The organism is Geobacillus sp. YHL (assembly GCF_022341265.1).
GTDB lineage: Bacteria > Bacillota > Bacilli > Bacillales > Anoxybacillaceae > Geobacillus > Geobacillus thermoleovorans.
In genome coordinates this window covers 1-55059 of sequence record NZ_JAEIGB010000007.1, presented here as the reverse complement: position 1 = coordinate 55059, position 55059 = coordinate 1, and the positions used below count along the sequence as shown (strand labels likewise).

Annotated in this window: 62 protein-coding genes, 1 rRNA gene and 1 pseudogene (1 of these 64 only partly in view); 53 read left to right on the top strand and 11 right to left on the bottom strand. The window is 55.1% G+C overall.

Annotated elements, in window-relative coordinates; genetic code table 11:
- The 19 genes and pseudogenes from aroB to ypjB all read left to right on the top strand — a co-directional run.
- Positions 1-1002, top strand: the 3' portion of a protein-coding gene (aroB, locus tag JCR24_RS08550) for a 3-dehydroquinate synthase (RefSeq protein ID WP_015375270.1). 99 nt of this gene lie to the left of the window's left edge; the window shows 1002 of its 1101 coding nt (coding positions 100-1101); its start codon lies off the left edge, out of view; it ends in the stop codon at positions 1000-1002.
- Entirely contained in the window at positions 999-1379 is a 381-nt protein-coding gene (gene aroH, locus JCR24_RS08545; RefSeq protein WP_015375269.1) for a chorismate mutase, read from the top strand. Before aroB ends, aroH begins: the two co-directional genes overlap by 4 nt.
- Positions 1380-1614: 235 nt before the next feature.
- The gene (gene trpE, locus JCR24_RS08540) at positions 1615-3141 is read left to right on the top strand and encodes an anthranilate synthase component I (protein WP_011231689.1); all 1527 of its coding nucleotides are present in this window, start codon (positions 1615-1617) and stop codon (positions 3139-3141) included.
- On the top strand, positions 3135-4154 hold the full coding sequence (gene trpD / locus JCR24_RS08535) for an anthranilate phosphoribosyltransferase (RefSeq protein ID WP_011231688.1): 1020 nt from the start codon (positions 3135-3137) through the stop codon (positions 4152-4154). The genes trpE and trpD overlap by 7 nt, the downstream gene beginning before the upstream one ends.
- Complete coding sequence (trpC, locus tag JCR24_RS08530) at positions 4147-4923, top strand: indole-3-glycerol phosphate synthase TrpC (RefSeq protein WP_033005824.1); 777 nt, start codon at positions 4147-4149, stop codon at positions 4921-4923. Before trpD ends, trpC begins: the two co-directional genes overlap by 8 nt.
- Positions 4910-5550, top strand: a pseudogene (locus JCR24_RS08525) (phosphoribosylanthranilate isomerase). The gene trpC and the pseudogene JCR24_RS08525 overlap by 14 nt, the downstream one beginning before the upstream one ends.
- 365 nt (positions 5551-5915) lie before the next feature.
- The gene (gene trpB, locus JCR24_RS08520; protein ID WP_013524128.1) at positions 5916-7130 is read left to right on the top strand and encodes a tryptophan synthase subunit beta; all 1215 of its coding nucleotides are present in this window, start codon (positions 5916-5918) and stop codon (positions 7128-7130) included.
- The gene (trpA, locus tag JCR24_RS08515) at positions 7114-7920 is read left to right on the top strand and encodes a tryptophan synthase subunit alpha (protein ID WP_015375265.1); all 807 of its coding nucleotides are present in this window, start codon (positions 7114-7116) and stop codon (positions 7918-7920) included. The genes trpB and trpA overlap by 17 nt, the downstream gene beginning before the upstream one ends.
- 31 nt (positions 7921-7951) lie before the next feature.
- A complete protein-coding gene (gene hisC, locus JCR24_RS08510; protein WP_023634342.1) occupies positions 7952-9049 on the top strand; it encodes a histidinol-phosphate transaminase in 1098 nt (365 codons plus the stop codon).
- An 87-nt stretch (positions 9050-9136) separates the two neighbouring features.
- Positions 9137-10240, top strand: a complete 1104-nt coding sequence (locus JCR24_RS08505; protein WP_013144904.1) for a prephenate dehydrogenase — start codon at positions 9137-9139, stop codon at positions 10238-10240.
- Positions 10241-10267: 27 nt separating this feature from the next.
- A complete protein-coding gene (gene aroA / locus JCR24_RS08500; protein WP_013144905.1) occupies positions 10268-11551 on the top strand; it encodes a 3-phosphoshikimate 1-carboxyvinyltransferase in 1284 nt (427 codons plus the stop codon).
- A 270-nt stretch (positions 11552-11821) separates the two neighbouring features.
- Complete coding sequence (locus JCR24_RS08495; protein WP_011231680.1) at positions 11822-13078, top strand: tetratricopeptide repeat protein; 1257 nt, start codon at positions 11822-11824, stop codon at positions 13076-13078.
- Positions 13079-13134: 56 nt separating this feature from the next.
- A complete protein-coding gene (locus JCR24_RS08490; protein ID WP_013144907.1) occupies positions 13135-13668 on the top strand; it encodes a ReoY family proteolytic degradation factor in 534 nt (177 codons plus the stop codon).
- Between the two features lie 88 nt (positions 13669-13756).
- Entirely contained in the window at positions 13757-14212 is a 456-nt protein-coding gene (locus JCR24_RS08485; RefSeq protein WP_011231678.1) for a YpiF family protein, read from the top strand.
- A 144-nt stretch (positions 14213-14356) separates the two neighbouring features.
- Entirely contained in the window at positions 14357-14866 is a 510-nt protein-coding gene (locus tag JCR24_RS08480) for a Rieske (2Fe-2S) protein (RefSeq protein ID WP_013144909.1), read from the top strand.
- Positions 14867-14869: 3 nt separating this feature from the next.
- Positions 14870-15544 (top strand): menaquinol-cytochrome c reductase cytochrome b subunit, encoded by a 675-nt coding sequence (gene qcrB, locus JCR24_RS08475; RefSeq protein WP_011231676.1) that lies wholly within the window; start codon positions 14870-14872, stop codon positions 15542-15544.
- A 49-nt stretch (positions 15545-15593) separates the two neighbouring features.
- A complete protein-coding gene (locus JCR24_RS08470) occupies positions 15594-16358 on the top strand; it encodes a menaquinol-cytochrome c reductase cytochrome b/c subunit (protein WP_011231675.1) in 765 nt (254 codons plus the stop codon).
- 78 nt (positions 16359-16436) lie between these two features.
- Entirely contained in the window at positions 16437-17057 is a 621-nt protein-coding gene (gene lhaT, locus JCR24_RS08465; RefSeq protein WP_013144910.1) for a lipoprotein heptaprenylglyceryl N-acetyltransferase LhaT, read from the top strand.
- A gap of 349 nt (positions 17058-17406) precedes the next feature.
- Positions 17407-18195 carry a sporulation protein YpjB gene (gene ypjB / locus JCR24_RS08460; RefSeq protein ID WP_015375261.1) on the top strand — a complete coding sequence of 263 codons (789 nt, stop codon included), beginning with the start codon at positions 17407-17409 and terminating at the stop codon, positions 18193-18195.
- 137 nt (positions 18196-18332) lie between these two features.
- Here ypjB and JCR24_RS08455 read toward each other — a convergent pair whose 3' ends face one another.
- Positions 18333-19205, bottom strand: a complete 873-nt coding sequence (locus JCR24_RS08455) for a YitT family protein (RefSeq protein ID WP_011231672.1) — start codon at positions 19203-19205, stop codon at positions 18333-18335.
- A gap of 160 nt (positions 19206-19365) precedes the next feature.
- Here JCR24_RS08455 and JCR24_RS08450 point away from each other — a divergent pair, with 160 nt between their 5' ends.
- From JCR24_RS08450 to nth, 18 genes are all read left to right on the top strand, one after another.
- Positions 19366-19701 (top strand): nucleotide pyrophosphohydrolase, encoded by a 336-nt coding sequence (locus JCR24_RS08450; protein ID WP_011231671.1) that lies wholly within the window; start codon positions 19366-19368, stop codon positions 19699-19701.
- Entirely contained in the window at positions 19698-20495 is a 798-nt protein-coding gene (gene dapB / locus JCR24_RS08445; protein WP_014196195.1) for a 4-hydroxy-tetrahydrodipicolinate reductase, read from the top strand. Before JCR24_RS08450 ends, dapB begins: the two co-directional genes overlap by 4 nt.
- A gap of 31 nt (positions 20496-20526) precedes the next feature.
- Positions 20527-20961, top strand: coding sequence for a methylglyoxal synthase (locus JCR24_RS08440; RefSeq protein ID WP_238980461.1), 435 nt, complete (start codon positions 20527-20529; stop codon positions 20959-20961).
- A gap of 5 nt (positions 20962-20966) precedes the next feature.
- Positions 20967-21677 (top strand): bacillithiol biosynthesis deacetylase BshB1, encoded by a 711-nt coding sequence (gene bshB1, locus JCR24_RS08435; RefSeq protein ID WP_014196194.1) that lies wholly within the window; start codon positions 20967-20969, stop codon positions 21675-21677.
- On the top strand, positions 21674-22810 hold the full coding sequence (gene bshA / locus JCR24_RS08430) for an N-acetyl-alpha-D-glucosaminyl L-malate synthase BshA (RefSeq protein WP_011231667.1): 1137 nt from the start codon (positions 21674-21676) through the stop codon (positions 22808-22810). The genes bshB1 and bshA overlap by 4 nt, the downstream gene beginning before the upstream one ends.
- On the top strand, positions 22807-24021 hold the full coding sequence (locus JCR24_RS08425; protein ID WP_014196193.1) for a CCA tRNA nucleotidyltransferase: 1215 nt from the start codon (positions 22807-22809) through the stop codon (positions 24019-24021). The genes bshA and JCR24_RS08425 overlap by 4 nt, the downstream gene beginning before the upstream one ends.
- Positions 23979-24968: a bifunctional biotin--[acetyl-CoA-carboxylase] synthetase/biotin operon repressor gene (locus JCR24_RS08420; RefSeq protein ID WP_014196192.1), complete on the top strand. Its 990-nt coding sequence runs from the start codon at positions 23979-23981 to the stop codon at positions 24966-24968. The genes JCR24_RS08425 and JCR24_RS08420 overlap by 43 nt, the downstream gene beginning before the upstream one ends.
- 266 nt (positions 24969-25234) lie before the next feature.
- Complete coding sequence (panB, locus tag JCR24_RS08415; protein ID WP_011231664.1) at positions 25235-26074, top strand: 3-methyl-2-oxobutanoate hydroxymethyltransferase; 840 nt, start codon at positions 25235-25237, stop codon at positions 26072-26074.
- The gene (panC, locus tag JCR24_RS08410) at positions 26071-26973 is read left to right on the top strand and encodes a pantoate--beta-alanine ligase (protein ID WP_014196191.1); all 903 of its coding nucleotides are present in this window, start codon (positions 26071-26073) and stop codon (positions 26971-26973) included. Before panB ends, panC begins: the two co-directional genes overlap by 4 nt.
- Complete coding sequence (gene panD, locus JCR24_RS08405) at positions 26955-27338, top strand: aspartate 1-decarboxylase (RefSeq protein WP_013144919.1); 384 nt, start codon at positions 26955-26957, stop codon at positions 27336-27338. Before panC ends, panD begins: the two co-directional genes overlap by 19 nt.
- Positions 27339-27385: 47 nt before the next feature.
- Entirely contained in the window at positions 27386-30115 is a 2730-nt protein-coding gene (gene dinG, locus JCR24_RS08400; protein ID WP_238980460.1) for an ATP-dependent DNA helicase DinG, read from the top strand.
- Between the two features lie 336 nt (positions 30116-30451).
- On the top strand, positions 30452-30622 hold the full coding sequence (locus tag JCR24_RS08395; RefSeq protein ID WP_011231659.1) for a YpmA family protein: 171 nt from the start codon (positions 30452-30454) through the stop codon (positions 30620-30622).
- 5 nt (positions 30623-30627) lie between these two features.
- Positions 30628-31104, top strand: coding sequence for a cell wall elongation regulator TseB-like domain-containing protein (locus JCR24_RS08390; protein WP_069304381.1), 477 nt, complete (start codon positions 30628-30630; stop codon positions 31102-31104).
- A 21-nt stretch (positions 31105-31125) separates the two neighbouring features.
- Positions 31126-32307 (top strand): pyridoxal phosphate-dependent aminotransferase, encoded by a 1182-nt coding sequence (locus JCR24_RS08385; RefSeq protein ID WP_042380298.1) that lies wholly within the window; start codon positions 31126-31128, stop codon positions 32305-32307.
- A gap of 24 nt (positions 32308-32331) precedes the next feature.
- On the top strand, positions 32332-32472 hold the full coding sequence (locus JCR24_RS08380) for a hypothetical protein (protein ID WP_020278327.1): 141 nt from the start codon (positions 32332-32334) through the stop codon (positions 32470-32472).
- Positions 32473-32533: 61 nt separating this feature from the next.
- On the top strand, positions 32534-33829 hold the full coding sequence (asnS, locus tag JCR24_RS08375) for an asparagine--tRNA ligase (RefSeq protein ID WP_238980459.1): 1296 nt from the start codon (positions 32534-32536) through the stop codon (positions 33827-33829).
- A gap of 67 nt (positions 33830-33896) precedes the next feature.
- The gene (locus JCR24_RS08370) at positions 33897-34598 is read left to right on the top strand and encodes a DnaD domain-containing protein (protein ID WP_014196183.1); all 702 of its coding nucleotides are present in this window, start codon (positions 33897-33899) and stop codon (positions 34596-34598) included.
- 103 nt (positions 34599-34701) lie between these two features.
- Positions 34702-35373, top strand: a complete 672-nt coding sequence (gene nth, locus JCR24_RS08365) for an endonuclease III (RefSeq protein WP_014196182.1) — start codon at positions 34702-34704, stop codon at positions 35371-35373.
- 103 nt (positions 35374-35476) lie between these two features.
- Here the strand turns inward: nth and JCR24_RS08360 are convergent, their stop codons facing one another.
- Both JCR24_RS08360 and recU read right to left on the bottom strand, forming a co-directional pair.
- Positions 35477-38167: a penicillin-binding protein 1A gene (locus JCR24_RS08360; protein ID WP_238980458.1), complete on the bottom strand. Its 2691-nt coding sequence runs from the start codon at positions 38165-38167 to the stop codon at positions 35477-35479.
- A gap of 33 nt (positions 38168-38200) precedes the next feature.
- Positions 38201-38803: a Holliday junction resolvase RecU gene (gene recU / locus JCR24_RS08355; RefSeq protein ID WP_011231652.1), complete on the bottom strand. Its 603-nt coding sequence runs from the start codon at positions 38801-38803 to the stop codon at positions 38201-38203.
- Positions 38804-39027: 224 nt separating this feature from the next.
- Here recU and JCR24_RS08350 point away from each other — a divergent pair, with 224 nt between their 5' ends.
- Both JCR24_RS08350 and JCR24_RS08345 read left to right on the top strand, forming a co-directional pair.
- Complete coding sequence (locus tag JCR24_RS08350; protein ID WP_014196179.1) at positions 39028-39270, top strand: hypothetical protein; 243 nt, start codon at positions 39028-39030, stop codon at positions 39268-39270.
- Positions 39271-39386: 116 nt separating this feature from the next.
- Complete coding sequence (locus JCR24_RS08345; RefSeq protein ID WP_069304378.1) at positions 39387-39770, top strand: YppE family protein; 384 nt, start codon at positions 39387-39389, stop codon at positions 39768-39770.
- An 81-nt stretch (positions 39771-39851) separates the two neighbouring features.
- Here JCR24_RS08345 and JCR24_RS08340 read toward each other — a convergent pair whose 3' ends face one another.
- Positions 39852-40022 carry a hypothetical protein gene (locus JCR24_RS08340; protein ID WP_013144930.1) on the bottom strand — a complete coding sequence of 57 codons (171 nt, stop codon included), beginning with the start codon at positions 40020-40022 and terminating at the stop codon, positions 39852-39854.
- Between the two features lie 120 nt (positions 40023-40142).
- Complete coding sequence (locus tag JCR24_RS08335; RefSeq protein ID WP_011231648.1) at positions 40143-40343, bottom strand: YppF family protein; 201 nt, start codon at positions 40341-40343, stop codon at positions 40143-40145.
- 192 nt (positions 40344-40535) lie between these two features.
- Between JCR24_RS08335 and JCR24_RS08330 the strand changes: the two genes are divergently transcribed.
- The gene (locus JCR24_RS08330; protein ID WP_013144931.1) at positions 40536-40880 is read left to right on the top strand and encodes a YppG family protein; all 345 of its coding nucleotides are present in this window, start codon (positions 40536-40538) and stop codon (positions 40878-40880) included.
- Between the two features lie 83 nt (positions 40881-40963).
- On the opposite strand, the gene JCR24_RS08325 is transcribed toward JCR24_RS08330, so the two are convergent.
- Positions 40964-41218: a sigma-G-dependent sporulation-specific acid-soluble spore protein CsgA gene (locus JCR24_RS08325; protein WP_011231646.1), complete on the bottom strand. Its 255-nt coding sequence runs from the start codon at positions 41216-41218 to the stop codon at positions 40964-40966.
- A complete protein-coding gene (locus JCR24_RS08320; RefSeq protein ID WP_011231645.1) occupies positions 41218-41403 on the bottom strand; it encodes a hypothetical protein in 186 nt (61 codons plus the stop codon). Before JCR24_RS08320 ends, JCR24_RS08325 begins: the two co-directional genes overlap by 1 nt.
- A gap of 110 nt (positions 41404-41513) precedes the next feature.
- Here JCR24_RS08320 and JCR24_RS08315 point away from each other — a divergent pair, with 110 nt between their 5' ends.
- On the top strand, positions 41514-41651 hold the full coding sequence (locus tag JCR24_RS08315; protein ID WP_162471510.1) for a hypothetical protein: 138 nt from the start codon (positions 41514-41516) through the stop codon (positions 41649-41651).
- Positions 41652-41766: 115 nt separating this feature from the next.
- Here the strand turns inward: JCR24_RS08315 and JCR24_RS08310 are convergent, their stop codons facing one another.
- The gene (locus JCR24_RS08310; protein ID WP_011231644.1) at positions 41767-42231 is read right to left on the bottom strand and encodes an Hsp20/alpha crystallin family protein; all 465 of its coding nucleotides are present in this window, start codon (positions 42229-42231) and stop codon (positions 41767-41769) included.
- Positions 42232-42462: 231 nt separating this feature from the next.
- Between JCR24_RS08310 and JCR24_RS17470 the strand changes: the two genes are divergently transcribed.
- From JCR24_RS17470 to JCR24_RS08280, 7 genes are all read left to right on the top strand, one after another.
- A complete protein-coding gene (locus JCR24_RS17470; RefSeq protein WP_255781669.1) occupies positions 42463-42585 on the top strand; it encodes a hypothetical protein in 123 nt (40 codons plus the stop codon).
- Between the two features lie 167 nt (positions 42586-42752).
- Positions 42753-43427, top strand: a complete 675-nt coding sequence (locus JCR24_RS08305) for a response regulator transcription factor (RefSeq protein WP_033012343.1) — start codon at positions 42753-42755, stop codon at positions 43425-43427.
- Entirely contained in the window at positions 43424-44821 is a 1398-nt protein-coding gene (locus JCR24_RS08300; RefSeq protein ID WP_238980457.1) for a HAMP domain-containing sensor histidine kinase, read from the top strand. The genes JCR24_RS08305 and JCR24_RS08300 overlap by 4 nt, the downstream gene beginning before the upstream one ends.
- Positions 44822-44838: 17 nt before the next feature.
- Positions 44839-44994, top strand: coding sequence for a hypothetical protein (locus JCR24_RS08295; protein WP_011231640.1), 156 nt, complete (start codon positions 44839-44841; stop codon positions 44992-44994).
- Between the two features lie 15 nt (positions 44995-45009).
- A complete protein-coding gene (locus tag JCR24_RS08290) occupies positions 45010-45564 on the top strand; it encodes a glycerol-3-phosphate responsive antiterminator (RefSeq protein ID WP_238980456.1) in 555 nt (184 codons plus the stop codon).
- A gap of 157 nt (positions 45565-45721) precedes the next feature.
- On the top strand, positions 45722-47380 hold the full coding sequence (locus JCR24_RS08285; protein ID WP_238980455.1) for a glycerol-3-phosphate dehydrogenase/oxidase: 1659 nt from the start codon (positions 45722-45724) through the stop codon (positions 47378-47380).
- A 108-nt stretch (positions 47381-47488) separates the two neighbouring features.
- On the top strand, positions 47489-47740 hold the full coding sequence (locus tag JCR24_RS08280) for a glycoside hydrolase family 36 N-terminal domain-containing protein (RefSeq protein ID WP_238980454.1): 252 nt from the start codon (positions 47489-47491) through the stop codon (positions 47738-47740).
- A 141-nt stretch (positions 47741-47881) separates the two neighbouring features.
- Here the strand turns inward: JCR24_RS08280 and JCR24_RS08275 are convergent, their stop codons facing one another.
- Complete coding sequence (locus tag JCR24_RS08275) at positions 47882-48664, bottom strand: EcsC family protein (RefSeq protein WP_238980453.1); 783 nt, start codon at positions 48662-48664, stop codon at positions 47882-47884.
- 145 nt (positions 48665-48809) lie between these two features.
- Here JCR24_RS08275 and JCR24_RS08270 point away from each other — a divergent pair, with 145 nt between their 5' ends.
- Genes JCR24_RS08270 through JCR24_RS08255 form a run of 4 tightly spaced genes read left to right on the top strand, consistent with a single transcriptional unit; the run spans position 48810 to position 53585 of the window.
- Entirely contained in the window at positions 48810-49994 is a 1185-nt protein-coding gene (locus JCR24_RS08270) for a galactokinase (RefSeq protein ID WP_238980452.1), read from the top strand.
- Positions 49991-50977 (top strand): UDP-glucose 4-epimerase GalE, encoded by a 987-nt coding sequence (gene galE / locus JCR24_RS08265; RefSeq protein WP_238980451.1) that lies wholly within the window; start codon positions 49991-49993, stop codon positions 50975-50977. Before JCR24_RS08270 ends, galE begins: the two co-directional genes overlap by 4 nt.
- A gap of 2 nt (positions 50978-50979) precedes the next feature.
- Positions 50980-52506, top strand: coding sequence for a UDP-glucose--hexose-1-phosphate uridylyltransferase (gene galT, locus JCR24_RS08260; RefSeq protein ID WP_238980450.1), 1527 nt, complete (start codon positions 50980-50982; stop codon positions 52504-52506).
- 56 nt (positions 52507-52562) lie between these two features.
- The gene (locus JCR24_RS08255; protein ID WP_238980449.1) at positions 52563-53585 is read left to right on the top strand and encodes a LacI family DNA-binding transcriptional regulator; all 1023 of its coding nucleotides are present in this window, start codon (positions 52563-52565) and stop codon (positions 53583-53585) included.
- A gap of 16 nt (positions 53586-53601) precedes the next feature.
- Here JCR24_RS08255 and JCR24_RS08250 read toward each other — a convergent pair whose 3' ends face one another.
- Positions 53602-54045 (bottom strand): Hsp20/alpha crystallin family protein, encoded by a 444-nt coding sequence (locus JCR24_RS08250; protein ID WP_011231631.1) that lies wholly within the window; start codon positions 54043-54045, stop codon positions 53602-53604.
- Between the two features lie 64 nt (positions 54046-54109).
- A complete protein-coding gene (locus JCR24_RS08245) occupies positions 54110-54400 on the bottom strand; it encodes a hypothetical protein (RefSeq protein WP_238980448.1) in 291 nt (96 codons plus the stop codon).
- Positions 54401-54987: 587 nt separating this feature from the next.
- Between JCR24_RS08245 and JCR24_RS08240 the strand changes: the two genes are divergently transcribed.
- Positions 54988-55059: ribosomal RNA gene (locus tag JCR24_RS08240) — 16S ribosomal RNA — on the top strand; the annotation flags it as partial.

Here is a 55059-nt window from a genome sequence, read left to right as displayed (position 1 = left end):
TGTCCGCCAGGGACAAAACTTTTCATCGTTACCGACGATACTGTGGCGCCTCTTTATTTGGATGAGGTGCGGGCGTTGCTTGCCGCCGCTGAGTATGACGTGTACGCCTACGTCATTCCAAGCGGGGAGGCGGCCAAGTCATTTGATCATTATTACGCTTGCCAGACAGCGGCATTGCAGTGCGGCCTCGACCGCCGCTCGGTTATCATTGCGCTTGGCGGCGGCGTTGTCGGCGATTTGGCTGGGTTTGTCGCCGCCACCTATATGCGCGGCATCCGTTACATTCAAATGCCGACGACACTCTTGGCCCATGACAGCGCCGTCGGCGGCAAAGTCGCCATCAACCATCCGCTCGGCAAAAATATGATCGGCGCCTTCCACCAGCCGGAAGCAGTTGTGTATGACACCTCCTTTTTGCGCACGCTGCCCGAGCGCGAGCTTCGGTCCGGGTTTGCCGAAGTGATCAAACATGCGCTGATCCGCGACCGCCGCTTTTACGACTGGCTGCGCGCGGAAATCAAGACGCTCGCCGACTTGCGCGGCGAGAAACTCGCCTATTGCATTGAAAAGGGCATTGACATTAAGGCGTCCGTCGTGCGTGAGGATGAAAAAGAAACCGGGGTGCGCGCCCATTTGAATTTCGGCCATACGCTCGGCCATGCGCTGGAAAGCGAGTTAGGCTACGGCGCGCTCACTCACGGGGAGGCGGTTGCGGTTGGCATGCTGTTTGCCGTCTTTGTCAGCGAACGGTTTTACGGCCGGTCGTTCGCTGAGCATCGATTGGCCGACTGGTTCGCCGGATACGGCTTCCCGGTGTCGCTGCCGACAACGGTTCAGACGCGCCGCCTGCTTGAGAAGATGAAAGGCGACAAAAAAGCGTACGCCGGAACAGTGCGGATGGTGCTTCTCTGTGAGATCGGCGACGTGGAAGTGGTGGAACTCGAAGACGACAACCTGCTCACGTGGCTGGACGAGTTTGCCAGACAGGGGGGGAAAGGATGATTCGCGGCATTCGCGGAGCGATTACAGTGGATCGAAATGACGCCGAGGAAATCGTGGCGGCAACTGAAACGTTGCTTCGTGAAATGATCCGCGCAAACGATGTCGCCGCTGCCGATGTGTCGTTTGTGCTCATTTCCGTCACCGACGACATCACCGCCGCGTTTCCGGCGCAGGCGCTGCGCCGTTTGGACGGCTGGACATATGTGCCGGTCATGTGCACGAGGGAAATTCCGGTGCCCGGTTCATTGCCGCGCTGCATTCGCGTCATGATGACGGTGGCGACTGAGAAACAGCAAGAAGAGATCTGCCACGTGTATTTAAAAGGGGCGGTCGTGTTGCGCCCGGATTTGTCGTTGACAAAAAAAACAGAAATGTAATATAGTTAAAATAACCTCTTTGCCCCCTGAGACATCGGGGGGCGTTAGAAGTGGAGCGAGAGTGGAGAGCGAGCGTAGGGTAGATGAGAATGAGCGAGTTTAGCTGAGGTGAGCGTTTTTTCATTCGCCGACATCTGCCCAAAGACGGTCGTCTTTGGGCGTTTTATTTTCCCTCTCTTTTTTCGCCTCATAAACCCTCATTCTCCGCCCGCTGATCATGAAGGGAGGAGAAGTGATGTCTGCTGATGGGCTGGCCGCTTTTTTGACGGAAGCGAACGAATTTCGAACCATCCCGATTGTGCGCAAATTTGTAGCCGATGTCATTGAGCCGCTCGGCGTGTTTGCCAATTTGCGCGAGGAAGCCGTGTTTTTGCTTGAAAGCAAGGATGACGAATCGCCGTGGGCGCGCTATTCGTTCATCGGTGTGGCGCCGTTTTTGACGCTGGAGAGCGAAACCGGCGAAACGTTTTCGGTGAAGGACGAAAACGGGAACGAACAAATCACCGCACCGACGCTGAAAGAAGCGTTTCAATGGGTCGAGCGGACGCTTGCCGTCAAGCCGCTTGCCGAGACGGTGCCGTTTACAGGCGGTGCAGTTGGGTTTTTAGGCTACGATTTCATTTCCGCCATCGAAAAAGTGCCGCGCCACAAAAACCGCGATGTGCCTATGAAGACGGCCTATTTCGTGTTTTGTGAATCGCTGTTTGCGTTTGACCAAAAAAAGCGTGAGTTGCTCGTCATTCACTATATTCGGTTGAGCGGCAACGAAACGGAGGAAGAGAAAATCGAAGCGTACCGCGCGGCCGAACGGCGCATGGCCGATCTCGCGGCGAAAGCGGCCCGCCCTCAAGCCGAGCAGCCGCTCTTGCCGGCGGAAAGCGAATCGGGGCGGACCGCCTCGTTTGCCAAAGCGGTGTCCAACTATGACAAAAAACAGTTTTTGCGCGATGTGGAGGCCGTGAAACGGTACATCGCGGCCGGCGATGTGTTTCAAGCGGTTCTGTCGCAGCGCTTCTGCGTGCCGGTTCAAGCCGGAGGCTTTGCCATTTATCGTCTGCTCCGATACATCAACCCGTCGCCGTACATGTTTTATTTCCAGCTTGACGGTGTGGAAATTGTCGGCAGTTCGCCGGAAAAACTGATTCAAGTGCACCGTCGGCGCGTTGAAATCGATCCGATTGCCGGCACACGGCGGCGCGGCCGATCGCCGGAGGAAGACGAGAGGCTGGCTGATGAGCTGTACCACGACCCGAAAGAACGGGCTGAGCATTATATGCTTGTCGATTTGGCGCGCAACGACATCGGCCGGGTCGCCAAGTACGGAACGGTCGAGGTGCCGGTGTTGCTTCAGATCGGCAAGTTTTCACACGTGATGCACTTAATTTCCAAAGTCGTCGGTGAACTGGACGACAACGTCCACCCGATCGATGCACTCCTTGCCGCCTTTCCGGCTGGAACGGTGAGCGGGGCGCCGAAAGTGCGGGCGATGCAAATTTTGCAGGAACTCGAGCCGACAGCAAGGGGGCTGTATGCCGGAGCGATTGCCTATATCGGGTTTGATGGCAACATCGATTCGTGCATCGCCATCCGGACAGCGGTCGTGAAAGACGGCTATGCCTATGTGCAAGCCGGCGCCGGCATTGTCGCCGACTCCGTTCCGGAACTGGAGTGGAAAGAGACGCGCAATAAGGCGAGCGCCTTGATGAATGCGATTGAACAAGCGGAACGACTATTTGCTAAAGGGGAGAGGGCCGTATGTTGAAGCAGCTGCTTTCGAAATGTGCGGAAGGGAAAGCGTTGACGGAAGACGAAGCGTATGCGGCGATGAATATCATCATGTCCGGCGAGGCGACGGACAGTCAAATCGCAAGTCTGTTGTCCATGCTCCGCCTGCGCGGAGAGACAGTCGATGAGCTCGTCGGATTTGTGCGGGCGATGCGCGACCGGATGACTGCCATTGAGGCTAGTGATGATGTCATCGATACGTGCGGCACGGGCGGCGATGGGGCGGCGACATTCAACGTTTCCACCGCCGCGGCGATCGTCATTTCATCGCTTGGCGTCAAAGTCGCCAAGCACGGCAACCGCGCTGTTTCGTCAAAAAGCGGCAGCGCTGATGTGCTCGAGCGGCTCGGCATCGACATTCAAACGTCGCCGTCGGCCGCCAAACAGGCGTTGGAAACGAAAGGGCTGGCGTTTTTGTTCGCCCCGCTCTATCACGCGGCGATGAAACACGCCGCCGGGCCGCGGAAGGAAATCGGTTTCCGCACCGTTTTCAACTTGATCGGCCCGCTCGCCAATCCGGCGCGCTGCAAGCGGCAAGTCGTCGGCGTCTATTCGACCTGCTACGCTGAGAAATTGGCGGAGGCGATGCGCCGCCTCGGCTCGGAACATGTGTTGTTTGTCACCGGGCGCGATGGGCTTGATGAATGCAGCATCGCTGCAGAAACGGATGTCGTGGAGTTGAAAGACGGTGCGATCCGCCGCTTTGTCATCGCACCAGAAGACGCCGGCTTGCCGCGCGGCGAGCTTGCCGATGTGCAAGTGCGCGATCCGGAAGAGAGCGCCGCGCTTCTTGAGGCGGTGATGGCGGGAACAGCGCCGGAGAGCGCCATCAATATCGTTGCGCTGAACGCCGGCGCCGCCCTGTATGCCGCCGGCAAAGCTGAAACGATTGCCGAAGGAGTGGCGATGGCGAAAGAGGCCATTTTGTCCAAAACCGCATACGAACAACTGCAACGCCTGCGGGCGAAGGAAGTGATTCATGATGCTTGAGCAAATTTTAGCAGCCAAACGGGAAGAAGTGGAAACGTTGACGCTGCCGGCGCCATTGCCAGAGCGAAAGCGCCGGCCATTTGCGGCGGCGCTCCGTCGGCCGCGGCGGATGCTTGGCTTGATCGCTGAAGTGAAAAAAGCATCGCCGTCAAAAGGCATCATTCGCCCGGATTTTGACCCGGTGGCCATCGCGAAAGCATATGAGCGCGCCGGTGCCGACGCGATCAGCGTGCTGACGGATGAACGGTATTTCCAAGGGCATCGCCGCTATTTGCGAGCGGTGAAAGAAGCGGTTAACGTTCCCGTGCTGCGCAAAGATTTCATCATCGATCGGCGGCAAGTCGAGGAAAGCGTCCGACTCGGGGCGGATGCGATTTTATTGATCGGCGAGGCGCTCCCGCCGGAAACGCTCGAGGAGCTCTATCATGAAGCGTACAGCTTGGGGCTCGAATGTCTGGTCGAGGTGCATGCGAAAGAGACGCTCGAGCGGATTTTCGATCGGTTTACGCCGGAGATCGTCGGCATCAACAACCGCGACTTGCATACCTTTGTGACAACACTTGAGGCGACCAAAACGCTCGCTCCGCTCATCCCGCCATCGTGCGTCATCGTCAGCGAAAGCGGGATCGGTTCCTTCAATGATGTGAAGACGGTCAAATCGTACGGAGCGCAGGCCATGCTCGTCGGCGAGTCGCTCATGCGCCAAGATGATGTGGAGCGAGCGGTCTACCGGCTGTTTGGGGAGGAAGATGGGGATGATTCGAATTAAATATTGCGGCAACCGTTCGGCTGAAGACGTGCAGGCCGCTATCGCGAGCGGGGCTGATTACCTCGGCTTTATTTTCGCCGAAAGCAGGCGGAACGTCTCTCCGAGTGAAGTGCAGCAATGGCTTGAGCCCCATAAGCTTGGCGCAAAGCAACTTGTCGGCGTCTTTGTCAACGCCCCCGTTAGGCGGATCGCCGCTGTCGCCGCCGAGCTGCCGCTTCATGTCATCCAATGCCACGGCCGTGAAACGCCGGCGGAGCTGGCGGCGGTGAAAGAGGCGGTGCCGCTTTCCGTCTGGAAGGCGATCCACCATGGCGACGGTGCGCTTGCGGCGATGAGGCAGTACGCTGGCATTGCCGATGGCTACGTCGTTGACAGCCGCGCCGCCGGCGCCTGGGGGGGACGGGCGTCGCTTTTGATTGGGAGGCGGTGCCGCACTATTTGGAAGAGGCGGCCCGCCAAGGCGTGCCGTGCTTCATCGCCGGCGGCATCACTCCGGACAATATCGAGCGGCTGCTTGTCTACCGCCCGGATGGCATCGATATCAGCAGCGGCATTGAAACGGACGGACGCAAAGATCCAACGAAGATGAAACAAATCGAAGAAAAAATAAAACATCACGGGTGTTGATGATCCGTTATGTACGAAAAAACACAGAATGATATGGCTGAACACAAGCTTTTCTGCCTCTTCCCTCGAACAAGAACGCCGGCGGGCGAATGACATTTGCCCGCAAAGCGTTCATTGTTCGAGGAGGGCATGCGGCAGCATGCCCGGTCGGCAAGCGAGCCGCTTGCCGACTACGGCAGAAAAGCTCGGACTAGAGCCTTCTCAACAGACTTTTTATTGGTTCATCAACACGCCTGATAAAAAAATAACAAAGCGAAGGGCCAAAAGACGGCGCTGACGCTCGGACGGTTAACAAACACAGGCACTTTGAAGAAATGCGGCTCTTCGTCTTTCAACTTTTATGAAGGAGAAGGTGGGGTTAGATGATGGAACGCGTTCCGAATGAATACGGCCGGTTTGGCGATTTCGGCGGCAAGTTTGTCCCTGAGACGCTCATGCTTCCGCTTGAGGAAATCGAAGCGGAGCTTGACAAAGCGCTTGCCGATGAATCGTTCAAACAAGAATACATCCGCATTTTGCAGCATTACTCCGGTCGCCCGACCCCGCTCACGTTCGCGCCGAATTTGACACGGCAAGTCGGCGGCGCGAAAATTTATTTAAAGCGCGAAGATTTAAACCATACGGGCGCCCATAAAATCAACAACGCGATCGGCCAGGCGCTTTTGGCAAAACGGATGGGCAAGAAAAAGCTGATCGCTGAAACCGGAGCCGGCCAGCACGGCGTCGCCGCGGCGACGGTGGCCGCCCATTTCGGCATGGATTGCATCGTTTTTATGGGCGAAGAAGACATCAAGCGGCAGGAGCTGAACGTGTTTCGCATGAAGCTGTTAGGCGCCGAAGTCGTGCCGGTGTCAAGCGGCAACCGAACGTTGAAAGATGCGACGAACGAAGCAATTCGCTATTGGGTCGCCCACTGCGACGACCATTTTTACATGATCGGCTCGGTCGTCGGTCCGCATCCGTACCCGAAAATGGTGCGCGAGTTTCAGCGCGTGATTGGCGATGAAGCGAAAGAACAGTTTCTCGCCCGTGAAGGGAAGCTGCCGGATGTCATCGTTGCCTGCGTCGGCGGCGGCAGCAACGCCATCGGCATGTTTTACCCGTTTTTGCAAGATGACGTCCGCCTCGTCGGCGTCGAGGCGGCCGGCAAAGGGATCGACACTCCGCACCATGCGGCGACCATCACAAAAGGGACGAAAGGGGTCATACACGGGGCGATGACCTACCTGTTGCAAGACGAGTACGGACAAATTCTCGAACCGTATTCGATCTCAGCCGGCCTTGATTACCCCGGCGTCGGCCCGGAACATGCGTATTTGGCGAGCATTGGCCGCGTCCGCTACGAAAGCGCGACCGATGACGAGGCCGTCGCTGCGTTTCAATTGTTGGCGCAAACGGAAGGCATCATTCCGGCCATCGAGTCGGCCCATGCGGTGGCGAAAGCCGTCGAGCTCGCCCGCGAGATGCCGCCGGATGAAACGGTGCTCATTTGCCTGTCCGGCCGCGGAGATAAAGATGTGCAAACGATGATGCGCCATCTTGGTGCGAGGGAAGGTGAAGACATTGCCACTGTCCGTTAATCCGCCGCTATTTATCCCGTTTATCGTTGCCGGTGATCCGGCTCCCGATGTGACGATCGATCTCGCCTTGGCGCTTGAGGAGGCCGGCGCTGACATATTAGAGCTTGGCGTGCCGTACTCCGACCCGCTCGCTGACGGACCGACGATTCAACGCGCCGCCGCAAGGGCGCTTGACGGGGGCATGACGCTGCCGAAAGCCATTCAGCTTATTGGCGAGATGCGAAAAAAAGGGGTAAACATTCCGATTATTCTCTTTACGTATTACAATCCTGTGTTACAATTAGGAGAAGAATCCTTTTTTGCTTTAGCGCGGGAAAATGGCGCCGACGGCGTGCTCATTCCCGATTTGCCGTTTGAGGAAAGCGGTCCGCTCCGCGAACTTGGCGAACGGTTTGGTCTCCCGCTCATTTCGCTTGTTGCGCCGACGTCGAAGCAGCGGATCGAGCGGATCGCTTCGGCGGCGCAAGGGTTTTTGTATTGCGTCTCCTCGCTAGGCGTTACAGGCGTGCGTGAGACGCTGCCGGAGACGCTCGGCGATTTCCTCCGCGAAGTGAAGCGGCATAGCCGCGTCCCGGTCGCCGTCGGCTTTGGCATTTCGGCGCCGGAGCAAGTCGCGATGTTGAAAGAGGTGTGCGACGGCGTTGTCGTCGGCAGCGCGCTCGTGCAAAAAGTCGAGCAGCTGGCTCCGAGGTTGCAGGCGCCGGACGAAAGGGAAGCGGCCGTCGCCGAGTTTGCTGCCTACGCCCGTTCGCTTGCCGCGCCGCTTCGAGAAGCCTATTCTTCGCGCTAAAAGTTCCGAATTGAAGGAGTTGGCGACAATCATGCAAGTAAAGGAATCGCTCCGGGGTCTTTCTCCGTACCAGCCGGGAAAATCGATCGAAGAAGTCAAACGGCAATATGGCTTGCCTGAGATTATTAAACTTGCTTCTAACGAGAATCCGTACGGTTCGTCGCCATCGGCAAAAGCGGCCATCGCCGCTGAGCTTGACCGCCTCGCCGTCTATCCGGACGGCTGCGCCCGCACGTTGCGCGAAAAGGTGGCGAAGCATCTTGGCGTCAAGGAAACACAGCTTCTGTTTGGCAACGGTTCGGATGAGGTGGTGCAAATTCTTTGCCGCGCCTTTTTAGAGCCGGGGGCGAATACAGTGATGGCGGCGCCGACATTCCCGCAATACCGGCACAATGCCATCATCGAGCGGGCCGAGGTGCGCGAAGTGCCGCTTGTTGATGGGCGTCATGATTTGGAGGCGATGCTTGCGGCGATCGATGAAAACACGCGCATCGTCTGGATTTGCAATCCGAACAACCCGACGGGCACGTATGTGAATGACACCGAGCTGCGCGCCTTTTTGGATCGCGTGCCGCCGCACGTGCTCGTCGTCGTGGACGAAGCGTACTACGAATATGCGACGGCGCCCGACTACCCGCAAACGGTGCCGCTTTTAAACGAGTACGAGCAGCTTGTCGTCATGCGCACGTTCTCGAAAGCATACGGGCTCGCTGCGCTCCGCGTCGGCTACGGCGTGGCGAGTGAGACGCTCATCCGCGCCGTCGAGCCGGCGCGCGAGCCGTTTAACACGTCGACCATCGCCCAAGCGGCCGCGGCGGCCGCACTTGACGATCAAGCGTTCATCCGCGCCTGCGTCGAACGAAATCGCGCCGAGCTTGAGCGGTATTATCGCTTTTGCGAGGAGAACGGCCTGAAGTATTACCCGTCGCAGACAAACTTTTTGTTCATTGATTTCGGGTTGGATGGCGACGAAGTGTTCCGCTATTTGCTGGAGCGCGGCGTCATTGTCCGCTCGGGCCAAGCGCTTGGGCTGCCGACCGGCGTGCGTGTGACTGTTGGCACGAAAGAGCAAAACGACCGGGTGTTGGAACTCGTTTCGCAACTGCTTCGGGAAAAACAGCTCGCCTGACCGTTCAGCGGCGGGATGGATAGAAAAGATCGGCCCGTTGCTTTTCAAAAGCAGCGGGCGCACGTTTACATAAAGTAGGTGGGACGATTGGAAGGAAAAGTGTTCATTGTCGGCCTCGGCTTGATCGGCGGATCGATTGCATTGGCGATTAAAAAAGCGCATCCGGAGGCGATGATCATCGGCTACGACGTCAATGAGCGGCAGCTCGGCTTGGCGCGTTCGCTCAAGGTGATCGACGAAGCCGCCCGTTCGCCCGAAGACGGATACGGACAGGCGGATTTGATCGTTCTGGCCGTTCCGGTCATGCAGACGGAGGCGCTGCTTTCATCGATGCCGCTCGAGCGGTTGAAGCGCGGCGTTATCGTTACCGATGTCGGCAGCACGAAGCAGCGCATCGTCCAAGGCGCCCGCCGCCTGTTGGATCATGGCGTAGCGTTCATCGGCGGCCATCCGATGGCCGGGTCGCATAAAAGCGGTGTGGCGGCCGCAAGGGCTCATCTGTTTGAAAACGCCTTTTACATTTTGACGCCGACGGACGATGTGCCGCCGCAGCAAGTCGAGGCGTTGAAACAGTGGCTTGCGGGAACGAAAGCGCAGTTTGTCATCTTAACGCCCAAAGAGCACGACCGCATCACTGGCGTAATCAGCCATTTTCCGCATTTGATTGCGGCGAGCCTCGTTCATCAGGCGCGCGAATACGAGTGCGAAAACGCCCTCGTCAGCCGGCTGGCGGCCGGCGGCTTCCGCGACATCACCCGCATCGCGTCGAGCAATCCGGAAATGTGGCGCGATATTTTTATCCATAACAAGCATGAACTGCTTGCGCTCTTTGACCGCTGGATCGCCGAAATGGAGCGGCTGCGTTCGTTTGTCGAAGAAGAAAACAGCATCGCTATTTACCATTACTTTTTGGAGGCGAAACAGTTTCGCGACGGGCTGCCGTCGAGAACGAAAGGAGCGATTCCGTCGTTTTACGATTTGTATGTCGACGTGCCGGATTATCCGGGCGTCATCTCCGAAGTGACCGGCTATTTGGCCGAGGAAAACATCAGCATCACGAACATCCGCATCATTGAGACGCGCGAAGAAATTTACGGCGTGCTCCGCCTCAGCTTCCAAAGCGAAGACGATCGGGCGCGGGCGAAAGCGTGCCTCGCCAAACATACGAACTATGCCACCTATGAAGGGTAGCAAGGAAAAACAATGGAGGGATTTTGCATGCAGTTGCCAACCAACGTGTCGTCGCTCCGAGGAATGATCGAAGTCCCTGGCGACAAATCGATTTCCCATCGCGCCGTCATGCTCGGGGCGCTTGCTTCTGGACGGACGGTGATTGACCATTTTTTGCCTGGGGCGGACTGTTTAAGCACGATCGACTGTTTCCGGAAACTCGGCGTTGACATTCGCCAGGACGGGACGACAGTCGTTGTCGAAGGAGCCGGCCCCGGCGGGCTGCGCGAGCCGGCTGCGGTGCTTGATGTCGGCAACTCGGGAACGACGGCGCGCCTATTGCTCGGCATTTTGGCCGGCCAGCCGTTTCACGCCTGCCTTGTCGGCGATGAATCGATCGCCAAGCGACCGATGGGGCGGGTGACGAAGCCGCTTCGCGAAATGGGAGCGCGTATTGACGGGCGTGAGGGCGGCAATTATACGCCGCTTTCCATCCGCGGCGGTGCGCTTCGCCCGCTTCGCTACACTTCGCCGGTGGCGAGCGCGCAAGTGAAATCAGCCGTTTTGCTTGCGGGCTTGTTCACCGACGGCGTAACGTCGGTCACCGAGCCGCACCGCTCGCGCGACCATACCGAGCGGATGGTTCGGTTGTTTGGCGGTGAAGTGAATGTGGATGGCTTGACCGTCTCGGTGGCCGGTCCGCAACGCTTGCGCGGGACGCACATTTACGTTCCCGGCGATATTTCGTCAGCCGCCTTTTTCCTTGTCGCCGGCGCCATTGTGCCGAACAGCGAAATTACGCTGAAAAACGTCGGCTTAAATCCAACGCGGACCGGCATCATCGATGTGCTTACACAAATGGGGGCGGATATTGCGATTGACAACGTCCGCAACGAGGAAACCGAGCCGGTCGGTGATATTACGGTCCGCACGTCGACGCTTCGGGCGGTCGAAATCGGCGGGGATCTGATTCCAAGATTGATCGACGAAATTCCGATCATTGCCTTGCTCGCGACGCAGGCGGAAGGAACGACCGTCATCAAAGACGCGAGCGAACTGAAGGTGAAAGAGACGAATCGGATCCATACGGTCGTCACCGAGTTGAAAAAACTCGGCGCTGACATCGAAGCAACCGACGACGGCATGATGATCCGCGGCAAAACGCCGCTTTATGCCGACGGGATTGTTGTCGACAGCCATGGCGACCACCGCATCGGCATGATGCTCGCCGTTGCTGCCTGCATCGCCAAAGGGACGGTCCGCCTCGAGCGTTCGGAAGCGGTCGCCGTTTCCTATCCGGCGTTTTTTGCCGACCTCCGTTCGCTGCTGTAAAAGGCCTCCCGCCCCAAGCGGGCGGGCGGTCATATTTTGCGTTGTTCGTTCATATATTGTCAGTGAGAGGAAGGGCTCCGTATTTTTTGAAAGCGGATACATTTCCTGTTTCTGGATGAAAAAACGACGCACCTTCCAGACGGCGAGCGGTTTGGTTGCGGAAACGGCCATGATCGATTATCATCATTCATGTTCCCATTGTAACAGTACATAACGATTTGAATGGCAAAGGCGGATGGCCGCCTGCCGCAAGAGAGGGCTGACGAAACGATGACACGCGTCGAACAAATCATTCGCTTAGTGGAAAACGGAAACGTCGACCAAGCGTTGGCGCTCGTGCCGAAAGTGAAAAAATATGGAAGTGATGAAGAAAAATACGCGCTTGCCGACTGCTTGTACGGATGGGGAATGCCGGAAGAGGCGAAGGAGCTGCTTGAGGAGCTGGCTGCCCGCTATCCGGATGACGGCGACATTCGCCTGTTTTTGGCGGAAGTGTATACGGAGCTTGAAGCCGAAGAGGAAGCGCTCGCCATTTTGTCGGAGATCGACGAAGACGATCCGCAGTTTGTCCGCGCGTGCCTTCTTGCCGCCGATTTGTACGAAATGCAAGGGCTGGCGGAAGTGAGCGAGCGGAAGCTGCGTCAAGCGTACGAGAAAGCTCCAGATGAGCCGATCGTGCAGTTTGCGTTGGCTGAGTTGTATTTTTCGCACGGGGAATACTCAAAAAGCGTGCCGCTTTATGAACAGGTGCGGAAGACGAATAAGGAGATGGCCGGCGTCTTGATCACTGAGCGGATCGCTGAGGCGCTCAGCCGTTCCGGGGAATTCGAGGCGGCGCTTCCGTATTATGAGGAGGCGCTCAATGAAAAAATGGACAGTCGGACGCTGTTCGCCTACGGATTCACCGCGTTGCAGGCCGGCTATACACAAACGGCCATCGATAAGCTCAGCGCTTTAAAAGAGCTCGATCCGGACTACACTCCGCTTTACCTTTATTTGGCGAAAGCGTATGAACAAGAAGGACGGCTCGTGCAAAGCTATGAGACGGCGCTTGAGGGCATCGGCGTCGACGAATGGAACAAAGAGCTCCGCCTTTACGCAGGCAAGCTGGCGCTCAAGCTGAACAAGCCGGAGGAGGCAGAGGAACATTTGAAAAAAGCGCTTGAGATCGATGGCGGGTACATCGAGGCGCTCACGGTTTTATCGGCGCTTTGGCTAAACGAACAGCGCTATGAGGATGTCGTCGCGCTTCTTGAGCAGGCGATGGCCGATGGCGAGTACGATCCGCAGTTTGAATGGGACCTTGGGCGCGCCAAACATCGGCTTGAGATGTACGACGATGCATTAAATCATTACGGCGAGGCATATAATTTCTTTAAGCACAATGTCGAGTTCCTCGAAGAGTACGGATATTTTCTCATCGAGGAAGGAAATCGGGCGGCGGCGAAAGAAATATTTCAACAGATCGTCCGTCTCGACCCAACCCATACGGAGGCGGCGGAGATGCTGCTTGAGCTCGAAGAGTAGGGGAGAAGCGGTGGCCCAACCTCTTTCTTGGAAACCGATCGAGGGGGAAGCGCACAATGACGCACGTATCCGTCAATGAGAAAAAAGAGTTTATCCGTTGGTTTTTAAGCCACTATCAGTTGAAGCGGCGCGAGTGTGTCTGGATTTTAAACTATTTGATGAGCCATGACCAGCTCATGCAAAAGGTGCATTTTGTCGAGAATGCCCAATATTGCCCGCGCGGCATCATTATGTCGACTCACTGCGTCGACGATGTGCCGTTCCGTTTTTACAAAGGCAATGTGATGACAACCGATGCAGAGAAATCGTTCCATGACATCCGTTTAAACCGCGACGAAGATATTTACATTCAACTGAATTTCCGCGCTTCTTTTCACTCGCCGCAATATGTCGCTGTGCTTGAGGAAAACCCGTATGCGCCGAAGCAGGCGCAAGTGAGCGAAAACGACCAGCGCCTCGCCGAGCAGTTTTTGGAACGCTCCATTTACGAATTCCGGCGCGGGCGGCTCATGAAGCTGATCGATGAGGCGCTTGACCGCCATGATGAAGAGGCGTTCCGCCGCCTGACCGATGAATTAAACAAATTGTAAAAACCTTGCCGCCGGCAAGGTTTTTCTTTTGCCGAAAAATATGGTATGGTGATGAAGGGAAGAAACTTTGAGGAAAAGGAGAGTACGAATGAAGTGGACAGGCGAGGACGTCGCCCTCTATGAACGAGAGCGCGACTACATCGACACGGCGCTCCTTCCGCTTTTGCCGGTGGCTTTCGGCCAAGGAGCGAAGCGGCTCGCTTCCGGCGGGGAGCTTGTCGGGCTCATCGCGGCCGAGGTCGAGCGGCAGCTGAAGGGCCGGTTGTTTTTGATGCCGTCGTTTGTGTATTTTGCCGATGAGCCGCGGGCGCTGCTTACCGAAAGGCTGGCGGATTGGACCAACCGGCTTAAGCGGGAAGGAATGAAGCATCTGTTTTATGTGACGTGCGACCGTGCGTGGCAAGAGGGCGAAGAAGCTGACCGCGTTTGGTTCGTTCCGGTTGTTCCGCTCGAGAGCATGGGTGAATCGTACAAGCACGAGCTTGTCAGAGAGCAGGCCGCCGAGCTGCTCCGCTTTCTCATCGGTCGATGGGCGCAAGAGTAGACGCGGCAAAGTCCGACGTTTTGCCGCCTGCGATATTGACCTTGTCCAGCAATTGAGCTATCATTAGAATGTCCTAGTTTTCCATATGTGTTATACATACAATCGTCCGGTGCGGACTTGATTTTGCATAGAGGGGGGAAGACGATGAGCGACAACAAACATCGTGTAACGAGACGTCAGTTTTTAAACTACACGCTGACCGGCGTCGGCGGTTTTATGGCGGCAGGAATGCTGATGCCGATGCTCCGTTTTGCTTTCGATCCGATCTTGAAGGATGAAGCAGGGACGGAGATGGTCGCGGTAGCAGACGTCAAAGAGATTACGACCGAACCGAAGCGCTTCGACTTTAAAGTGAAGGTGAAAGACGCTTGGTATGAGTCGGAAGAGCCGAAGTCAGCTTGGGTGTACAAGGATGAAAAAGGGGAGATCATCGCCCTTTCGCCGATCTGCAAACACCTTGGCTGTACGGTCGACTGGAACACGGACAAAGAGCATCCGAACCAGTTTTTCTGCCCATGCCACTATGGGCGCTATGAGAAGGACGGCACGAACGTTCCGGGGACGCCGCCGCAAGCTCCGCTTGACCGTTACGAGTACAAAGTGAAAGACGGCAAGCTGTATTTAGGCAAGGCGAAACCAAGAAAGGAGGCGTAATGCGTGTTAAACAAGCTGTATGACTGGGTCGATGAACGCTTAGATATTACGCCTTTATGGCGGGATATCGCCGATCACGAAGTTCCGGAGCACGTCAACCCCGCCCATCACTTTTCCGCCTTTGTCTATTGTTTCGGCGGGCTGACGTTTTTTGTCACGGTCATTCAAATTTTGTCAGGCATGTTTTTGACGATGTACTACGTCCCGGATATTAAAAACGCGTGGGAATCGGTGTATTACTTGCAAAACGAAGTGGCGTTCGGCCAAATTGTGCGCGGCATGCACCACTGGGGGGCGAGCTTGGTCATCGTCATGATGTTTTTACATACGCTGCGCGTCTTTTTCCAAGGGGCTTATAAAAAGCCGCGCGAAATGAACTGGATCGTCGGCGTATTGATCTTTATGGTGATGATGGGTCTTGGCTTCACCGGCTACTTGTTGCCGTGGGATATGAAAGCGCTGTTTGCGACGAAAGTTGGTTTGCAAATCGCGGAAGCGACGCCGCTCATTGGCCCGGCCATTAAGACGCTGTTAGCTGGGGACCCAGAAATTGTCGGCGCGCAAACGTTGACGCGCTTCTTTGCCATTCACGTCTTCTTCTTGCCGGCCGCTTTGCTCGGCTTAATGGCAGCGCACTTTTTAATGATTCGCAGACAAGGCATTTCCGGTCCGCTATGATCGGTCGGCCCGCGTTTAGAGGTGATAGAAAAAAGGAGGGAACCACGCAATGCATCGCGGAAAAGGAATGAAATTCGTCGGCGATTCCCGTGTTCCCGCGGTGAGAAAACCGAATATTCCAAAGGACTATTCGGAATATCCCGGGAAAACGGAAGTGTTTTGGCCGAACTTCCTGCTTAAGGAATGGTTGGTCGGATCGGTCTTTCTCGTCGGTTTCTTATGCTTGACGGTCGCCCATCCGTCGCCGCTTGAGCGGATCGCCGACCCGACGGACACGACGTACGTGCCGCTGCCTGACTGGTATTTCTTGTTCTTATACCAATTGCTCAAATATTCGTATGCGTCTGGTCCGTATACGGTCGTCGGCGCGATCATCATCCCAGGGTTGGCGTTCGGCGCGCTCTTGTTGGCGCCGTTTTTGGACCGCGGCCCAGAGCGCCGTCCTTGGAAGCGTCCGGTCGCGACCGGGATGATGCTGTTGGCGCTTGCGGCGATGATTTATTTGACATGGGAAGCGGTCGTCACACACGACTGGAAAAAAGCGGCTGAACAAGGGAAAATTCGGGCGGAAGTGAAAATTGACACGAACGCGGAAGGCTATAAAATCGCCCAAGCGAACACATGTACATCGTGCCACGGACAAAACTTGTCCGGCGGCGCTGGTCCGTCGCTCATCGGCACCGGCTTGAAACCGGAAGAAATCGCGAAAATCGCGAGAGAAGGGAAAGGCAACATGCCGCCCGGCGTCTTTAAGGGCACGGATGAAGAGTTGAAAAAACTGTCCGAATTCATCGCCGGACTGAAAGCGGAATAATCGTTTCGACACGAAAAAGCTGACTCGCGTTAGTCAGCTTTTTTCGTGCCAACATGAAACCGAGGCGAGGTGCAGATGATGGCATGGCTTTATGCGCTGTTGGCTTCCCGGCCGGTTGTTTGGCTGCTCTTGTTCGTCAACGCGGCCGGCACCATCTATGGATATTATTGGTATCGTTATCAACTTGCCGATACGCCGCCCGTCTTTTTGCCGTTTGTTCCCGACAGTCCGACGGCGAGCCTTTTTTTTCTTGTCGTCCTTGTGGCATGGCTTTTCGGCAGGTCGGCGCCGCTTTTTGAAGCGTTGGCTTTGGTGACGCTTGTTAAGTATGGAATTTGGGCGGTCGTTATGAATGTGCTCGTTTGGCGCGTCACCGGCACGCTCGATTGGGCCGGCTGGATGCTGATCGTTTCGCACGGGGCGATGGCGATCGAAGGAATGCTGTACGCCCGGTTTTATCGATTCCGCTTCCTTCACCTTATGCTGGCGGCCGTGTGGACGCTGCATAACGATGTCATCGACTACGTTTTTGGCATGATGCCGCGCTATAGTGTGCTGGCTGACTACGCCAACGAAATCGGCTATTTTACGTTTTGGTTGAGCATCGCATCGATTGCCGCTGCGTATCAGCTTGGCGTCCGCCTCCGGCGCCAGCCGCTTCTGCCGGGCGGCATGTCTTTCCGGCAGGCATCAGAGTAGAGCGTTGAACACAAGGAGGAACGTTGGGCGGCAGCTTTCTATTATAGATGCAACGAAGAAGTTTAACATATCCTTGACGGAAAAGCGGTTTGTCCATTTTCGACTGTCGAAGGCAAGCCACAGGCTTGCCTCCGTCACGCCAAGGCGTGACGGAAGACCGAACAACCGCCTGCCCTAAAGACCCATATATGGGTCTTTAAGCGGCGTTGTTCGGTCCCCCGACAGTCGATCAGATACTCGGTAAAAGCTGCAAATGGTAAAGCTTCGAATTGCATCTATATAGCAGTTGCCTGGTCTACTCTTGTCCACTCCTTCATACATTGTACTAGTGGATGAGGGAGGGACGATGATGAAGCGAATCGGGCTAGCCATGTTGTTGTCGCTCGCCTTTTTATGGCCAGCGCCCATTGGCGCGGCTGGACAAACAAACGGTTGGGAGCAGTTGGACGATATTTCCGACGAGGCGCTGCAATTGGCGAAAAACGGTCGTTTTGCCGAAGCAAAAGAAGTGCTCCGCTATTTTTCCAAGCGGTTTTTCGCCCTTGGGGCAAAAGAACGGTTGAAATCGGCCGATGAATTGCGGGCGGTGACCGTGACGCATGAGCAGGCAGTCAAGGCGATGACGGCGCCGATCTCCGCGGAAGACAAAGTGGCGGCGATCACCCAGTTTCGCCTTGTTGTTGACGCCATCCATTCGACATACCAGCCGCTTTGGACGGAGATGGAGCCGGCTGTCATGGAGGCGTTTGCCGCGGTCGAAAAGGCGGCACAACAAGGCGAGCAGAAAGCGTATGCCGCTGCCCTCCGCCAGTTGCTTGACCGCTATACATTGATCGAGCCGAGTGTGAAAATCGACGTGCCGCCGGATATCGCGACAAAGGTCGATGACGATCTTGAGGCGTTGCAGGCCGCCGCGTTTTGGCAACGCGGCGAAGACGAGCAGCGTGAGCAACTCGCCGATGCGCGTCAAGATCTTGAAGCGCTGTTTGCCGGGGTGAAAAAGGACGAAGCTGATCCGTCGCTGATTTGGGTGATGATTTCCACTGGCGGAGTGATCGTGTTGACGCTGACGTACGTTGGCTGGCGGAAGTACAAAGGAGAAAAGGAAGAGAAGCGGGCGCGGCAGCCGGAAGACTAAGCACCGGCGCTTTTTGCGAGGGGGAAACATTTCCCCCTCTTTTTTGTTTTCCCGTCGCTTTGTGCAAGCACCGCCCCGGCACTTTCAAGCGGCGCTTGCCGGGCTTGTCCCGGTTGGGCTTTCGCGCCAGCGGCTTTTCATGGTTCCAGCGGCCGCTTTTGTTCATCGAGCGTAAACCCTTCGCCGAGCACATCATGCACATCGGTGACGGCGACGAACGCATGCGGATCAACGGATATAATGACACTTTTTAAGCGCGGCAGTTCGTTTTTGGCGACGACGCAATACAAGACGTCGCGGTCGCGCTTCGTATATGAGCCGCGCCCTTTCAGCACGGTGACGCCGCGCTCCATCTCTGTCAAGATCCGGTTGGCGATCTCTTCGCTTTTTTCTGAGATGATGGTCGCCCCTTTTGCCGCATAGCCGCCTTCCTGCAGAAAATCAATGACCCGGGCGGCGATAAAGACGGCGACCAACGTATACATCGCCTCGCGGTATGACAGGTAAAGAAGAAGCGACAACGTGATGACGGTGGCGTCAAAGGCAAACATCGTTTTGCCCATGCTGATGCCTTTATATTTATGGACGAGGCGGGCGATAATATCGACGCCTCCGGTTGTGCCGCCGTAGCGGAAAATAATGCCGAGGCCGACGCCGATAAAGACGCCGGCAAACAAGGCGGCGAGCGTCATGTCATGTCGAAGCGGCATATGAATCATGTAGCGTTGAAAGATGGACAAAAAGACGGAAACGGCGACCGTGCCGATGACGGTATAGAGAAACGTCTGGCGGCCGAGCAGCTTCCAGCCGATGAAAAAGAGCGGAATGTTGAGCGCCAAGTTGGTGATCGCTGGATCCAGTCCGAACAAAAAATAAAGAAGAAGCGTAATGCCGGTAAACCCGCCTTCCGCCAAATTGTTTTGCATGTTGAAATGAACGAGCCCGAAGGCGAAAATGGCGGCGCCAAGCAAAATAAACAGGCAGTTTTTGATCTTTAGTCCAAAAATCATACCGTCCCTCCGTCCGCAAAAATAGTCGGCGCCCTTAATTATAGAGGAACTTGTCCATATAGGCAATGACGAGCGAAAACGGACGGAATTGACAGCGGGCGAAAACATTTGTCAAATGCGCCGCTTTTCGCTAACATGAAAACAGACGAGGTGACAAGCCATGCAGGAGAAAACGATGAAACAAATGCAACAGGAAGTGGATGACTATATCAGTCAATTCAAAGAAGGCTATTTCAGCCCGCTCGCCATGCTGGCGCGGCTGACGGAAGAGCTCGGCGAGCTGGCGCGCGAGGTGAACCATTACTACGGGGAAAAACCGAAAAAGGCGACCGAACAAGAAAAAACGGTGGAAGAAGAGCTGGGCGATTTGCTGTTTGTGCTCATTTGCTTCGCCAATTCGCTCGGCATTGATTTGCAGGCGGCGCACGACCGGGTGATGGACAAGTTTCGCACCCGCGACCGCGACCGCTGGACGCGGAAGGAGGAAGGATCATGACGATTCGCATTGTCATCGCGGGGCCGCGCGGCCGCATGGGCCGAGAAGCGGTTGCGCTCGTGCAGCAAACCGATCACTTTGAACTGGCTGCGGTCATCGACCGCCGTTACGATGGACAAAATTTAGCGGAGATCGACCGATTTTCCGGCGTCAACGCCCCGATTTACACCGATGCGGCCCGCTGTTTTGCGGAGGTGAAGCCGGATGTATTGATCGATTTGACAACGCCGGAAGCCGGAAAGCGGCACACCGAGCTGGCGCTGCGTTACGGCGTTCGTCCGGTCGTCGGCACGACTGGATTTACGCCGGAAGATATCGAGCGGCTCACCAAGCTGGCGGAAGAGAAAGAAATCGGCGCCATCATCGCGCCGAACTTTGCCGTCGGAGCGGTGTTGATGATGAAATTCGCCCGCATGGCGGCCAAATATTTCACTGATGTGGAAATCATTGAATTGCACCATGATCAAAAGCTTGACGCACCGTCCGGAACGGCGTTGAAGACGGCGCAGCTCATTGCCGAAGTGCGACCGTCGAAAAAGCAAGGCCACCCGAACGAAAAGGAAACGCTTGCTGGCGCGCGCGGCGCCGCTTACGACGGCATCCCGATCCACAGCGTCCGTCTGCCGGGCTTTGTCGCTCATCAAGAAGTGATTTTCGGCGGCAACGGCCAGACGTTGACGATCCGCCACGATTCGTTCGACCGCCGCTCGTTTATGTCCGGGGTGAAGCTGGCAGTGGAAACGGTGATGCATTTACATACGCTTGTCTATGGGCTGGAGCATATTTTGGAATAGTGTGCAAACTGCGCAAACGGGGGAGAATGGAATGAAAATCGCGTTAATTGCCCATGACCAAAAAAAGGCAGAGATGGCCGCATTTGCGACCGCCTATGCGCCTGTGCTTGCAAACCATGAATTGTACGCCACCGGCACGACCGGCTTGCGCATCCAGGAGGCGACCGGTCTTCCCGTTCATCGCTTCCAATCGGGGCCGTACGGAGGCGACCAAGAAATCGGGGCGATGATCGCCCGCAATGAAATGGATCTGGTCATTTTTTTCCGCGATCCGCTCACCGCCCAGCCGCATGAGCCGGACATCAGCGCATTGATGCGGCTTTGCGACGTCTATGCCGTGCCGTTGGCGACGAACATCGGCACGGCCGAGCTGCTCATCCGCGCGTTGGAGCGCGGCGATTTGGCATGGCGCAGCATTGTGCGCGGCCGAACAAAAGGCGGGGAGGAATCGAAAACAGAAAGGTGACAGCGATGATGGAAACGTGTGACTTGTTGGCGTTCGGCGCCCATCCGGATGATGTCGAAATCGGCATGGGAGGGACGATCGCCAAATACGTACGCCGTGGGTACCGTATTGTCATTTGCGACTTGACGCAAGCCGAGCTGTCGTCCAACGGCACGGTCGACGAGCGGCAGAGAGAGGCGGCCGAGGCGGCCCGCCGGCTCGGTGTATCCGAGCGGTTCAATCTTGGGCTGCCTGACCGCGGCCTTTATGTCGAGGAAGAGGCGATCCGCCAGATCACAGCGGTCATCCGCCGCTGCCGGCCGCGCCTTGTATTCGCCCCCTATTGGGAAGATCGACATCCGGATCACGGGCGATGCGCCCGCCTTGTCGAGGAAGCGGTCTTTTCCGCCGGCATCCGCCGCTATGGCGCCGGAGAGCTTGGCGATGCGCACCGCGTTCGGGCGGTGTATTATTATATGATCAATGCCTTTTGCCGCCCGCATTTTCTCATCGATATTAGCGAAACGATCGATGACAAGCTGGACAGCCTGCGCGCGTACGAAAGCCAGTTTCAAAAACGGCCTGGCTCGGTTGACACCCCGCTGACCAACGGCTACATCGAGATGATTGAAAGCCGCGAGCGCTGGTTCGGTCAACAAATCGGCGCGGCGTATGCGGAAGGGTTTTTGACGAAAACGCCGATTCATCTTTCCAATTTGTTTGAGGAGGAGCGATGAAGCTGAAAATCGGGATTGTTTGCTATCCGACGGTCGGGGGCTCCGGAGTGGTCGCCACTGAGCTTGGCAAGCTGCTGGCGGAGCGGGGGCATGAGATTCACTTTATCTCATCGAGCATGCCGTTTCGTTTGAATAAAGTGTACGGCAACATTTATTATCATGAAGTCAGTGTCAACCAATATTCCGTCTTTCAATACCCGCCGTACGATTTGGCATTGGCAAGCAAAATTGCTGAGGTGGCAAAGCGGGAACGGCTCGATGTGCTTCATGCCCATTACGCCGTTCCTCATGCCGTCTGTGCGGTGTTGGCGCGGCAAATGGTCGGCGAGCTGCCGATCATCACGACGCTGCACGGCACGGATATCACCGTGTTAGGCTATGATCCGTCGCTTTCCGATATGATCAAATTTGGCATCGAGCAGTCGGATATCGTTACGGCGGTGTCTGACGCCCTTGCCCGGCAGACGTATGAACTGCTCGATGTGCAAGCGACGATCCATACCGTCTACAATTTTGTCGATGAACGCGTCTACCGTCGCCGGGAAGCGGGCCATTTACGGCGCGAGTACGGCATTCGCGACGATGAACGAGTTGTGATCCATGTCTCGAATTTCCGGAAAGTGAAGCGTGTGCCTGATGTAGTGAGAGCGTTTGCCATCGTGCGCCGGCACGTGCCAGCCAAGCTCTTGCTTGTCGGCGACGGTCCGGAAATGACCGTCGTCTGCCGGCTTGTGAAAGAGCTTGGGCTGCAAGATGATGTCCGCTTTTTAGGAAAACAGGATAAACTCGAAGAGCTGTATTCGATCAGTGATGTGATGATGCTTTTGTCGGAAAAAGAAAGCTTCGGGCTCGTATTGCTTGAAGCGATGGCGTGCGGCGTTCCGTGCATCGGCACGGCCATCGGCGGGATTCCGGAAGTGATTGAGGATGGGAAAACCGGGTTTTTATGCCCGCTTGGCGATGTCAAAGAGGCGGCAAGACAGGCGATGGCGCTGTTGACAGACTGCCGGTTGCACGCTGAGATGGCAAGACAGGCGGTGCAAACGGTCGAGCGCAAGTTCCGCTCGGCCGACATCGTCGGCCAGTATGAACAGCTGTACGCTTCGCTTGCGGCAAGGAAGGTGAAACGATGAAACCGCCGTTTGAACAGGCGCTCGGCATTATCCGACAATTGAAGCGGCATGGCTATGAGGCGTATTTTGTCGGCGGCGCGGTGCGCGACTTGTTGATCGGGCGTGCGATCGGCGACGTCGATATCGCGACAAGCGCTCTGCCGGAAGAAGTGATGCGCTTGTTTCCGAAAACGATCGACGTCGGTTCGAAACACGGCACGGTCGTCGTCGTGCATGAAGGAACGGCGTACGAAGTGACGACATTCCGCACGGACGGCGATTATGAAGACCATCGCCGTCCGGAGTCGGTGACGTTCGTTCGTTCGCTTGAGGAAGACTTAAAGCGCCGCGATTTCACGATGAACGCCATCGCCATGGATGAACGCGGAACGATCATTGATCCGTTTGGCGGACAAGAGGCGATCGAGCGGCGGCTCATTTGCACGGTCGGGGCGGCGGACGAACGGTTTCGCGAAGATGCGCTCCGCATGATGCGGGCTGTTCGCTTCGTCAGCCAACTTGGATTTGCCCTTGCTGAGGACACGAAGCGGGCGATCGTCCAAAACGCACCGCTTATGGCCCACATTTCTGTCGAACGGATGACCATGGAAATGGAAAAACTGCTCGCCGGTCCGTTCGTTGCCGAAGCGCTGCCGCTGTTGGCCGATACCGGGCTGTTCGCTTATTTGCCTGGGCTGGCCGAAAAAGAGCAGCTGCTGCGCTCGGCCGCCGCCTTTCGCTGGCCGTGGCTTACAAAGCGCGAAGAGCGCTGGGCGCTTCTTTGCCGCGCGCTTGATGTCAAAGACATTCGTCCGTTTTTGCGCGCCTGGAAGCTTCCCAACAAAGTAATCGATGAAGCTGGCGCCATTTTGGCGGCGCTCGATGATGTCCCTAGGCCGGAGGCGTGGACGAACGAACAGTTGTTTTTGGCCGGCCTCGAGCGAGCGCTATCGGTTGAAGCGGTGCGCGCCGCGCTTTGCGGCGCGCCGTCTGAACCTCATCATGAGGAGCTCCGCCGCCGCTTTGCGGCGCTGCCGATCAAAACGAAAGGGGAGCTTGCCGTCAACGGGAAAGACGTCATTCGCTGGGCTGGAAAACCGGCCGGTCCGTGGGTGAAAGAGACGCTGGATGCCATCTGGCGGGCGGTCGTCAGCAGCGAAGTCGAAAATGAGAAGGAGCGGATTTACGCATGGCTCATGGAGCGCAATCGGACACACGAAAAAAACTGTTAGAGTTGTTTGCCGAAGCGAACGGCGAGTTTTTGTCCGGGCAAAAAATCAGCGAACAGCTCGGCTGTTCGCGGGCGGCGGTATGGAAGCATATCGAGGAGCTGCGCAAAGAAGGATTTGAACTCGAAGCAGTGCGCCGCCTTGGCTACCGGATTATCAGCACGCCGGATAAAGTGACGGCCAACGAAATCCAGCTCGGCTTAAAAACGGAAAAACTTGGCCACACGATCCACTTTTTTGACGAAGTCGATTCGACGCAGCGCATTGCGGCAAGGCTCGCGTATGAAGGGGCGCCGGAAGGAACGCTCGTCGTCGCGGAAGAGCAAAAGGCTGGGCGCGGGCGTTTGGATCGGAAATGGTTTTCCCCAAAAGGGACGGGCATTTGGATGAGCCTCATTTTGCGGCCGGCCATCCCGCCGCAGCGGGCGCCGCAGCTGACACTGCTTGCCGCGGTGGCCGTCAGCCAGGCGATTCAGGAAGTGACCGGGCTTGTCCCAGACATTAAATGGCCGAATGACATTTTGCTTGACGGCAGAAAGTGCGTCGGCATTTTAACGGAGCTGCAAGCCGACCCTGACCGCGTCCATTCGGTCATCATCGGCATCGGCATCAACGTCAACCAAACGATCGAGCAGTTTCCGGAGGATATCCGGGCCATCGCGACATCGCTGGCCATTGAAAAGGGCGGGCCCGTAAAGCGCGCCCCGCTCATTCAAGAAATTTTGTTCCGGCTTGAGCGGCTGTATGAGCAATATTTGGCGCATGGCTTCCGTCCGATTAAGCTTCTTTGGGAAGGGTACGCCGTTTCGATCGGCAAGCCGGTGACAGCGAGAACGCTGAACGGCGTGATTCGCGGCATCGCCCGCGGCATCACTGACGACGGGCTGCTCATCCTTGAAGATGAGCAAAAGAACATCCATTACATCCATTCTGCCGATATTCAGTTCTAATTTGCCACTAGAAAAATTGTAACAATTTTGTTAAAATACAAAGCGAGGAAAAGGGCAGTATCTTTCGCAAGAAGAACTGCACCGAGGCCGACAGCACGAATAGGTGAAGGAAATGATCTGCCTTGATCCTTTTTTGAAGGACTAGGACAGAGGGATGAACGAAACCGACGGCGGTTTTATGGCGTCCTTCTTTCTCAAGGCGGGAAAGAAGGACGTTTTGTTTCGGGCGGTTCATCTCCTCTGCAGTCAAAGAGGAGGGAACGAAAATGAAAGCGAAAACCGATTTTTTCCACATGAAGCAGGCGGGCGAGCCGATCGTGATGGTGACCGCCTACGATTTTCCGTCCGCGAAGCTTGCCGAGCAAGCCGGCGTCGACATGATTTTGGTCGGCGATTCGCTCGGCATGGTTGTGCTCGGGTATGATTCAACGATCCCGGTGACGGTCGATGATATGATCCACCATACGAAGGCGGTTCGCCGCGGTGCGCCGAACACGTTTATTGTCACCGATATGCCGTTTATGTCGTACCATGCGTCCAAAGAAGAGGCGCTGCAAAACGCCCGCCGCATCATGCAAGAGTCAGGGGCGAACGCCGTTAAAGTCGAAGGGGCGGATGAAGTCGTCGACATGATTGCCGCGCTGACGAAAGCCGGCGTGCCGGTCGTTGCCCATCTCGGGTTGACGCCGCAATCGGTCGGCGTTCTTGGCGGCTATAAAGTGCAAGGCAAAGATGCCGAAAGTGCGAAAAAGCTGCTCGATGATGCGAAACAATGCGAGCAGGCGGGAGCGATCGCCCTTGTCTTAGAGTGTGTTCCGAAGCAGCTCGGGGCGGCCATGGCCCGGGAACTCACCATTCCCGTCATCGGCATCGGCGCTGGGGCGGAAGTCGACGGTCAAGTGCTCGTGTATCACGATTTGCTTGGCTACGGTGTCACCCGCGTGCCGAAGTTTGTGAAACAATACGCGTCCATCCAAGAGACGATCGTCGAGGCGTTAGCCAACTACGTCGCTGATGTCAAACTGCGCCAGTTCCCGGAGCCGGCGCACACGTTTACGATGAAGGAAGAAGAATGGGTGGCGCTTTACGGAGGAAAGCAAGGATGATCGTGATGGATCAGATTGCAGCGATGCAGGCGCTCATGCGCCAATATCGCCGTGAAGGAAAGACGATCGGGTTCGTTCCGACGATGGGCTATTTGCATGAAGGGCATACCTCCCTCATCGATCGGGCGCGCGCGGAAAACGACATCGTCGTCCTAAGCGTTTTCGTCAACCCGCTTCAGTTCGGACCGAACGAAGACTTTGCCCGCTATCCGCGCGATTTCGAGCGCGACCGGCGCATCGCCGAACAGCATGGAGTCGACGTCTTGTTCCATCCGGAAGCGGACGAGATGTATCCGGAGCCGCTTACCGTACGAGCGATCGTTCAAGCGCGCGCCGACGTGCTGTGCGGACGGTCGCGCCCCGGCCATTTTGACGGCGTGGCGACGGTGCTCATTAAGCTGTTCAACATTGTTATGCCCGACCGCGCGTACTTTGGGATGAAAGATGCCCAACAGGTGGCGGTCGTCGACGGCTTGATCCGCGATCTCAATTTTCCGATCGAGCTCGTGCCGGTGCCGACGGTCCGCGAGGCGGACGGGCTGGCGAAAAGCTCGCGCAACGTCTATTTGTCGCCGCAAGAACGGAGTGAGGCGCCGGCGCTGTATGCAGCGCTTCAAGCGGCCGCTTCCGCCGTCGAACGAGGAGAGCGGAGCGCAGCGGCCATCCGCCGGATGGTTAGAGAGCATATTGAAGCGCATACGCACGCTGAGATCGATTATGTCGAAGTATGTTCATATCCGGATTTGACGCCGCTTGAGACGCTCGCCGGGACAGTGCTGATCGCTGTCGCCGTCCGATTTGCGAGCGCCCGGTTGATCGACAATATCATGATTGAGTTGCCCAAAACCGGCGAACAAGGGGATGGAAAGGGGGAGCAAGCATGTTTCGCACGCTCATGAACGCCAAAATTCACCGCGCTCGTGTAACAGAGGCCAATCTCGATTACGTCGGCAGCATTACGATCGATGAAGATATTTTGGATGCCGTCGGCATTGTGGCTAATGAAAAAGTACAGGTAGTGAACAATAATAATGGAGCCCGTTTTGAAACATACGTCATCCCCGGCGAGCGCGGCAGCGGCGTCTTTTGCCTAAACGGCGCCGCCGCCCGCCTTGTGCAAAAAGGGGACGTTATTATCGTCATCTCATATGTGCTCGTTCCAGAGGAAAAAATCGCCGCCCATCGACCGAAAATCGCGATTATGGACGAAAACAACCGGATTGTGCAGCTCATCGCCGAAGAGCCGGCGCATACGGTTTTATGAGGGCAAAAAGGGGCTTTCCGCCCCTTTTCGTTTTGAGGTGATCGTTTATGGCAACGCGCTTTGTCATCATTGACTTGGAGACAACCGGAAATGGGCCGAAAAAAGGCGATCGGATCATCCAGCTCGGCATGGCGGTCGTCGAAGATGGCCTGATTGTCGAACGGTTTGCCAGCTTTTTTAACCCGGAACGGCCCATTCCGCTGTTCATTCAGCAGCTGACGAACATCAACGAACAGATGGTCGAAGGAGCGCCGCTGTTTGCTGACAAGGCGGGCGAGATCGCCGCCTTGATGCACGGTGCTTACTTTGTCGCCCATAACGTCGACTTTGATTTGCCGTTTTTGCAGGCCGAGCTTGAACGGGCTGGCTGGCCGCCGTTTTCCGGTCCGACGATCGATACGGTCGAGCTCGCCCGCATCGTGTTGCCGACTGCCGAAAGCTATAAGCTCGGCGATTTGGCGAGGCAGCTCGGCCTCCACCACAATCGTCCGCATCAAGCGGACAGCGATGCGGAAGTGACCGCCAAGCTGTTCATTGCCTTGCTCAAGCGGCTCTCCCGTCTGCCGCTTATGACGCTTGAGCAACTGCGCGGTCTTGCCCGCCACTTGAAAAGCGATATTTACTTGCTCCTTGATGCGGTCATCGCCAAAAAGCGGAACAAGGCGCCGGCCGACCGCGCTGTCGCCGTATACCGCGGCATTGCGTTGAAACAACCGGCGCCGGAGCCAGATGAGAGCGATCGGCGCCCCGCTTTGGCTTCGTTCGCTGCCTTTTGCGAACAGGAGCCGCCCCTTCCGCTTCCCGGCTACAAGCGGCGCGCGGGGCAGTGGGAGATGATGCGGCTCGTTTATGAGGCGCTGTCGACGTCCCAGCACGCGCTCATTGAAGCAGGGACTGGACTTGGCAAATCGCTCGCCTATTTGATTCCCGCTGCTTTTTTTGCCTGTGAGCAGCAAGAGCGGGTCGTCATCAGCACGCATACCCTCCAGCTGCAGGAGCAGCTCATTCGCCGCGATTGGCCGGTATTGCGGCAAATCGCGCCGTTTCCGCTCCGCGTTGCCGTTTTGAAAGGAAAGCAAAATTACTTATCCCTTGACAAGTTCGCTTCGTTTTTGTCGGAGCCGTCTGACACGTACGATGCGGCGCTCTTGAAATGCCAGGTGCTCGTTTGGCTGCTTGAGACCGACAGCGGCGACTTGGACGAATTGAATGTGTCATCCGGCGCCCGTCTCCTATTGTCCGCGCTTGCCATCGGCGAAGAGGAAGACGGCGGGCGGCATCATTTTTTCGCCCGGGCGAAAGAGCGCTCCGAACGGGCGGATGTGGTCATTACCAACCATGCGCTTTTGCTTCATGATTTGACCGCCCCGGCGTCGCTTTTGCCGCCGTTTCGCCATCTGATCATCGATGAGGCGCATCGGCTTGAAGATGCCGCCGCCCGGTGTTTTGGCGAGCAGATTGGCTATGTGTCGTTTCGCCTGCTGACCGCCAAAATCGCGCAGACGATCGCGAAATGGCAAGAAGCAGAACAGGACGCACCGAATGGGGCTCTTGTCCGTTGTCAGCAGCGCCTTGAGGAGCTGCAGTTTGAAGGGGACGAGCTGTTCCGCCTGTTGCGCCGCTATGCGTTGGACAAAAAGCCGGCTCGCGCTGGACGTTGCCGCTATCGCTTTTCGCCGACGGACGAACAGAGCCGGGCGTGGCAGGCGGCGGTGGAGTTATGCTGGCGCCTGCGCGATTTGGCGGCGGCGCTATCCGCTGAAGCGAAGCCGCTTCTATCCGCTGATACGAGTGGCGATTTCCCACCATCCGCCTTGCTGTCGGCTGATTTGGCGGCTCTCAACCGGCAAATGGCTGCGCTTGTGCGTTTGCTGACCGAAAAGGAGCCGGGTGTCGTCCGGTGGATCGAAGCGGACGAAAAAGGGGCGGCGAACGCTGTCCGCCTTTACTCGCAGCCGGTTGACCTTGCTGACTTTTTCGCCGATCAACTGTTTATGAAAAAACGGAGCGTCGTTTTGACGTCGGCGACGCTCACTGTCCGCGGCCGGTTCACGTATATGGCGGCGCGTCTCGGTCTTGAGGATTTTTATCCACTTTGCCGCTCGTTTCCGCCGCCGTTTCGTTACGAGGAGCAGGCCGCGCTCTTCGTGCCGGCGGACATGCCGCTCGTTTCTGCCGTGCCGCTTGAAGATTACGCCGAAGCGGTCGCCGCTTCGGTGCTTGCGATCGCCCGACGCCTCGGACGGCGGGTGCTTGTGTTGTTCCCTTCGTATGAACTGTTGAAACTGACGGTTGATGCGTTGAAGACGGAGGAAGAAGGCGAGCCGTTTGTTTTGATCGCTCAAGGGGTGCAAAGCGGCAGTCCGGCAAAGCTCTTGCGGACGTTTTTGCAGTTTGAGCATGCGGTGTTGTTTGGGACGAGCAGCTTTTGGGAAGGGGTCGATCTGCCAGGTTCAGCGCTCGATGTGCTTGTCATCGCCCGCTTGCCGTTTGCGCCCCCGGACGATCCCGTGATGGAGGCAAAAAGCGAGCGCATTCGCCTAGGAGGCGGCGATCCGTTTTCCGAGCTGGCGCTTCCTGAGGCGGTGCTTCGTTTTAAGCAAGGGTTTGGCCGTCTCATTCGCACTGAAGACGACAAAGGAGCCGTATTTGTGCTGGATCGGCGGCTGATGTCTTCCCTGTACGGCGCGGATTTCCTCGCTTCCTTGCCGCCGCTTTCGGTGCATGAAGGCGCGCTTTCTGAGCTGCTTGACAAGGCGGAAACTTGGCTTTCGTAAAGCGGGCTTTATTTCTCATAAAGATGGACGAAACGGCGCAATCTAAAGGTGTCAGGCGGCAAAAAACCCCGCATGAAGCGGGGGCAAAGAAGCAAATTGGCGTTGACGGTGTAGGCGGGCAAATTTGTTATGAAATGATCGGACAAACCTGCTATAATAGGAAAGAAGCACAACTGCGATGACAGTTTGCGCCTTGCCGTTTGGCTTTGTCGGCTTGGCCGCAGAGGTGCGAAGAAGCACGCCTTTGATGTCACCTTCGCTGTATTTGTATTGTTGCCGGAGCCGCCGGCGTGTATAAGTAACAAAATTTGCGCCGCACAGGAGGAAACGACGAAAATGGAAAGCAAAATCGAAGTGCTCGCTACCGTCAAAGTTCAGCACTCCGACGACTTGTACAAAATTGTCGACTGCTTGAACCGAACGCTAAAGCGCGACAATTTGATGTTTGGCCTTGCCTTGGATGAAAACGACAAGCGCCAGGCCATCTTTACGATTTATCGGACGTGATCACGATGAAAAAGTGGGGTTGGTTCACTCTGCTTTTTTTTGGATTCCTCATTTGGCAGGCATGGTCGATTTATGACGAGGCGATGGCGCCCAAACGGCTGATGGTGGAACATGCATTGGCGCGGGCGAAGGAAGCCGCCGGGCTTGCTGATGTGAAGAAAGTCTATACATATTATGGCGACGAAGCGTGCACCGTATTCATCGGAAGAACAAAACAAGGGAAAGCGGTCGTCGTTTGGGTGCCTGAAAAAAAGGGGAGTGTCGTCGTCAAGGGCGTGGACAGCGGCATCAGCGAGGCGGAAGCGCGCGCCATTTTGCAGCGCGACCGCCGACCGCGGCGCATCATCGATGCGACGCTTGGCATGGAAAAAAGCGTGCCTCTTTGGGAGTTGACATATATTGATGCGCAAGGAAGGTATTCGTTTTATTACCTTCACTTTGCGGATGGGGCCTTCCTGAAGAGGTACAGTTTTCAACAGTGAGGACGTGAGGGGGAAGAAGCGATGAAACTGGCAAAACGGGTGGCGTCGCTGACGCCATCGGCGACATTGGCCATTACGGCGAAAGCAAAGGAACTGAAAGCGGCCGGATACGACGTGATCGGCCTTGGGGCCGGCGAACCGGATTTCAACACGCCCCAGCACATTATCGCGGCGGCCATCAAGGCGATGAATGAAGGGCATACGAAATATACGCCATCAGGCGGGCTGCCGGCGCTGAAAGAGGAAATCATCAAAAAGTTTGCCCGTGATCAAGGGCTTTCGTACGAGCCGGCGGAAATCATCGTCTGTGTCGGGGCGAAGCATGCGCTTTATACGCTCTTTCAAGTGCTGCTTGATGAAGGCGATGAGGTCATCATTCCGACGCCGTATTGGGTGAGCTACCCGGAACAAGTGAAGCTGGCTGGCGGCGTTCCGGTTTACGTTGAAGGGCTGGAAGAAAACGACTTTAAAATGACGCCGGATCAGCTGAAACAGGCGATTACCCCGAAGACGAAGGCGGTTATTATCAACTCCCCGAGCAATCCGACCGGCATGATTTATACGGCCGAGGAGCTGAAAGCGCTCGGGGAAGTATGCTTGGCGCATGGCGTGTTGATCGTTTCGGACGAAATTTATGAAAAATTGATTTACGGCGGGGCGAAACATGTGTCGATCGCCGAACTGTCGCCGGAGCTGAAGGAGCAGACGATCATCATCAACGGCGTATCGAAATCGCACTCGATGACAGGGTGGCGCATCGGCTACGCGGCTGGACCGAAAGACATCATTCAAGCGATGACCGATTTAGCAAGCCATAGCACATCGAATCCGACATCGATCGCTCAATATGCGGCCATTGCCGCCTACAGCGGGCCGCAGGAGCCGGTCGAACAAATGCGCCAAGCGTTTGAAGAACGGCTCAACATCATTTATGACAAGCTTGTGCAAATTCCAGGCTTCACCTGCATCAAACCGCAAGGAGCGTTTTATTTGTTCCCGAACGCCCGAAAGGCGGCGGATATGGCTGGATGCCGCACGGTCGACGAGTTCGTCGCCGCCTTGTTGGAGGAAGCGAAAGTCGCGCTCGTGCCTGGTTCTGGGTTTGGGGCGCCGGATTACGTCCGCTTGTCGTACGCGACCTCGCTTGAGGCGCTCGAGACAGCGATCGAACGCATCCGCCGGTTTATGGAGGCGCGGGCCTAAGGCGCTTTGCGCCAAGGTGTCAGAGTGGAAAGAAAAGGGCGGCTTTGTTTGGCGCAAAGCCGCTTTTTCCGCGTCGGTCTGTCGGCTGGCTCCGGGCGGCTGCGCCGAAGGGCGATTGGTGGGGGCAGCATCGTTTTGCGCTGCTTTGGCTGGTCGTTGCCGTGACGCCGACGGAACGGTATAATAGCGAATGATGGACGTGTCGATTATTGGAGGGAATCAGTGCGTGAAAACGACGACGATTGCGGAAGTGAATCAATACGTAGGACAACAAGTGACGATCGGCGCTTGGCTGGCGAACAAGCGCTCAAGCGGGAAAATCGTCTTTTTGCAGCTGCGCGACGGCACTGGCTTTATTCAAGGCGTCGTCGAAAAGGCGAACGTCTCGGAAGAGGTGTTTCAACGCGCAAAAACATTGACGCAAGAAACGTCGCTCTATGTGACGGGCACGGTGCGCATCGACGAGCGCTCCCCATTTGGCTACGAGCTGTCGGTTGCCGATTTGCAAGTCATTCAAGAAGCAGTTGACTATCCGATTACGCCGAAAGAGCATGGCGTCGAATTTTTGATGGACCATCGCCACCTTTGGCTTCGGTCGCGGCGCCAGCACGCGATCATGAAAATTCGCAACGAAATCATCCGGGCGACGTATGAGTTTTTCAACGACCGCGGGTTTGTGAAAGTCGACGCCCCGATTTTGACTGGCAGCGCACCGGAAGGAACGACCGAACTGTTTCATACGAAATATTTTGATGAGGATGCCTATTTGTCGCAAAGCGGCCAGCTCTACATGGAAGCGGCGGCGATGGCGCTCGGCAAAGTGTTCTCATTCGGCCCGACGTTCCGCGCCGAAAAATCGAAAACACGCCGCCATTTGATCGAGTTTTGGATGGTGGAGCCGGAAATGGCGTTTTATGAGTTTGAAGACAATTTGCGTCTGCAAGAAGAGTACGTCTCCTACCTTGTGCAGTCGGTGCTCGAGCGCTGCCGGCTTGAACTCGGGCGGCTCGGGCGCGACGTGTCGAAGCTTGAGCTGGTCAAACCGCCGTTTCCGCGCCTAACGTATGATGAGGCGATCAAGCTGCTTCATGAAAAAGGATTGACCGACATCGAGTGGGGCGATGACTTCGGTGCGCTGCATGAGACGGCCATCGCCGAAAGTTTTGACAAACCGGTGTTCATCACCCACTATCCGGCCTCTTTGAAGCCGTTTTATATGCAGCCGGACCCCAACCGCCCCGACGTTGTGCTATGCGCCGATTTGATTGCGCCGGAAGGATACGGGGAAATCATTGGCGGCTCGGAACGGATTCACGATTATGAGTTGCTCAAGCGCCGCCTTGAAGAGCACCATTTGCCGCTTGAAGCGTATGAATGGTATTTGGATTTGCGCAAATACGGTTCTGTGCCGCATTCAGGGTTCGGGCTCGGCTTGGAGCGCACTGTCGCTTGGATTTGCGGCGTCGAACATGTGCGCGAGACGATTCCGTTCCCGCGGCTGCTCAACCGGCTTTATCCGTAAAAAACCCCCTGCAAAAAGGGGGTTTTTTCGCCGCCGTCATGTTATACTATAGTTGAGGTGCATCGGCATGGAAAAGAAAAAGGTGGCCGAATGGCTGGCGCAAGGAAGCATCGCCGTCCCGAAGCTGCTGCTTGGCCACTACAAGCAGCTTGGGTTGGGCGAGGGGGAGCTCGTCTTGCTTTTGCATATGCAGTCGTTTTTCGAAGAAGGCGTCTTGTTTCCGACGCCGGCCGAGCTGGCCGAAAGAATGACGGTCTCGGCAGCGGAATGCATGGATATGGTGCGTCGGCTCTTGCAAAAAGGGATGATCGCGATTGAAGAGCATACGGATGAACAAGGCATTCGCAACGAAAAATATACGCTTGAACCGCTTTGGGAGAAGCTCGTGCATCATTTGTACACCCAAGCCGCTCAACAGGGGGAACTCGGCCGGCAGGAGGAAGAGGAGAGCTTATACACCGTTTTTGAGCAGGAGTTTGGCCGCCCGCTCTCCCCGTTCGAGTGTGAAACGCTTGCGATGTGGATCGATCAAGACGGCCATGAGCCGGCCATCATTAAAGCGGCGCTGCGCGAAGCGGTGCTGTCGGGGAAGTTGAATTTCCGCTACATCGATCGCATCTTGTTTGAATGGAAAAAGAATGGAATTCGCACGATTGAACAGGCGCACGACTACGGCAAAAAGTTTCGCAAGCCGTCCTCCCGTTCGGCGAAACAGACGGCGGGAGAATTTAAACAGACGATCCCGTTTTTCAATTGGCTCGACTCGTAACGAGAGGCGCTGTCTCTCGTTTTTGTTTGTCCAAAAATGGCCAATCGAACCGGTAAAAGGCGTCGTTTTATTCGGGCCAATATGGCAATAAGGAGGAGACGAGGTGCTGACAAAGCAACAAATCCGCTACTGTTTGGATGAGATGGCAAAAATGTTTCCGGATGCGCATTGCGAGCTTTTGCACCGCAATCCGTTTGAGCTGCTGATTGCGGTTGTTTTGTCGGCGCAATGCACCGATGCGCTCGTCAACAAGGTGACGAAACGGCTGTTTGAAAAATATCGGACGCCGCACGATTATATTGCGGTGCCGCTTGAGGAGCTTGAGCAAGATATCCGCTCAATCGGCTTATATCGGAACAAAGCGCGAAACATTCAAAAGCTGTGCGCGATGTTGATTGACAAGTACAACGGCGAAGTGCCGCGCGACCGCGATGAGTTGATGAAGCTGCCGGGCGTCGGGCGGAAGACGGCGAACGTCGTTGTGTCCGTTGCGTTCGGCGTGCCGGCCATCGCTGTTGATACACACGTCGAGCGCGTCAGCAAACGGCTTGGCTTTTGCCGCTGGGACGACTCGGTTTTGGAAGTCGAGAAGACGCTGATGAAAATCATTCCAAAAGAAGAATGGTCGATCACCCACCACCGAATGATTTTTTTCGGCCGCTACCATTGCAAGGCGCAGTCTCCGCAATGTCCGTCATGTCCTCTTCTTCATTTATGCCGTGAAGGAAAAAAACGGATGCGAAAACGGGAGGAAAAAGCGGCAAATCAGAAGTGAACGGAACCGCGAAAGGGCTTGGTGAAGAAGGGCCAGCAGCATGCCGGTCGGTCATGAAAAAACGGATGGCGCAAAAGCCATCCGTTTTTTGGGAATGCAGCTGTTATGGACGGGTGCCAAGACCCGCTCCGGATCCGTTTTTTAACGGCGGGGAGACAGGCGGCGTTCCGCTGTTTGCACCTGTTCCGCCGTTCGTTCCGTTCGTTTGGCCGCTGTTGTTCGTTCCTTGGTTGTTTGTTCCATCCGTTTGGCCATTGTTTTGGTTGGCCCCGCCGCTGTTGCCATTTTCTTGTCCGCCGCTTGCGCCGCCGTTTTGTTCATTGTTGTTTCCCTGACCGTTTTCGTTTCCGTTATTCCCGCTGTTGCCTTGATCGGTGCCGCCGTTTTGCCCGCCGCTGCCTTGGCTGTCATCCCCCGGTTGTTGTGGCGCGGGAGTTTGATCTTCTCCGCCGGGGACATGAACGCTGGCTATGGCCGGTTTGCTCATTCGTTCGCCGTCTTTTGCGTACACGGCGATTGTGTACGTCCATCCTGGCGTCGGATTGGAAATCGTGATCGAACGGTCTTTTGTGGTGATCGTATTCGTTTGACCTTGGCCATCTTTGACGCGCACCTCGAAGATCGTCTCATCGGTTTGCTCATCGTATGACCATGAAACCGAGATGGCGTTCGCCGCTTGGTCGTACACAGCAGTCAACCCTTTCACCGCCGGCAGTTCTTCCGGCGCGTCGTTCGCCGTCTCCGTCGGCTCAGTGCCGCGCACGAACAATTCATACGTAATTTCGCTTTCCGGCGTGTATTTGCCGGCGAGCTTCGGCGGGTTTGTGCCTTTTTTGATCGGCAGCTTGACGACGCTGTCCGGCTGTTTGAATTCCCCACTACCGTCATCGATGTGGGACATGATGTCTCTGAGCAAATATTTCGGGATTTTCTGCTCATATTTATCAAGCTTTGCCGTGCTGCTTCGCTTGCTGAAGCCGACCCAAATGGCCGCCGTATAGTTTGGCGTATAGCCGACAATCCAGCTGTCCGGCACATCGTCCCGGTCAAGGCCGAATTTTGCTCCATCTTTCCCATAGTTCGTCGTCCCTGTTTTGCCTGCGAGCTCAAGTCCTGGAACATTGGCCAATTGACCTGTTCCGGAGCGGATGACAGACTTCAGCACGTCCGTGATCATGTAGGCGGTATAGTCGTGCATCACTCGTTTTGGTTTGGGTTGCAAATCCATTTCCGTGCCGTCCGGGAAGACGATTTTTGTCACGGCATATGGCTTCGTATAGACGCCGTTATTACCAAAAGCAGTGTACGCTCCAGCCATTTGCAGCACCGATACGTAGCGGGATACTCCGCCGATAGCGTAAGGCTCATATACTTCATCAAAGCCCATGCCGAGTCGGTTAGCGAACTCCATCGCCCGCTCTTTGCCGACGGCTTGATAGGTTTTGAGCGCCGGAATGTTGTATGACCACGTGAGAGCTTTGCGCAATGTCACCGGCCCAGCGTATTTTCCGCCGGCGTTGCGGATCGGCGTGCCGTCCGAATACGTATACGGCTCGTCAACAAGAATGTGCGCTGTTGACCATTTTAAATATTCGATCGCTGGACCGTAATCCAAAATCGGTTTGATCGTCGAACCGGGCTGGCCGACCGGTTTGATGGCGTAGTTGAAGCCAAATTCGATATTGTCGCGGTGGCGACCGCCGCCTAACGCGCGAATGGCGCCTGTTTTTGTGTCGACGACGGCGATGCCGGATTGCAAATCCTTCTTATTGGTAAAGTATTTGTCAGAGTTTAATAGCTTTTCTACGTATGTTTGAACGTTTTGATCGAGCGTTGTATAAATTTTCAGCCCATCTTCAAAGACGTTGACGTTCGCTTTGTCGGTCACTTCTTTGATTACTTCGTCAATGAAGGCGTCATATGGTACATCATTTTGCGATTTTTTCCGTTTTGTCAGCATCGATTGAATCGGGACTTGTTTCGCTTTTTCCGCTTCTTCCTGGCTGATAAAGCCATGTTTCACCATAAGCGACAATACCGTATCGCGCCGTTTTTTTGCCGCCTCTGGATGGTCATACGGATTATACCGGTTTGGACTTTGCGGCATGCCGGCAAGCAAGGCTGCTTCCGGAAGAGTGAGCTTTTTCAAGTCCGTCTTGCCAAAATAATATTCGGCGGCGCGAGCGACGCCATAAATGCCGTCTGAATAATAAATTTTGTTCAAGTACATTTCCAAAATTTCATGCTTCGAATATTTTTGTTCCAGCTGCAGTGCCAGCCAAGCTTCTTGCGCTTTCCGTTCCAGCGTTTTTTTGGATGAGAGAAACGTCATTTTGACGACTTGCTGGGTGATCGTGCTGCCGCCTTCTGCACCAAATCCTTCCTTGATGTTGGCGAGGACGGCGCCGGCCAAGCGGACGATGTCGATCCCGTGGTGTTCATAAAAGCGGGCGTCCTCTGTTGCCAAGACGGCATCTTCAAGCACTTTCGGCACGTCTTTATACGAAATGTACGTTCGCTTGTAGCCGCCAAGCTCCGCTACTTGTTTTCCATTCATATCGTACAAGACGGAAGAAAGCGGATCTTTAATTTTGGCCTCATCCAGCGGAGGAGCGTCCTTAACGAAATAGGCGAAAGTGGCAATACCCCCGATGGCGCCAAGGACCATCATCAGCAATATCGCAATGGCGATGGTTTTTAACCACGATCTTCCTCGTTTCGTTTTCGCTTTCTTCTGTTTGGTCTGTTTCGCTGCCTGCTTTCGTTCTACGCGAGAACGATATTCACCAGACATAAGCAAATCCTGCCTTTCTTACAAGTTTTCACTTCAACGGGTGAAGTACACGTTGTCTACTACACTAATATAATCAATTCTCGGCTGGTAGCCAAGCGGAATGGAATGTCCATGCCGTTCGATCTCTTGTTTCGGAATCGACTTTCGTCCGCCGGCTTCCTGTTTGTTCCACCAAGCGATCAAATGAGAGGCGTCAAGCAAATACGTTTCATTGAGCAAAGAAAAACGCAAAATCGCAAAACAAATGCCGCCGTGGGCGACGACTTGCTCCATATGGCGGATTTGATGAGCGTGGAAATTTTTCAGCGGAAACGCCGTTTTGTTTTTTGTCTCTTTCGCCTCAAAGTCAATGTACTTGCCGCGGTACACACCGTTGTAGTCGGTCGTCGACGCTTGCCGGAAGTAGGCTTCGGTAATGACGGCGGCGCTCCGTTTCGGATAGTCGACGCGCACGATTTGCACCGGGGTCGGCTTTTTATGGATGACCGCGATGCCGCGTTCCCGGTAATATTCATTCGTCGCGTTTAAGTCGTCTTCGAGCGTCATGCCGCGATTGGCATAATCGGCCGCCGGCCGGCGCGCGGCGTTCGGCTTGTTTCCGCGATACTCTTTTCCGCTCGGGTATTTGAGTGCCATCGCGTTCATCTCCTTTGAATGGTTTTTATTATACCATACGCTCCGGTCATATGCGCTCTTTTTCTTTTCCTCCTTTCGACTGAAGGCAAGCGAAGGAGGTCAATGTCGAATGGCGGCTGCTTGCCACTTTCTTTGCCGAATTCGTTCTACTTTTGTCGCCGCAGCAGGAGTCGTCCTTCCCGCCGCGAATGGAATATCATCATGCGAGAAATGGGGGAGAGGGAATGGAAAAACGGCTCGTGAAAAAAGAGGAGATCGAAAAGCAGCTGCAGGAAATTGTTGCACTCATCGAGCAGGTCGATGCGAAAATGGAAAAAGTGATCGCCGATGTCATCGAAGAGCGTTATACGCAAAATCAAGCACAGCTCGGGCGGCTTGAAGGGCAGATCGCCGGCGTGGAACAGCGGCTTGAGAAGGAGAAGCAGCGTGCTGCACTTCCGCTTTCGTCGAAACTGTATTTGGTGTGAGCCGGTCGGTATGGTATCATCAAACAGAAGCGCATCGCGGCAAAACGCATCCGTTCTCCGGGCCATAGGGCACATGGGCAAACCGGATTTGCCGGCATGGATAAGGAGGAGGCGCCATGGAAAAAGAGCTTAAGGCGTTGACGAAGCGGCTGCAACAATACAACGAACAGTTGCTTTTGATCGCCCGGCGCGCCCGCGAGCGGAACGAGGAGCCGGATTTTTTTGGCGACGTGAAACCGATGGCCGAAGAGGTGCAGGCCATTGCCGAACGGTGGAAGGACGCCGCTTCCCGCTGGGTCCGCCATGCGCGGCCGAAATATGTCCATGAGCGGCAAATTGAAGCCGCCGCCGACCATATGGCGAAGCTGTGCGTTGAGGCATTTTATCCATCCGTTCCTGAGCGCCGCATCAAGCAATACAGCCAGGCCGTCGCTTATACGCTGGCGCTTGTCAAGGAACGGCTTGACGACACGACCGAAGCAGGCAAGGAGAGGCTTTGACGGGGCAGGAGAAAGCGGCCGCACGGAAAAAGGGGCTGACCCAAAACGCGAGTGCGTTTTGGATCAGCCCCCTTTTTTGTTTTATGTGTCTTTGCCTGTTGTGATCGAGACAGGGCCGCCTTCTGCAGTAGCGACGGTGTTGATCTCGTATTCGACCCGCTCCGTATGCTTGGGCGGCGCTGGTTTTCCATGTTTCGGCTTTTCATGGTCATGGCCTTTCAATTTATGGTTAAAGTGGACGCCTCGACCCATCGCCAATCCCCCCTTGCACGACAATTCCTCTTGCCTCTTTAGGGTGGGAAGAAACATCGTTTTTTATGCGTCTTGAGGAACAGGGGCAAAAAAAAAGAAGGGAAAAGCTCCCTCATCGTCCTACAGCCCAGCGTATTCCCCTGCTTCATCCGGCTGAGAGGCGCCGGCTTTTTCGAGCTCACGCACGAGATCGCGGTACTCGGCGAGCGAAATTTCCCCGCGCAAATACAGACGGCGGGCAAAATCAAGCAGTTCGTTCGCCTCAGCCGGTTCGCAATGTTTGACCGCCATAAACTTATGCTTTAACTCCGTCACGTTCATTGATGCTTTTCCCCCTTCCCCTTTTTTACATCGTACCATGAAAATAGGGAGAAAGAATGATTTCGGAAAATTAAAACTTCCGACAAGAGGTGACATGTCCGCACACGTCGTCAGGCGTTTGCACATATACTAGTGGCAGCTCGCCTCCTTAGCCTAGGGGGAATCGATTATCAAACATGGGGGAGAGGAGACATGCACCGTTATCCGCGCCCAGTTTCGCCGCCGGTTTATGGACCATACGGCTCAGGCGGCCATTATAGTCCTTATTTTCACTATGGGGTTTCATCCTTCCCATCGGCGCCGGTTCACTGGCCTCATCTTCCGTCCGGCCATGCCGCGCCTCCCTCGTATCCGATGCCGTATCCAAAGCCAGGACCGCTTTTGCCGCCGCCGCGCCCGTCGTTTCTCGCCCAGTTTAAAAACAGCGACGGAACGTACGATATCAACAAAATGATGAGTACCGTGGGGCAAATGATCAATACGGTCAATCAAGTGAATGGCGTGTTGAAAGGATTGCTCGGTACGTTTAAAAAATGAAACCGCGTCATGGCGCGACGGTCGAGCGCGCTTGAAAAAGGGAAACCGCTCCGCCGTTTGCACGGGGAGCGGTTTTCACGTTGTCAAATGAGCAATTCATACACTTCATTGAGCTGATACACGCGCTCATAATCGCGCTCATCCATCGCATAGCGGATTTCATGGGGCAAAATGCGATCCAAAAAGGCGCTTTCTTCTTGCGTCAAGTCGCGGACAAATTCCCCTTCGCCTCGGTATGGTTTGCTGATCAGTTTTTTGTAAATGCGTTTTGGGGTGTCGCCGTGGTGATCCAAATAGTTGGACAGCACTTCGCGCAAGTAAGCGAGTGTTTGTTCCATCATCGTCCGCCCCCTTCGAAAAAAGAGACAAACTCTTTGCTTGTGTTTGTGCGGCCTTGGACGTACGGATTTTCTTCCGTCACGCGGTCCGGGTCGAGGTTTGTTTTGATGACAAGCATCGGCTCATCCGACGGCTCGTTGATCAGTCGGTCGTTCAATTGTTTGAAATCGGGCAGTTTCGCCATTCGTTTTGCACCTCCTATCAGTAGCGTAGCTTGTCAGCCGAGAAAGTATGTATGCATCGTGTTGGCCGCGGCAAGGCAAGCGAATGGCAAACAATAAGGGGGTGATGGCGGTGACAGACCGCAACGACAACTGGAAGCGGAAAAACAAATACACGAACCACCGCGAGGAAATCGCCAACGAATGGGTGATCAAAAAAGGAACGCCGGAAGAGGGCGAACGTTCCGGAAATTCACCCCATAAACAATAGAAGCTGGATAAGAAACAAGCCGCTCCCCATGAAGGGAACGGCTTGTTTCACGTCCAAGCGCGGCGCTGGCCGCTGCCAAAATGGTTTTTGAACGCACACACAGGCTGGATCGTCTTCAATCGATATCGATATATTTCCGTTTTTGCGGCAGCTGGATGGTGAGCGTCCCATTTTGAAACGAGGCTTTCACCTCATGCTCAGCGACCGGATACGGAAACGGAATCAGCCGCGCCACGCGCCGCCGTGCGTGGCGGCGTTCGTATACATGGCCGTGATGATCTGCCGATTCAATTGTTTCATTGTGATCGACGATCAGCTGCAGCCCATCTTCCTGCCATTGCAAGCTGATTTGTTCCCTTTTGATGTCAGGCAGCCGGACAATGATTTGGTAATCGTGCTTCGTCTCTTTCACCTCGATCGGAATGTACGCGGCAGCAAACGTTTGTGCGAAATAGTCATCGAGCGTTTCAAACAGTTTTTGCAGCGGCCGTTCATCAAACCATTGATTCATCATTTTCCGCAAATGATGGAACGGGTGATGGCCTCCCCCATTGGCTGGTGGTTGAAACGATTCATTCATTGCGCTTCCCTCCCTTTTTTCAAAACAGCGAAATGATTCTGTCAGGACGCTGCCGATTGGCAAGGCGATTCACTGTCAATGTATGTACGGAGCGAAAAAAAAGCTACTCCGTACTTTTTTAGGGAGTTTTCATCTTGTTTTAACCCAGATGGAATATAATGACACCACCATCCATGAGATGCACATCAATAACGCTGTCGGTTGCCCGGCGGCGGGAGGAGGGATGGCGCGATGCATTGGGTTCATTGGCTGGTGACATTGTTTTTTTCTGGAACAGCCGTGTCGCTTCTTTCTTATCAAGTGTTTGAAATCGTTCAAGCCGTTGTTGATTGGATCGTTGACCGCCACTCATAAACAGCTGCCTGCGCCGCTTTTTGCCGGTTCATTTTTGAGGGCGTCCCTAACAGGCGCCCCATTCCTTTTTTGACTTCTGGCTGCCTGTTGGCGGTGGACGATTTGTTGTGTATAGTGAAAGATGTATAAAGTGAAAGCAAACAGCCGCAATGGAGGAGGAGCAGCTGATGAACGGACGTATTTTATTGATTGAAGATGAAGCCGGGCTCGCCCGGTTTTTGGAGCTTGACTTAAAGCACGAAGGCTTTGACGTGCATGTATGCGCCGATGGACGCGAAGGGCTCGAGCTCGCTCTTTCGGAGCAGTGGGATCTCATTTTGCTTGATGTGATGCTGCCGCGTTTAAATGGCATGGAAGTATGCCGCCGCATCCGGGCGGCGAAATCGACGCCGATCATGATGATCACAGCGCGCGACAGCGTGTTTGACCGCGTCATGGGGCTCGATAACGGGGCCGATGACTACATCGTCAAACCGTTTGCCATTGAAGAGCTGCTCGCCCGCATCCGCGCCTTGTTCCGCCGCGTTCATCCGGAAGCGAACGCCCAAGTGTTGACGTTTAAAGATTTAGTCGTTGACGTGCAGGCGCGCACCGTGAAAAAAGGAGACGAATTTATTGAGCTGACGAAGCGGGAATACGACTTGCTCGTCGCCTTTATGCAAAACATCAATGTCGTCTTGACGCGTGATGCGCTCCTTGACAAAGTGTGGGGGTTCGACGCCGAGGTTGAGACGAACGTCGTTGACGTCTACGTTCGCTATTTGCGGCAAAAGCTTGACGAACACGATAAAGAGCGGTATATCCAAACGGTGCGCGGCACGGGATATGTGATGCGGCCATGAAGAGGGAGGCGATTCGCCGGCTTTCGCTGAAAGGGAAGCTGACCGTTTTGTCGGCCGGGGCGATTTTCATTACGTATTTTGTGTTTACGTTTTTGCAATATCATATGGTCAAACAATGGCTGCTGAAGGAAGAAGAAAAAACGATGGAACAAACGGTGGCGGAAATTGAAACCTATTACGCGGAAAAACGTAATCTATCATGGGAAGGGATTCGCCGCAGCCGCGCGTTTTTGGAAAAGCTGAATGAACGCTACCAGCTCATTCGCGTTACGGATGAGAAAGGAAACGTCATCGTCTCCGTTTCAAATGGGGCGGCGGTGTCGCTATCGCCAAGCGAGATGCCCGACAAGCGGAAGATGGATGAGCATTTCATCAACAATGAGCGATTTTTGCTGCTCCGTCAGCCGCTGCATATCGGCAACTTGCATGGAACGATCGAAATCGCCCGCCGGCTGGCGAGGTTTCAACAAGTGACCAACACGCTCTTTCTTATCATGACGGCGATCGGCTTTTTGGCCATGGCCGCAAGCGCTGTCGCCGGCCGGTTCGTGGCGCAAAGCTTCGTCCGGCCGTTGCAAACGCTGGCCAAAACGATGGCCGACATCAAAAACAACGGGCTGAAACGGCGCATTGATGTGCCTCCGGCGCGCGATGAAATTGCGGAACTGATGGTGATGTTCAACGGCATGATGGATGAAATTGAGCGGTCGTTCGCCATGCAGCGGCAATTTGTCGAGGATGCGTCCCATGAACTGCGCACGCCGCTTGCCATTTTGCAAGGCCATCTTTCGTTGCTGCAACGATGGGGAAAGCACAATCCAGAGATTTTAGAAGAATCGCTCGAGGCGGCGGTGAAAGAAGCGGAGCGGCTGAAGCGGCTCGTTCTCGAGCTTCTTGACTTGTCGCGCGCCGAGGCGATCACGGTGCCGGATGAGGTCGCGCCGATGGATGCCGCGGCGGCTGTCGGACAAGTCGTCAAAAATTTCCGCGTCTTGCACCCGGATTTCCAATTTCTGATTGACCAGCCGGATAAGCCGATTGCGCGCGCGGCGATGGCGAAACATCATTTTGAACAATTGCTGTTCATTTTGCTTGACAATGCGGTAAAATATTCTCAGCGAGTGAAACAAATCGCGATTTCCTTGCGCGAGGAAGGGCCGTTTGTCATCGTGTCCATCCGTGATTATGGCATCGGCATTCCGAAAGACGAGCTGAAAAACGTTTTTTTGCGCTTTTACCGCGTCGACAAGGCGCGCAGCCGCGAACAAGGCGGCGCCGGGCTCGGCCTTTCGATCGCCAAGGAGATCATCGATAAGTACGGCGGGCAAATTGCGTTGGAAAGCGAAGTTGGGAAAGGAACGACGGTGGAGCTCGCCATTCCGAAAGCGGAATAGGAGAGGAGCGTGAGGCAATGGGACATCCCCATGAGGAAGAGGCGGCAAGCAAAAAAGTGATTCATCACCTCGTTGAAAAATTCCGCAAGCGCGGGGTGAAAATCGCGACATGCAAACCGCGGACGATGATGTCACTGTCATGCTTAGATGAGATCGACAAAATGAGAGGATGAATCGAAGAAAAGAAAATGGAAGCGAAACAGCGCATCATTCCGGCCATTAAAACGATGAAGCAATTTGACGCCTTTTTGTCAAGCGGTTACACGGTCGGCGTGTTGCTTGAGGTGCATATTGCCCAGTTAAAAAGCATCTTTGCCTATGCGCGCCGGCATGGCAAGGAGTTGATCATTCACGTCGACTTGGTGCAAGGGCTGAGTCATGATGAACATGCGGCGGAATACCTTTGCCAAGAGTTCCGCCCTCATGGCCTCATTTCCACGAAAGCGGGCGTCATTATGAAGGCGCGCCAAAAGCGTGTCTTGGCCGTGCAACGCATCTTTTTGCTCGATTCCCACGCTTTAGAGAAAAGCTACCAGCTGATCGCCAAAACGAATCCGGATTGCATTGAAGTCATCCCGGGCGCCATGCCGCACATCATCCGCGAAGTGAAAGAACGGACCGGGAAGCCGATTTATGCCGGTGGACTTATCCGCACGGTCGACGATGTCGAGCAGGCGCTTGCAGCTGGGGCGGTGGCGGTGACCACGTCCAACGAAACATTATGGCGCCACTACAATGGATAATGCGTTGAGCTGGCCAAATCGGCCGCAGTCTGCTATAATAAAAGCAACAAGTTAATCATCAGTCAGGAGACAAGGAGAGACCATGCACACATGGTAGGCGAAGGCTTATCGTGTTTGCACTGGTCTCTTTTTGTCTTTTTTCAAGGAGGAGTCAAGCATGGCATTCTCAAGCAAACAGCGGAACAACGTTCTCGAAGCGATGAGCGAAAAGCCATACGATCTGTTGGTGATCGGCGGGGGAATCACCGGGTGCGGCATCGCCTTGGATGCCATCTCGCGCGGCATGACGGTCGCGCTTGTCGAGATGCAAGATTTCGCCGCCGGCACGTCGAGCCGCTCGACCAAACTCGTCCACGGCGGCCTGCGCTACTTGAAGCAGTTCGAGGTGAAGCTTGTCGCGGAAGTCGGGCGCGAACGGGCGATTGTGTATGAAAACGGCCCGCACGTCACCACACCGGAGTGGATGCTGCTGCCCATTTACCGCGGCGGGACGTTCGGAAAATGGAGCACGTCGGTCGGCCTTTGGCTGTATGACCGGCTGGCTGGCGTCAAGCCAAGCGAACGGCGCACGATGCTTGATGCCCGGCAGACGTTGGAAAAAGAGCCGCTCTTAAAGCGCGATGGCCTCCTTGGCGGCGGCTATTACGTCGAGTATCGGACCGACGATGCCCGCCTGACGATCGAAGTGATCAAAAAAGCGGTCGAGCTTGGCGCCGACGCCGTCAACTACGTCAAAGCCGAACAGTTTTTATACGACGAGCGCGGCCGCGCGATCGGCGCCCGCTGCCGCGACCTGATCGGCGGACGAGTGTATGACATCCGCGCCAAAAAAGTCGTCAATGCCGCCGGACCGTGGGTTGATGCGCTGCGCGACAAAGACGGATCGAAAACCGGCAAGCGGCTTCGGCTGACAAAAGGCGTCCATATCGTCATCGATCAAAAGCGTTTTCCGCTCAAGCAGGCAGTCTATTTTGACACCCCGGACGGCCGGATGGTGTTTGCCATTCCGCGGGATGGGAAAACGTATGTCGGCACGACCGATACATTTTATGACGATGATCCCGCTCATCCGGCCATGACTGAAGAAGACCGTGATTACTTATTGCAGGCGATTCACTACATGTTCCCGTCCGTCGGCATCACCGCTGATGATGTCGAGTCGAGCTGGGCTGGCGTCCGTCCGCTCATTTATGAAGAAGGGAAAAACCCGTCGGAAATTTCCCGCAAAGACGAGATTTGGACATCGCCATCCGGCCTCATTACGATCGCCGGCGGCAAACTGACCGGCTACCGGAAAATGGCGGAAACCGTCGTCGATCTTGTCGCCAAGCAGCTCGAAAAAGAAGAGCGGAAAACGTTCCGTCCATGCCAGACGAAACAATTGCCGATCTCCGGCGGCGATGTCGGCGGCTCGCACCGGCTGCCGGTCTTCATCGCCGAAAAGGCGAAGGAAGCGGCGCGCTATGGGCTGACAGAAGAACAAGGGGCGCGGCTGGCAAAACAGTACGGCACAAATGTCGACCGCCTCTTTGCCTTAAGCAACGAGTACGACCGCTCGTCCGGCTTAACGCGCGAAACGTTCGTCCGCCTCGTCTACGCCATCGAGGAAGAAATGGCGGTCAAACCAGTCGACTACTTCATCCGCCGCACCGGAGCGCTGTTGTTTGATATTGATTCGGTCCGGCGTGAGAAAGAGGCGGTTGTTGCGTTTATGGCGCGGTATTTTGGGTGGACCGAGGAAGAGCGGGACATGTATGGGAAGGAACTCGATCAGGAACTGCGGCGTGCCGTGTTGGCGGAGGAAGGAGAGGAGTGAATGATCCTTTGAAGGAAATGATGAGCGCCTGAATCCAGGGCGCTTTTTTGATGGATTTTTTCGTAAAAATTAAGTAAAATTTAAACAAAAACAAAGCGGGGGAAGAGAATGTCAGTTGCATACAATCCGCAAACGAAGCAGTTTCATTTGCGGGCGGGAAAGGCGAGCTACGTGATGCAGCTTTTCCGCTCCGGCTATTTGGCGCATGTCTATTGGGGAAAAGCGGTGCGCGATGTTCGAGGCGCGCGGGCATTTCCGCGGCTGGATCGCGCGTTTTCCCCCAATCCCGCCCCATCCGACCGCACGTTTTCGCTCGATACGCTGCCGCAAGAATATCCAGCTACGGCGGCGACGAGCTGATGTATGCCGGAGTGGCGGTGCCGCACCGCTTGGGCGATTTTATCAGCATGATGTGGCGATTGAAAGCTGTTCGATGATAGGGGGAATGATGCGGTCTGAGCGGATGCATCAGGGCGAAACAAACGAATCGAACCCGGCATGTTAGATGCCGGGTTCAAACTGTTTGAGCTTCTCGATAATGCGCCGCTTCCGATAAAGCATCTTCCCGGTTTCGGCGATGTCTTCCATAAACGATTTGTTAAACAGCGAACCGAAAATGACGCCGATGATCGGAACGACTTGAAACAGCTTTTTCCATCCGTATTGGTCGCGGAACGTCATCATCACTTCCCGCCAGCCTTGCAGTTCGGAAAAGACGCGCCCGCGTTCATGGGAGAACGACGAAAGTTCGTCCAAAATCGCTTTTTTCCCGACAATGTCCGCCGCGGCAAACTGAAGGCATTTGACGACAAACACGCGCTCCTCTTTGTCCTTCGGATCGTATCCATACACGATGGCGATCTCTTGCAGCGTTTTCAGCGCTAAGCCGAGAAGTGCCGGAATGTCCACCGCCAACGTCAACGCCCCGCCGACCCCGGTCGCCGCTCCTTGCAGCTGGGCGAACGTGACGCGCGCATCGATCAACTCGTCGCAAACGCGATCCATAGTCGCAAGCGGCAAGTGCGGCACCTCGGCCAACGACGATACGCCAAGCTTGTCCAATACCTTTCCTTCATTCACTAAGTATTGCCCGCCGCTTTGAATATAGCTGCCCAGCTCATCAAGCAGCTGTCCGAGTTTTCGATGGACGGCTTTTGGCGTCAGCTTATCGAGCACTTGAAACGGCAAGCGGCCGAGCTTTTCCCAAAACCATAGATCTTTTTGGGAGTGTTCCCAGTGGGTGATGGTTTGGAGTTCTTGTTTCAACATCTGTCGCGTTTCCATCTCCGCTCCGCCTCCTTCCTATATTTATTAAGGTGAATAAATGCTCAAACGATTATACGTATTAAAAAAGATTTTGTTTCGCTGTTGATTTTTAGTAAATTATTAACTAGAATATTTACTATAAAGACTTGAAGGAGGCCCTCTCATGATCCCCATCTTAAAACAGCAATTTATCGAACTTTTCGGCGGCTTGGGCGAAGGCATCCGCGCTTTCTTCGCCCCCGGCCGCGTCAATTTGATCGGTGAGCATACGGATTACAACGGCGGGCATGTGCTGCCGTGCGCGCTTGCGATCGGCACGTATGCGCTTGTTCGGCAGACGAAAGAGCCATTTGTCCGCCTTTACTCCCAAAACTTCCCGGAAACGGGAGTGATCACTGTCTCTTACGATGACTTGTCATACCGGAGCGAGCACGGCTGGGCGAACTACCCGAAAGGGATCTTGGCTGCGTTTCAAGCGCTCAGCCCGCTGGAGACCGGATTGGACATTTTGTATTATGGAACGATCCCGAACGGCGCCGGGCTGTCGTCATCGGCGTCGATTGAGCTTGTGACCGCGGTGATGCTCAACGAACTGTTCAGGCGCGGGCTTGACCAACTAGAACTTGTGAAAATGAGCCAAAACGTAGAAAATAAATACGTTGGGGTCAATTGCGGCATTATGGATCAGTTTGCCGTCGGCATGGGGAAACAAGATTGCGCCATTCTATTAAACTGCCAGACGCTCGAGTACCGCTATTTGCCGCTCGTGCTCAACGATTGTTCGATTGTCATCGCGAACACAAACAAAAAGCGCGGCCTGGCGGACTCGGCGTACAACGAGCGGCGGGCGACGTGCGAGGCGGCTCTTGCGAAGCTGCAAAGCGTGCGGAACATCGCCTCGCTCGGCGAGCTGACAAGCGCGGAACTGGCCCGTTATGCACATCTTCTTTCCCCGCTTGAACAAAAACGGGCCCGCCATGCGGTGACGGAAAACGAGCGGACGCTTGAAGCCGCCCGGGCGCTTGAGCGGGGAGACCTGATCCGCTTTGGCGAGTTGATGAAACAGTCGCATTTGTCGCTGCGCAATGATTACGAAGTGACAGGCGTTGAACTCGACACGCTCGTTGAAGCGGCATGGTCGCACGAAGGAACGGTCGGGGCGCGCATGACTGGAGCAGGATTCGGCGGCTGCACGGTGAACATTGTGAAAAAGGCATGCGTTCAAGATTTCATTGAACGGGTCGGAAACGCGTATGCCGAAAAAATCGGTTATGAAGCAAGCTTTTATGTCGTTGAAGTTGGTGACGGGGCGAGAGAACTCACGGAACTGGAGGAGATGAGCCGATGATTTTGGTTTGCGGAGGGGCAGGGTATATCGGCAGCCATGCGGTGTACCGTCTGCTTGAAAAAGGGGAGCGCGTGGTCGTGGTGGATAACTTGCAGACGGGGCACAAAGAAGCGGTTCACCGTGATGCGGTGTTTTGCCAAGGCGATATTCGCGACCGCGAGTTTTTGCGCACGGTGTTTCGCCGGCACGACATTGAGGCGGTCATTCATTTTGCGGCGAACTCATTGGTCGGCGAAAGCATGGAAGAGCCGCTGAAGTATTACGACAACAACGTGTACGGGACACAAGTGCTGCTTGAAGTGATGAAGGAATTTGGCGTCAAGCAAATCGTCTTTTCTTCAACCGCTGCGGTGTACGGGGAGCCGAAACAAATCCCGATCATCGAAACCGATCCGACCGAACCGACGAACGCGTACGGAGAAACAAAGCTGGCGATGGAAAAAATGATGAAATGGGCGGATCGCGCCTACGGCATCCGCTCGATTTCGCTCCGCTACTTTAATGTCGCCGGGGCGTACGGCACGACAATCGGTGAGGACCACAACCCGGAGACGCATCTTATTCCATTGATTTTAAAAGTGCCGCTTGGCCAGCGCGAGGAAATTTCCGTTTTCGGCGATGACTACGACACGCCCGACGGCACGTGCATCCGCGACTACATCCATGTGCTTGATCTCGTCGATGCCCACGTGTTGGCGCTTGAAAAACTGCGGAATGGAGCGTCCAGTGACGTGTACAATCTCGGCAACGGCAACGGCTTCAGCGTCAAAGAAGTGATCGAAGCGGCTCGGCAAGTGACCGGACACCCGATCCCCGCCCGCGTCGTGGCGCGGCGCCCGGGCGATCCGGCGAGACTTGTCGCTTCATCGGAAAAAGCAAAGCGCGAGCTCGGCTGGGAGCCGAAATACCCGTCCATTACGGATATCGTCGCGTCGGCATGGGAATGGCATCAAGCGCGGCCAAACGGCTATCGGGGTGTGTAAACATGGAAACGATTTTTGCGGCGATTGAACAACTGATCCGTTATGCCGAGCAACGCGGCCTTTTAGCGCCGGAAGATGTTGTGTACGCGCGCAACCGCCTGCTGGCAACGCTCCGACTCACGGAATGGCAGCCGGCCGAGGTCAAGGACGTTCCCTTGGCTTCGCCGGCCCCGGTATTGGACGCTATGATTGATTGGGCGTATGAACAAGGATTGTTGGAAACGAATACAACGACCGAGCGCGATATATGGGATGCGAGACTGATGGACTGCGTCATGCCGCGGCCGTCGGAAGTGATCCGCGCCTTTTACGAGCGATACCGCCGCGACCCGCAGGAGGCGACGGACTGGTTTTATTCGTTGAGCCAAGCGTCCAATTACATTCAAACGGCGCGCATCGCCAACAATCAGCACTGGAAAGTGTCAACCATCTATGGAGAATTGGATATCACCATTAACTTGGCGAAGCCGGAAAAAGACCCGAAGGAAATCGCCAAATTAAAAGAGATGCCGTCATCCTCGTATCCAAAATGTGTATTATGCAAAGAAAACGAAGGGTATGAAGGAACGTGGCGTCATCCAGCCCGTTCCAATCACCGTGTCATCCCGATCACGTTATTGGATGAACAGTGGTATTTCCAATATTCTCCCTACGTGTACTATAATGAACATTGCATCGTCTTCCACGCCGAACATGTACCGATGAAAATGGAGCGGAAGACGCTTGAGCGTTTGCTCGATTTCGTCGAAAAGTTCCCGCACTATTTCATTGGCTCGAACGCCGATTTGCCGATTGTCGGCGGCTCGATTTTAGTGCATGACCATTTCCAAGGCGGGTGCTATACGTTTGCGATGGAAAAGGCGGAGATCGAAGAGTGTATCCCGCTTCCATCGTTTCCGTCGGTCACAGCCGGCATAGTGCGCTGGCCGATGTCCGTCATCCGTTTGATTGGACCAAAAGAGGACGTGTTGGATGCGGCTGCCTTTTTGTATGAAACATGGCGGACGTACAGCGACCCAAGTGTCGAGATTATGGCCTACAGCGGCGATGTTCCGCATAACACGATCACCCCGATCGCCCGGCGGCGCGGCGATTTGTTTGAGTTGGACATCGTGTTGCGCAACAACCGGACGTCAGCGGAACATCCGTACGGCATTTTCCATCCGCATGAAGAATTGCATCATATTAAAAAAGAAAATATCGGCTTGATCGAAGTGATGGGGCTGGCGGTGCTGCCGGCACGGCTTGCCGTGGAACTGGAGACGCTGGCCGATTATCTCGTGCATCGGACAAAAAAAGAAGACTGGGACGAGTCGATGCATAAACATTGGGATTGGTGCGAAGCCATTCACTCGGCCTATCCGGACATCACGAAGGACAACGTCCATGACATTTTGCGGCACGAAGTCGGGCAACGGTTTGTGACCGTGTTGGAACATGCCGGGGTGTTTAAGCGGGACAAGCGAGGGAAGGACGCGTTTCGCCGCTTTATGCAGCACGCTGTGGAGCGCATGTCGTCTCTTGTTTAAATGCGGCGAAAAAACGCGTTTCATATGAAACATAAGGAAGGGATCGCAAACAGACTATGGCTACGTTAAAAGAAATCGCGGAAAAAGTCGGCGTTTCGGTGGCGACCGTGTCGCGCGTGCTCAACTATGACACGACGCTGTCCGTCTCTGATGAAACGAGAAAACGCATTTTTGAAGTCGCCCAAGAGCTGAACTACAAAACATTGCGGGAGCGAAGCCAGCAAGCGCGCGAATCGTTTCGCTTCGGGCTCATTCACTGGTATTCGGAACGCCAGGAAATCGATGACCCGTATTATATGGCGATTCGCCTCGGGGTGGAAAAAGAATGTTTTGACCGCGGCATAGAACTCGTCAAATTGTTTAAACAGCACGGCGCCTATCCGATCGAACGGATGGAGACGCTCGATGGCATCATCGCCGTCGGAAAATTTGGGCCGAAGGAAGTCGAGGTTTTTGCCGCCGGGGCCAAACAAATTGTGTTTGTCGACTGTTCGCCTGATGAGCATCGGTTTGATTCAGTCGTCATCGACTTGCGTCAAGCGACGGTGACAGTGCTTGATTATTTGCTTCGGTTGGGGCATACGAAAATTGGCTATATCGGCGGCCGTGAATATGTCGACGGGGAAACGCCGATCCGCGATGAGCGCGAAGCGGCGTTTTACGAATATTTGTATGTCAAAGGGCTGTATGATTCCCGCTATGTATGGATCGGTGCCTTCACTGCTGAAGATGGCTATCGGCTGATGAAAGAGGCTGTTTCAGGCGGCGACTTGCCGACGGCGTTTTTCATTGCCAGTGATTCGATGGCGATTGGCGCCCTGCGTGCGCTGCATGAAGCCGGGATCGCTGTTCCGGAAGAGGCGGCGATTGTCGGATTCAATGATATTCCGACGGCAGCATTTCTTCACCCGCCGCTTTCGACGGTGAAAGTATACACAGAATTTATGGGTGAAACAGCGGTTGAGCTGCTCATCGAACGGTTGACGACGAAACGAGCGATTTGCAAAAAGGTCGTCGTGCCGACAGAGCTCGTCATCCGCTCAAGCAGCGAGGGCAACGAAAAGGGGAGCGGTCGATAAGCCGCTCCCTTCTGCATTAATGGAACTCGATATCAACGCGTTTTTTCGTTCCTGTCGTTGTTTTCGGGATATGAATGTCAAGCACGCCGTTTTTGTACGTCGCGCGAATGTTTTCCGTCGCCGCATCCGCCGGCAGGGTGATCGAACGCTGGAAGCGACCAAAGAAGCGTTCGCGCCGGTGCATTTGTTCTTCTCTTACATCGTGGTGGCGTTGAATCGTGCCGCTGATGGTCAACATGTTGTTCTGCACGTCAATGTGCACATCCTCTTTCCGCTCCAGCCCCGGTAAATCGCACGAAACGACGTATTCGTTGGCCGTTTCATGCATGTCGATGCGCGGCATCCAGTGCTGCTCATCCATATGAGTGAACAGCGATGGAAAATCACTAGCAAAAAAGCGGTTCATATCCCGGCGAATCGATTCCAAGTGCCGGAACGGGTCATACGGAATTAACGCCATAACTGCCATCCTCCTTAACAAGAAATGTTTTTTCGCTCAGTAGTGTGAACCGGATTCGTCTGTTTTATGCATGATTGGCTTGCAATTGTTCCATCACCGTCAAATACGCTTGAATGAGTGCTACTTTCATGCCATCCGGCAAGTCAGAAGCGGCCACCCGCTTAACGGCGTAATAAAACTTCACTTCGGACGATTGCCGCACGCGCGGATGCGTCCATTCATCGCGCAGCTCTTTCCTTATCGTTTCATACAAAAGAGTTTGGCTTTCTTGTTCATCAAGCGGTCCGGCCGCCAGCGATCGGTTCGGCCAAAGGCGGCGGTAGCCGTCAAGCAATGCAGAAAATGGATAGGTCACGGCTGTTTCCCTCCTTAAAAAATATACATAGCGATCCTCGAGGTCTGCTCCTTGCAACATATTCTTTTTAAGAAATTATATCATACAGCAGTCGAAGCGATTCGGGAGGCCAAGTCGAATGTAGATAGTGGGGGCTGGTTTCGTTTGCTGTCGTTGTAAGGCAGTCGAACCGTGGGACGCACGAGGATGGCTTGGTTGACAGCCTGCCGTGGGGCGGGTGTTCCCAAAAATCTCCCACCTCTAAGCGTTAGCGTAGGTGGGAGAGCGTTCAACCTAAAAAAGTAGTTGACATAAGGTGAGATAGTGTATAAAATAAAAATCGCGCTTCGACGGAATGTCGGAGTGCAACGATCGAACAATCATGAAATAAAAAAACTATTGACAAATAGTTAACACTGCGTATAATGAATAATTGCCGCGACGAAATGAACGCGGTAATAATTAGAAGAGAATCAGTAGTTGACATTTTTGAAAGATTGTTTATAATAGTAACTGTCGTTCCTTGAAAACTGAACGAAACGAAGCGCGAAAGAAAAGCGGAGGCCGCTTTGGCCGAAGCTGGACAATGCGAAAAGCCAATCAACTTTCTTTTGGAGAGTTTGATCCTGGCTCAGGACGAACGCTGGCGGCGTGCCTAATACATGCAAGTCGAGCGGACC

Coding starts and splice junctions, on each gene's coding strand:
- aroH (WP_015375269.1), top strand. CDS start 999: ATGATTCGCGGCATTCGCGGAGCGATTACAGTGGATCGAAATGACGCC.
- trpE (WP_011231689.1), top strand. CDS start 1,615: ATGTCTGCTGATGGGCTGGCCGCTTTTTTGACGGAAGCGAACGAATTT.
- trpD (WP_011231688.1), top strand. CDS start 3,135: ATGTTGAAGCAGCTGCTTTCGAAATGTGCGGAAGGGAAAGCGTTGACG.
- trpC (WP_033005824.1), top strand. CDS start 4,147: ATGCTTGAGCAAATTTTAGCAGCCAAACGGGAAGAAGTGGAAACGTTG.
- trpB (WP_013524128.1), top strand. CDS start 5,916: ATGGAACGCGTTCCGAATGAATACGGCCGGTTTGGCGATTTCGGCGGC.
- hisC (WP_023634342.1), top strand. CDS start 7,952: ATGCAAGTAAAGGAATCGCTCCGGGGTCTTTCTCCGTACCAGCCGGGA.
- aroA (WP_013144905.1), top strand. CDS start 10,268: ATGCAGTTGCCAACCAACGTGTCGTCGCTCCGAGGAATGATCGAAGTC.
- JCR24_RS08495 (WP_011231680.1), top strand. CDS start 11,822: ATGACACGCGTCGAACAAATCATTCGCTTAGTGGAAAACGGAAACGTC.
- JCR24_RS08490 (WP_013144907.1), top strand. CDS start 13,135: ATGACGCACGTATCCGTCAATGAGAAAAAAGAGTTTATCCGTTGGTTT.
- JCR24_RS08485 (WP_011231678.1), top strand. CDS start 13,757: ATGAAGTGGACAGGCGAGGACGTCGCCCTCTATGAACGAGAGCGCGAC.
- JCR24_RS08480 (WP_013144909.1), top strand. CDS start 14,357: ATGAGCGACAACAAACATCGTGTAACGAGACGTCAGTTTTTAAACTAC.
- JCR24_RS08470 (WP_011231675.1), top strand. CDS start 15,594: ATGCATCGCGGAAAAGGAATGAAATTCGTCGGCGATTCCCGTGTTCCC.
- lhaT (WP_013144910.1), top strand. CDS start 16,437: ATGGCATGGCTTTATGCGCTGTTGGCTTCCCGGCCGGTTGTTTGGCTG.
- ypjB (WP_015375261.1), top strand. CDS start 17,407: ATGAAGCGAATCGGGCTAGCCATGTTGTTGTCGCTCGCCTTTTTATGG.
- JCR24_RS08455 (WP_011231672.1), bottom strand. CDS start 19,205: ATGATTTTTGGACTAAAGATCAAAAACTGCCTGTTTATTTTGCTTGGC.
- JCR24_RS08450 (WP_011231671.1), top strand. CDS start 19,366: ATGCAGGAGAAAACGATGAAACAAATGCAACAGGAAGTGGATGACTAT.
- dapB (WP_014196195.1), top strand. CDS start 19,698: ATGACGATTCGCATTGTCATCGCGGGGCCGCGCGGCCGCATGGGCCGA.
- JCR24_RS08440 (WP_238980461.1), top strand. CDS start 20,527: ATGAAAATCGCGTTAATTGCCCATGACCAAAAAAAGGCAGAGATGGCC.
- bshB1 (WP_014196194.1), top strand. CDS start 20,967: ATGATGGAAACGTGTGACTTGTTGGCGTTCGGCGCCCATCCGGATGAT.
- bshA (WP_011231667.1), top strand. CDS start 21,674: ATGAAGCTGAAAATCGGGATTGTTTGCTATCCGACGGTCGGGGGCTCC.
- JCR24_RS08425 (WP_014196193.1), top strand. CDS start 22,807: ATGAAACCGCCGTTTGAACAGGCGCTCGGCATTATCCGACAATTGAAG.
- JCR24_RS08420 (WP_014196192.1), top strand. CDS start 23,979: ATGGCTCATGGAGCGCAATCGGACACACGAAAAAAACTGTTAGAGTTG.
- panB (WP_011231664.1), top strand. CDS start 25,235: ATGAAAGCGAAAACCGATTTTTTCCACATGAAGCAGGCGGGCGAGCCG.
- panC (WP_014196191.1), top strand. CDS start 26,071: ATGATCGTGATGGATCAGATTGCAGCGATGCAGGCGCTCATGCGCCAA.
- panD (WP_013144919.1), top strand. CDS start 26,955: ATGTTTCGCACGCTCATGAACGCCAAAATTCACCGCGCTCGTGTAACA.
- dinG (WP_238980460.1), top strand. CDS start 27,386: ATGGCAACGCGCTTTGTCATCATTGACTTGGAGACAACCGGAAATGGG.
- JCR24_RS08395 (WP_011231659.1), top strand. CDS start 30,452: ATGGAAAGCAAAATCGAAGTGCTCGCTACCGTCAAAGTTCAGCACTCC.
- JCR24_RS08390 (WP_069304381.1), top strand. CDS start 30,628: ATGAAAAAGTGGGGTTGGTTCACTCTGCTTTTTTTTGGATTCCTCATT.
- JCR24_RS08385 (WP_042380298.1), top strand. CDS start 31,126: ATGAAACTGGCAAAACGGGTGGCGTCGCTGACGCCATCGGCGACATTG.
- JCR24_RS08370 (WP_014196183.1), top strand. CDS start 33,897: ATGGAAAAGAAAAAGGTGGCCGAATGGCTGGCGCAAGGAAGCATCGCC.
- JCR24_RS08360 (WP_238980458.1), bottom strand. CDS start 38,167: ATGTCTGGTGAATATCGTTCTCGCGTAGAACGAAAGCAGGCAGCGAAA.
- recU (WP_011231652.1), bottom strand. CDS start 38,803: ATGGCACTCAAATACCCGAGCGGAAAAGAGTATCGCGGAAACAAGCCG.
- JCR24_RS08350 (WP_014196179.1), top strand. CDS start 39,028: ATGGAAAAACGGCTCGTGAAAAAAGAGGAGATCGAAAAGCAGCTGCAG.
- JCR24_RS08345 (WP_069304378.1), top strand. CDS start 39,387: ATGGAAAAAGAGCTTAAGGCGTTGACGAAGCGGCTGCAACAATACAAC.
- JCR24_RS08340 (WP_013144930.1), bottom strand. CDS start 40,022: ATGGGTCGAGGCGTCCACTTTAACCATAAATTGAAAGGCCATGACCAT.
- JCR24_RS08335 (WP_011231648.1), bottom strand. CDS start 40,343: ATGAACGTGACGGAGTTAAAGCATAAGTTTATGGCGGTCAAACATTGC.
- JCR24_RS08330 (WP_013144931.1), top strand. CDS start 40,536: ATGCACCGTTATCCGCGCCCAGTTTCGCCGCCGGTTTATGGACCATAC.
- JCR24_RS08325 (WP_011231646.1), bottom strand. CDS start 41,218: ATGGAACAAACACTCGCTTACTTGCGCGAAGTGCTGTCCAACTATTTG.
- JCR24_RS08320 (WP_011231645.1), bottom strand. CDS start 41,403: ATGGCGAAACTGCCCGATTTCAAACAATTGAACGACCGACTGATCAAC.
- JCR24_RS08310 (WP_011231644.1), bottom strand. CDS start 42,231: ATGAATGAATCGTTTCAACCACCAGCCAATGGGGGAGGCCATCACCCG.
- JCR24_RS17470 (WP_255781669.1), top strand. CDS start 42,463: ATGCATTGGGTTCATTGGCTGGTGACATTGTTTTTTTCTGGAACAGCC.
- JCR24_RS08305 (WP_033012343.1), top strand. CDS start 42,753: ATGAACGGACGTATTTTATTGATTGAAGATGAAGCCGGGCTCGCCCGG.
- JCR24_RS08300 (WP_238980457.1), top strand. CDS start 43,424: ATGAAGAGGGAGGCGATTCGCCGGCTTTCGCTGAAAGGGAAGCTGACC.
- JCR24_RS08295 (WP_011231640.1), top strand. CDS start 44,839: ATGGGACATCCCCATGAGGAAGAGGCGGCAAGCAAAAAAGTGATTCAT.
- JCR24_RS08290 (WP_238980456.1), top strand. CDS start 45,010: ATGGAAGCGAAACAGCGCATCATTCCGGCCATTAAAACGATGAAGCAA.
- JCR24_RS08285 (WP_238980455.1), top strand. CDS start 45,722: ATGGCATTCTCAAGCAAACAGCGGAACAACGTTCTCGAAGCGATGAGC.
- JCR24_RS08280 (WP_238980454.1), top strand. CDS start 47,489: ATGTCAGTTGCATACAATCCGCAAACGAAGCAGTTTCATTTGCGGGCG.
- JCR24_RS08275 (WP_238980453.1), bottom strand. CDS start 48,664: ATGGAAACGCGACAGATGTTGAAACAAGAACTCCAAACCATCACCCAC.
- JCR24_RS08270 (WP_238980452.1), top strand. CDS start 48,810: ATGATCCCCATCTTAAAACAGCAATTTATCGAACTTTTCGGCGGCTTG.
- galE (WP_238980451.1), top strand. CDS start 49,991: ATGATTTTGGTTTGCGGAGGGGCAGGGTATATCGGCAGCCATGCGGTG.
- galT (WP_238980450.1), top strand. CDS start 50,980: ATGGAAACGATTTTTGCGGCGATTGAACAACTGATCCGTTATGCCGAG.
- JCR24_RS08255 (WP_238980449.1), top strand. CDS start 52,563: ATGGCTACGTTAAAAGAAATCGCGGAAAAAGTCGGCGTTTCGGTGGCG.
- JCR24_RS08250 (WP_011231631.1), bottom strand. CDS start 54,045: ATGGCGTTAATTCCGTATGACCCGTTCCGGCACTTGGAATCGATTCGC.